42 protein-coding genes, 1 tRNA gene and 2 pseudogenes are annotated in these 57,671 nt (G+C 43.1%); 29 read left to right on the top strand and 16 right to left on the bottom strand.

Annotated features, from left to right (window positions below; genetic code table 11):
- The first annotated feature begins 629 nt into the window (after positions 1–629).
- Together LC605_RS05570 and LC605_RS05575 are read left to right on the top strand one after the other, a co-directional pair.
- Positions 630–1,097 carry a DUF29 domain-containing protein gene (locus LC605_RS05570; RefSeq protein WP_229546575.1) on the top strand — a complete coding sequence of 156 codons (468 nt, stop codon included), beginning with the start codon at positions 630–632 and terminating at the stop codon, positions 1,095–1,097.
- Between the two features lie 625 nt (positions 1,098–1,722).
- A complete protein-coding gene (locus LC605_RS05575) occupies positions 1,723–3,393 on the top strand; it encodes an MBL fold metallo-hydrolase (protein WP_229546576.1) in 1,671 nt (556 codons plus the stop codon).
- A gap of 339 nt (positions 3,394–3,732) precedes the next feature.
- On the opposite strand, the gene LC605_RS05580 is transcribed toward LC605_RS05575, so the two are convergent.
- The 9 genes from LC605_RS05580 to LC605_RS05620 all read right to left on the bottom strand — a co-directional run bounded on the left by LC605_RS05580 (position 3,733) and on the right by LC605_RS05620 (position 11,254).
- Positions 3,733–4,044, bottom strand: a complete 312-nt coding sequence (locus LC605_RS05580) for a DUF6679 family protein (protein WP_012408115.1) — start codon at positions 4,042–4,044, stop codon at positions 3,733–3,735.
- 637 nt (positions 4,045–4,681) lie between these two features.
- Complete coding sequence (locus LC605_RS05585; RefSeq protein WP_229546577.1) at positions 4,682–4,891, bottom strand: hypothetical protein; 210 nt, start codon at positions 4,889–4,891, stop codon at positions 4,682–4,684.
- A gap of 391 nt (positions 4,892–5,282) precedes the next feature.
- The gene (locus tag LC605_RS05590; protein ID WP_229546578.1) at positions 5,283–6,092 is read right to left on the bottom strand and encodes a Nif3-like dinuclear metal center hexameric protein; all 810 of its coding nucleotides are present in this window, start codon (positions 6,090–6,092) and stop codon (positions 5,283–5,285) included.
- 167 nt (positions 6,093–6,259) lie between these two features.
- Entirely contained in the window at positions 6,260–7,009 is a 750-nt protein-coding gene (locus LC605_RS05595; RefSeq protein ID WP_229546579.1) for a hypothetical protein, read from the bottom strand.
- Between the two features lie 413 nt (positions 7,010–7,422).
- A complete protein-coding gene (locus LC605_RS05600) occupies positions 7,423–7,836 on the bottom strand; it encodes a secondary thiamine-phosphate synthase enzyme YjbQ (RefSeq protein ID WP_229546580.1) in 414 nt (137 codons plus the stop codon).
- A gap of 131 nt (positions 7,837–7,967) precedes the next feature.
- The gene (locus tag LC605_RS05605; protein WP_229546581.1) at positions 7,968–8,228 is read right to left on the bottom strand and encodes a hypothetical protein; all 261 of its coding nucleotides are present in this window, start codon (positions 8,226–8,228) and stop codon (positions 7,968–7,970) included.
- A complete protein-coding gene (locus LC605_RS05610; protein WP_229546582.1) occupies positions 8,225–8,722 on the bottom strand; it encodes a hypothetical protein in 498 nt (165 codons plus the stop codon). The genes LC605_RS05605 and LC605_RS05610 overlap by 4 nt, the downstream gene beginning before the upstream one ends.
- Before the next feature lie 27 nt (positions 8,723–8,749).
- On the bottom strand, positions 8,750–9,832 hold the full coding sequence (locus tag LC605_RS05615) for a glycosyl transferase (RefSeq protein ID WP_229546583.1): 1,083 nt from the start codon (positions 9,830–9,832) through the stop codon (positions 8,750–8,752).
- A gap of 228 nt (positions 9,833–10,060) precedes the next feature.
- A complete protein-coding gene (locus LC605_RS05620) occupies positions 10,061–11,254 on the bottom strand; it encodes an aminotransferase class V-fold PLP-dependent enzyme (protein WP_229546584.1) in 1,194 nt (397 codons plus the stop codon).
- Between the two features lie 408 nt (positions 11,255–11,662).
- On the opposite strand from LC605_RS05620, the gene LC605_RS05625 reads away from it, so the two are divergent.
- The 6 genes from LC605_RS05625 to gltX all read left to right on the top strand — a co-directional run bounded on the left by LC605_RS05625 (position 11,663) and on the right by gltX (position 20,523).
- A complete protein-coding gene (locus LC605_RS05625) occupies positions 11,663–13,123 on the top strand; it encodes a TM0106 family RecB-like putative nuclease (protein ID WP_229546585.1) in 1,461 nt (486 codons plus the stop codon).
- A gap of 330 nt (positions 13,124–13,453) precedes the next feature.
- The gene (locus LC605_RS05630) at positions 13,454–14,638 is read left to right on the top strand and encodes an esterase-like activity of phytase family protein (protein WP_229546586.1); all 1,185 of its coding nucleotides are present in this window, start codon (positions 13,454–13,456) and stop codon (positions 14,636–14,638) included.
- Between the two features lie 472 nt (positions 14,639–15,110).
- Positions 15,111–16,733 carry a serine/threonine-protein kinase gene (locus LC605_RS05635; RefSeq protein WP_229546587.1) on the top strand — a complete coding sequence of 541 codons (1,623 nt, stop codon included), beginning with the start codon at positions 15,111–15,113 and terminating at the stop codon, positions 16,731–16,733.
- Between the two features lie 325 nt (positions 16,734–17,058).
- Positions 17,059–18,585: a serine/threonine-protein kinase gene (locus LC605_RS05640; RefSeq protein WP_229546588.1), complete on the top strand. Its 1,527-nt coding sequence runs from the start codon at positions 17,059–17,061 to the stop codon at positions 18,583–18,585.
- 285 nt (positions 18,586–18,870) lie between these two features.
- Positions 18,871–18,944, top strand: a tRNA-Asp gene (locus LC605_RS05645).
- 133 nt (positions 18,945–19,077) lie between these two features.
- Positions 19,078–20,523: a glutamate--tRNA ligase gene (gene gltX, locus LC605_RS05650; protein WP_229546589.1), complete on the top strand. Its 1,446-nt coding sequence runs from the start codon at positions 19,078–19,080 to the stop codon at positions 20,521–20,523.
- A gap of 412 nt (positions 20,524–20,935) precedes the next feature.
- Here the strand turns inward: gltX and LC605_RS05655 are convergent, their stop codons facing one another.
- Positions 20,936–22,003: a 1-aminocyclopropane-1-carboxylate deaminase/D-cysteine desulfhydrase gene (locus LC605_RS05655; RefSeq protein ID WP_229546590.1), complete on the bottom strand. Its 1,068-nt coding sequence runs from the start codon at positions 22,001–22,003 to the stop codon at positions 20,936–20,938.
- Between the two features lie 176 nt (positions 22,004–22,179).
- Between LC605_RS05655 and LC605_RS05660 the strand changes: the two genes are divergently transcribed.
- The 6 genes from LC605_RS05660 (at position 22,180) to LC605_RS05685 (ending at position 29,638) form a co-directional block, all read left to right on the top strand.
- Positions 22,180–23,910: a diflavin flavoprotein gene (locus tag LC605_RS05660; RefSeq protein ID WP_229546591.1), complete on the top strand. Its 1,731-nt coding sequence runs from the start codon at positions 22,180–22,182 to the stop codon at positions 23,908–23,910.
- 172 nt (positions 23,911–24,082) lie between these two features.
- Entirely contained in the window at positions 24,083–24,595 is a 513-nt protein-coding gene (locus tag LC605_RS05665) for a phosphate-starvation-inducible PsiE family protein (RefSeq protein WP_229546592.1), read from the top strand.
- A gap of 373 nt (positions 24,596–24,968) precedes the next feature.
- The gene (locus tag LC605_RS05670; protein WP_229546621.1) at positions 24,969–26,705 is read left to right on the top strand and encodes a diflavin flavoprotein; all 1,737 of its coding nucleotides are present in this window, start codon (positions 24,969–24,971) and stop codon (positions 26,703–26,705) included.
- Positions 26,706–27,232: 527 nt separating this feature from the next.
- Complete coding sequence (locus tag LC605_RS05675) at positions 27,233–27,457, top strand: hypothetical protein (protein ID WP_229546593.1); 225 nt, start codon at positions 27,233–27,235, stop codon at positions 27,455–27,457.
- 360 nt (positions 27,458–27,817) lie between these two features.
- Positions 27,818–28,828: an ABC transporter ATP-binding protein gene (locus tag LC605_RS05680; RefSeq protein ID WP_229546594.1), complete on the top strand. Its 1,011-nt coding sequence runs from the start codon at positions 27,818–27,820 to the stop codon at positions 28,826–28,828.
- Positions 28,829–29,638 (top strand): ABC transporter permease, encoded by an 810-nt coding sequence (locus LC605_RS05685; protein WP_229546595.1) that lies wholly within the window; start codon positions 28,829–28,831, stop codon positions 29,636–29,638.
- A 49-nt stretch (positions 29,639–29,687) separates the two neighbouring features.
- Here LC605_RS05685 and LC605_RS05690 read toward each other — a convergent pair.
- Both LC605_RS05690 and LC605_RS05695 read right to left on the bottom strand, forming a co-directional pair.
- Positions 29,688–30,063: pseudogene (locus LC605_RS05690) on the bottom strand (four helix bundle protein).
- A gap of 68 nt (positions 30,064–30,131) precedes the next feature.
- Positions 30,132–30,335, bottom strand: coding sequence for a hypothetical protein (locus LC605_RS05695; protein ID WP_229546596.1), 204 nt, complete (start codon positions 30,333–30,335; stop codon positions 30,132–30,134).
- On the opposite strand from LC605_RS05695, the gene LC605_RS05700 reads away from it, so the two are divergent.
- The 4 genes from LC605_RS05700 to LC605_RS05715 all read left to right on the top strand — a co-directional run bounded on the left by LC605_RS05700 (position 30,320) and on the right by LC605_RS05715 (position 35,559).
- A complete protein-coding gene (locus LC605_RS05700; RefSeq protein ID WP_229546597.1) occupies positions 30,320–32,089 on the top strand; it encodes a Gldg family protein in 1,770 nt (589 codons plus the stop codon). The genes LC605_RS05695 and LC605_RS05700 overlap by 16 nt on opposite strands.
- A gap of 446 nt (positions 32,090–32,535) precedes the next feature.
- Positions 32,536–33,159: a DUF4340 domain-containing protein gene (locus LC605_RS05705; RefSeq protein ID WP_229546598.1), complete on the top strand. Its 624-nt coding sequence runs from the start codon at positions 32,536–32,538 to the stop codon at positions 33,157–33,159.
- Positions 33,160–33,779: 620 nt separating this feature from the next.
- Entirely contained in the window at positions 33,780–34,634 is an 855-nt protein-coding gene (gene purU / locus LC605_RS05710) for a formyltetrahydrofolate deformylase (RefSeq protein ID WP_229546599.1), read from the top strand.
- 220 nt (positions 34,635–34,854) lie between these two features.
- The gene (locus tag LC605_RS05715) at positions 34,855–35,559 is read left to right on the top strand and encodes an ATP-dependent Zn protease (protein WP_229546600.1); all 705 of its coding nucleotides are present in this window, start codon (positions 34,855–34,857) and stop codon (positions 35,557–35,559) included.
- A gap of 592 nt (positions 35,560–36,151) precedes the next feature.
- Here the strand turns inward: LC605_RS05715 and LC605_RS05720 are convergent.
- Positions 36,152–37,375 carry a glycoside hydrolase family 10 protein gene (locus LC605_RS05720; protein ID WP_229546601.1) on the bottom strand — a complete coding sequence of 408 codons (1,224 nt, stop codon included), beginning with the start codon at positions 37,373–37,375 and terminating at the stop codon, positions 36,152–36,154.
- A gap of 467 nt (positions 37,376–37,842) precedes the next feature.
- On the opposite strand from LC605_RS05720, the gene bchI reads away from it, so the two are divergent.
- Both bchI and LC605_RS05730 read left to right on the top strand, forming a co-directional pair.
- Positions 37,843–38,988: a magnesium chelatase ATPase subunit I gene (gene bchI / locus LC605_RS05725; protein ID WP_229546602.1), complete on the top strand. Its 1,146-nt coding sequence runs from the start codon at positions 37,843–37,845 to the stop codon at positions 38,986–38,988.
- 520 nt (positions 38,989–39,508) lie between these two features.
- Complete coding sequence (locus LC605_RS05730; RefSeq protein WP_229546603.1) at positions 39,509–42,259, top strand: calcium-binding protein; 2,751 nt, start codon at positions 39,509–39,511, stop codon at positions 42,257–42,259.
- Positions 42,260–42,460: 201 nt separating this feature from the next.
- Here LC605_RS05730 and LC605_RS05735 read toward each other — a convergent pair whose 3' ends face one another.
- Complete coding sequence (locus LC605_RS05735; RefSeq protein ID WP_229546604.1) at positions 42,461–42,610, bottom strand: hypothetical protein; 150 nt, start codon at positions 42,608–42,610, stop codon at positions 42,461–42,463.
- 133 nt (positions 42,611–42,743) lie between these two features.
- Between LC605_RS05735 and LC605_RS05740 the strand changes: the two are divergent.
- A pseudogene (locus LC605_RS05740) lies at positions 42,744–42,950 on the top strand (hypothetical protein); the annotation flags it as partial.
- Between the two features lie 89 nt (positions 42,951–43,039).
- Here LC605_RS05740 and LC605_RS05745 read toward each other — a convergent pair.
- Positions 43,040–43,606 carry an SRPBCC family protein gene (locus LC605_RS05745; protein ID WP_229546605.1) on the bottom strand — a complete coding sequence of 189 codons (567 nt, stop codon included), beginning with the start codon at positions 43,604–43,606 and terminating at the stop codon, positions 43,040–43,042.
- A 535-nt stretch (positions 43,607–44,141) separates the two neighbouring features.
- On the opposite strand from LC605_RS05745, the gene LC605_RS05750 reads away from it, so the two are divergent.
- From LC605_RS05750 to LC605_RS05775, 6 genes are all read left to right on the top strand, one after another.
- Positions 44,142–44,336 carry a hypothetical protein gene (locus LC605_RS05750; RefSeq protein ID WP_229546606.1) on the top strand — a complete coding sequence of 65 codons (195 nt, stop codon included), beginning with the start codon at positions 44,142–44,144 and terminating at the stop codon, positions 44,334–44,336.
- Positions 44,337–44,433: 97 nt separating this feature from the next.
- On the top strand, positions 44,434–45,669 hold the full coding sequence (locus LC605_RS05755) for an NAD(P)/FAD-dependent oxidoreductase (RefSeq protein ID WP_229546607.1): 1,236 nt from the start codon (positions 44,434–44,436) through the stop codon (positions 45,667–45,669).
- A 195-nt stretch (positions 45,670–45,864) separates the two neighbouring features.
- On the top strand, positions 45,865–46,917 hold the full coding sequence (gene lpxD / locus LC605_RS05760) for a UDP-3-O-(3-hydroxymyristoyl)glucosamine N-acyltransferase (RefSeq protein ID WP_229546608.1): 1,053 nt from the start codon (positions 45,865–45,867) through the stop codon (positions 46,915–46,917).
- 659 nt (positions 46,918–47,576) lie between these two features.
- Positions 47,577–49,856: an ATP-binding protein gene (locus LC605_RS05765; protein ID WP_229546609.1), complete on the top strand. Its 2,280-nt coding sequence runs from the start codon at positions 47,577–47,579 to the stop codon at positions 49,854–49,856.
- Positions 49,853–50,326 carry a response regulator gene (locus tag LC605_RS05770; protein ID WP_229546610.1) on the top strand — a complete coding sequence of 158 codons (474 nt, stop codon included), beginning with the start codon at positions 49,853–49,855 and terminating at the stop codon, positions 50,324–50,326. The genes LC605_RS05765 and LC605_RS05770 overlap by 4 nt, the downstream gene beginning before the upstream one ends.
- A gap of 473 nt (positions 50,327–50,799) precedes the next feature.
- Positions 50,800–54,177 (top strand): PAS domain-containing protein, encoded by a 3,378-nt coding sequence (locus LC605_RS05775; protein ID WP_229546611.1) that lies wholly within the window; start codon positions 50,800–50,802, stop codon positions 54,175–54,177.
- Positions 54,178–54,407: 230 nt separating this feature from the next.
- On the opposite strand, the gene LC605_RS05780 is transcribed toward LC605_RS05775, so the two are convergent.
- Entirely contained in the window at positions 54,408–55,313 is a 906-nt protein-coding gene (locus tag LC605_RS05780) for a CoB--CoM heterodisulfide reductase iron-sulfur subunit B family protein (protein ID WP_229546612.1), read from the bottom strand.
- Between the two features lie 559 nt (positions 55,314–55,872).
- Here LC605_RS05780 and acpP point away from each other — a divergent pair.
- Together acpP and fabF are read left to right on the top strand one after the other, a co-directional pair.
- Complete coding sequence (gene acpP, locus LC605_RS05785; RefSeq protein WP_229546613.1) at positions 55,873–56,127, top strand: acyl carrier protein; 255 nt, start codon at positions 55,873–55,875, stop codon at positions 56,125–56,127.
- A 261-nt stretch (positions 56,128–56,388) separates the two neighbouring features.
- Positions 56,389–57,639, top strand: coding sequence for a beta-ketoacyl-ACP synthase II (fabF, locus tag LC605_RS05790; RefSeq protein ID WP_229546614.1), 1,251 nt, complete (start codon positions 56,389–56,391; stop codon positions 57,637–57,639).
- Positions 57,640–57,671 lie beyond the last annotated feature (32 nt).

Here is a 57,671-nt window from a genome sequence, read left to right on the forward strand (position 1 = left end):
CTAAGCATTCAAAAAGCTCAATTTCTTACTGAAGTAGGTTGGCGCAATTGAAGCTAACTGGCAAGGGCTGTCATTTGTCCTTTGTCATTTCTCATTGGTAAGAGTTTCAAGCCTATTTACATTTCATCACATAGGTTAATTTATTTTCACCGACTTACTTAGATGATATAATTTGTACTACCAATGTAGAGACGTTGCGTTGCAACGTCTCTACACATATTTGTCCCACACAGACAAGAAAGAACAATTAGAATTTATCTAGAAATTCATGGTGAGATATTTATTAAATCAAACATTTTTATATGTGCGTTAATTACGAATTACGTTAGCGGTAGCGAGTCTTCGAGTGTCCGCAGGAGCGTCATTACTTTCCTTGTGCCGACTTGTACTGCCCTTAAGAGGATGTTTGAAAAGTTTTGGGCGATTGGAAATCGCGGCTACACAAGCAAAGTCCGCCTGCGCGGACTAACACAAAATCAAGCTTCTTAACCCACGTAGATGGGTTTCGTCTGTGTAGCCGCGACTTCTAGTCGCCAGGGCAAGTAATAATTTAGACTTTTCAAACAACCTCTAAGTGCGATCGCTTTCATCGCTATGATCGAGTCAGTAACTAGGAGCTGATCTGAGCAATGCCTAACCCGCTATACGATCAAGATTTGCAATTATGGATTGAGCAAACCATTCAACAGTTACAAAATCATGAATTTGAGGCGTTGGATACTCAGCATTTGATTGAGGAATTAGTTGATTTGGGTAAAGCCGAAAAAAATGCGCTCAAAAGCAATCTGACAATTTTATTGGCGCATTTACTCAAGTTACACGTTCAGCATCATGTCCCCGATAGCATGAAAGGAAGCTGGTGTAGCTCAATACTTGAACATCGTCAGCAAGTTATCAATAATTTGGCAGATACTCCTTCTTTAAAAAGTTTTTTGGTAGAGGCGGTGGAAAAAGGCTACCCAGATGCTCGCAAGCTAGCCATTAAGGAAGGTAAGCTAGCTAAGTTTGGGGTTCAGATACCTCAAGAAAGTGAATATCCTACCGTTTGTCCTTTTTCCATTGACCAGATTTTAGATGAGGATTTTTACGGGCTGTAGAGGATTGCTCCTGCTGTCATATTGATTTACGTCTAAATGGATAGACAGGTGAACCGAAAGGTTCTACAATCTGACTGATTGCGGTAAATTTACCTATTGCCCAATCCACATAAGCATAGTAAAGATTTTCTAGTGATTCCCTTTGCTTGCGGAAGCACTAAATTAATATAGGAAAGTCTTGATTAAAGGGCAGCAAACAAATGGATGTAAAGCTGATTCTGGCCGGATTAACGGTTATATTTACGGTTTCATGCCTATTCTTTGGCACGAAAAACGGATTCTACGATTCTGATAACTATCACGGCAATGGCTCGGCCCACTGAGATCAATCTGTAGACCATTTGGCAACTTGCTGTAGAGTGAGTTGACTAAGATAGCTCAGAACTTGCAAAGGGAAAATAAACAAGAGCCAAACTCCTTGAGCTATTAGCTTAGTGGCTTTTCGTTAGCCCACCTTTCCGAACCAGTGCGGGTTCGGTGAAGGCGTCCTCCCCAATCAAAAATCTGTATTCTCAGGGTGTAGGGGCGCACGATCAAACTTACCCCTAAGTCACAAAACCAAAATTTGTGTAACTTTTGGCTTTTGGGATATGTCCATGATGATGAGGTTTGAGGGGAGGAGAGCATGAGGGATAATCTATCGGCATCCTCTCGCGTAGATGCTGGGGAATTGGGTAGTGAATTAGAATGTTTACCCTATAGTGTTCAGCATGACGATGAGGGCGTGTGTTTATTGGTGAAGATGGGGCCACACCGCATCCTGTTGGACTGTGGTATGGAAGATATTTCATCGCTGGCTAAGGGGGTTACTAAGTCAAACCGTGAAGCTAGTTCGCCCCTACCAGCAGATTTAGTTTTGATTAGTCACGCTCACCCAGATCACGCCAGAGGCTTACTAGCACTGCATAAAGCTTTTCCGAAGTTACCTATTTATGGTAGCGAAGTAACCAGTAAGTTACTGCCACTGAATTGGCTAGACCAAGATCCTGAGAAAATTTCCCAATTTTGCCATGCCTTACCGTTGCGATCGCCTGTGGAATTCCAAGATGGTCTGGTGGCAGAATTATTTCCCGCAGGGCATCTACCAGGGGCAGTGGCAATTTTACTTACCTACACCACCAAGCAGCGTACGTACAAACTACTGTATACAGGTGACTTTTTCCTGTCAAATTCCCGGCTGGTAGAAGGTTTGCGTTTAGAGGAACTGCGGGGCTTAGATTTGGATGTGCTAATTATTGAAGGCAGTTATGGCACATCCCGCCATCCTCACCGCCGCAACCAAGAAAATCAACTAGCAGAGCGAATTAATCGCGCGATCGCTGACCATTGTTCTGTAATCCTTCCCACCCCGGCTTTAGGATTGGGTCAAGAATTATTAATGCTTTTGCGGTCACATCACCACTTCACCGGACAAGATTTAGATATCTGGGTAGATGGTGCTGTGGCCACTGGGTGTGATGCCTATCTAGAACTGCTACCCTATCTGCCCCCATCGGTACAGAACTTCGCCCGCCATCAACCCTTGTTTTGGGATGAACGCGTGCGTCCCCGCGTGCGGCGTTTACAACCAGAACATCGTCCCACTGTGGGCAAGTCACCTTGTATTGTCCTCACTGACTCTATATCTGATTTGGGTGAACACTGTCAACTAGATACGGGCCCTTGGCTGATCCTTCTACCACAAAGAATTGATATAAAAGTTAACAAAGAATATTTAGCACCCACCACTATTGAAACTTACCTATTAGCTCAACATAGTGATGGCCCTGGTACTACGCAGTTAATTCATAATTTGCGACCCCAGCACGTCATTTTTGTCCACGGTTCTCCTGCCTACTTGGCAGACCTGACTAGTTTAGAGGAGCTGCAAAACCGCTATCATGTACATTCGCCGGCGGCTAACACCTTAGTAGAACTGCCTATTGGTGACATATTTTTACAACCCGCACCGCCAGAGACTAACTACGAAGGCGAACTGACAGAGTTGGGAACAGTAATCACAATCACCCTAACCGATGTGATTACTGCTGATCCGCGTTGGCAACAATTTGCCGATACTGGTTTAATCGAAGCTCGTTGGCAAGGGGAAGAACTAGTATTGAGGGGATTGTCTCAACGAGAACTGCTCAATCAAAATAGCGATCGCTATACATGGACAGATGTGGACTGTTGCGGTACTTGCCGACATCAAAGGGGACAGAGGTGTTGGAACCCAGCTTCCCCGTTGTATAACTTTAAGGTAACTCTCGAAGGTTACTGTCCTGCCTTTGAAGGTTTATCTAGTCCTGAGTCCTAAGTACTGAGTTAGGATTTGTTACTCAGCACTCAGCGAAAAGTCAGAAATGCGGCTCCCGCCGTAGACGGTTTTGCGGTTTGCCACAGCCATCTGAACTTCTCCTTGGCCCTAGCCTCTCACGAGTGGGAGCTACGGTGTGTACACAAGTGACTTATTTTGCTCAAAGCCCTTTCAGTCCTAACAAGAACAGCCCCAACCCTTCAAGGGAAGGGGAGCCAATCTTCAAAGCCCCTCTCCGCTTCGGAGAGGGGTTTGGGGAGAGGTCTGCCAACTTGTGTATACACGGTAGCCCTTTGGGAGAAGGGGAAACCCCAAAGGCGAACAGTAAGTCAGCAGTGATTATTCTGGATTCGAGTCAGTGTAACGGTTGTGGATGCGTTCAGCTTCGGGACAGTCTTCTGTCATCAGAGGTTCCACATTCCCACGTGGTACTGAAGCCAATTTTTGGGTTACAGCACCAATGCTCTCGAGGCGAACCATTTCTTCCCAAGAACAAACTTCGTCCTCTTCTTCGGTTTCATAGCGTAGGGTCACTAAATCTCCCTCTATGTCGATGATGCGGGCGCGTTCAATCCAGCGTTGCTGGTCCCGCAAGAAAACACATACCTCGCGCCCATCGCAACACAGTTGATAAATCTTGCGGTGTAGCATGTACTGTTTCTGCCTTTTTAAACAACGTAGTTAAACCTGTCAAAATCGGGGTTCTCCCCCATTACATTACACCTTTAAGAGGTTAATTTCACCGTTTAGAACAAGTGCGTTTCATGACCCAATTCCCAAATTTGCTTGTAGTTGTCAAAATATGAGAAATATTGGGTCATCAATCAAGGCTTGCTCTGGCAATGAACTCAATCTCCTTCCGGCTCCTTTTAAGGAATGTTTGCTTCATAGAAGTCAAATAATCCAGTACCTGTCCTAACCAGGTTCATATTTGCTGGTGAGTCATTCTTCCCATTATGTAATAAAGAATACTCCAAAACAATCGTTGACTGCGGTTGTTTGACTTGCCTACTTTTAATCATTGGCATCACTGGGAAGTCCGGGGACTTGGCTTTACTTTTACCCACTTGTATCTGATCTTAACTCATTCTTTTGCTGACCTTGATGCTTTTGAACAACAACACCCAAAGAGTTTTGAGTTTTTAAGGTTTTTGCCTAATCATAATTAAGAAAAAGTCGATGGAGTAGGGGAAAAAAGAAGAGGGGCACAGAAGATGGGGGGCAGAGGGGAAATACCCTGATAAAATTACCCTCCGCCGCCGATCTTCTGTGGAAGTCTCAGCAAGATTTATTGGGTGGGGGGAAATTGCATCAGCAGACTCGACGAGGACGCTTCTCGTTTAATTTGACCTGTGCGAACTGCATTGTATAGGGCTAGGAGGGCTGACAAATCTTCTTCTTTCCAGGATTTAGTGGTTAGCACTTGATGGAGTAAACCCTCAGATTCAGCACTAAGATATCCAGTTTCAAAAGCAGATGCTATGAGTGCGCGAATCATCTTGATTAGGGCAAAGTGAGCAATTTCTTAATCTAGTATCCAAATATTTCCCTCTCTTATTAATTGATATAAAACATTAATCCGATGTGATCAGCGTTACGATTAGTCAGTGATTTTGATCACACCACTAAAATAATTCTTAATACCTCGATTCCTTTCGACTCGCCCTGACTTGTACTGCCCTTAAGGGAGTCGCTCGGCACAAGGAAAGTAATGACGCTCTCTACAAGACGCCGTGCGTAGCTTCATTTACTTGCTATAAGTAAGTCGGCAAGAATAAATCAAACTATATTACGAAACGTAAAGACACCTGAAACCCTTATAAATGAAGAAGGACAAGTGACAAATGACAGCCTTAGCTAGTTAGCTTTATTTGCGTCGCTCTACTTAATCAACCAAAAAACTGGCGAAAATCTTCATCGTTTTGACTTAATTGCACCCAGTTTAGGTTTAAGGACTGGAATTTTTGCACCAGGCGATCGCAAGCTGGACGTTCGGTAGCGTAATGTCCGGCATCAATTAAAATGAGATTGGGTAGGCCCAGCCCGCCGTAGGCATCGCGGCTTTCTTGAAACTGATGAAATTTACAGTCAGAAGTCAGATAAGCTGTCGCACCAGTTTTGGCGACGGCCGAAATGTAACTACCTCCCGAACCACCCAAAACAGCAACTCGTGAAATTATTTGCTGTAAATCAGCACTTGGTGAAAAAATCAAATTAGGAGGAGCAAGTCGGGTTTGAATTGTCGTAAGTAACTGCTGTAATGTCAGAAATGGTTCTAGCAAACCAACACGACCATATCCTAATCCCCCTTGTGTAGGTACTATGGGAGTAACTTCTTTGAGTTCTAAAATCTGAGCCAAAACGTCAGCAGTACCATCCTGCACTTGGTCGAAATTCGTGTGAGCAGTGTAAATACCAATATTGTGGGTAAAGGCTAACCGTACCATTTCGGCGATCGCTTCACCACTGCGTAAAGATTTGGGAGGAGTAAAAATCAAGGGATGATGAGCAAATATCAGATTAGCCTTATGTGCGATCGCTTCTTGCATTACCGCCAAAGTTGGTGTCAAACAGACCAAAACTCGTGCTTTTTCCGGCAAAATTCCTGGCTCGATTTGCCAGCCACAATTATCCCAGCTTTCGCACCAAGCTGGATTTGCCCATGCTTCAAACCAAGTAATTAAATCAGCAATTTTCATAATTAAGTAAGTCGGCAAGAATAAACCAAACTATATTACGAAACATAAATACACCTTAAACCTTTATAAATGACCAAGGACAAATGACAAATGACAGCCTTAGCCAGTTAGCTTTATTTGCGTCGCTCTACTTATTTTTTTCAGCAATTTTAATTTTTAATTGCTAATCAGCGCTTCTGTGGTTTAATATTTAATTTTAGTGCTAATTGCTGGCGCATTTCTTGAAAAGGTTTGTTCCACACAGGGCTAGCATTCCAGTTCCATACTGCCACTGGGATAAGTTGTTCTTCAGCAAGATAAGTTAGCAGACGATATTCATCTTCTGGTTCACGAGAAAAAGTGAAGGGATTGCGGTAGCCGGTGTCACAGAGTTTATAAGATGTGAGCTGACCATGATTAATCCGTTGTAAAAGTTCTTGACCTTTCACAAGCAAATAATCCAAAAACAACAGACTAAAAGGCTCTACATGGGCGCGATTTTGTGGCTCTTTTTGTACCCATCTTGCCCACTCAAATCCATACATAAAATCGTGAACATAACGGAAGCGTATTTCCGTTTTCTTTCCGAACATCTCCGTCAGTGAAACCATTTTTTCACCAAAAATTTTTAAGAAAGAAACAGCGCCCTCATCTGCAATTAAAGCCTGCCTAAGCATACTACTTACGAGAAAATCAAAATCCCAGAAGATATTTTCTGGGAAGTTTTGCAACTGAGTACGGACTATGCTTTCAAGAGTTTCCTGAAGGATTGTGAGGACTTTAATATCGGTGTTTTGTTCTGTAATCAAATTTCCAAATTCTGCAAAACTGGTAATTAAGGTCTTTTGCGGATTAAGTGACAATAGATTAATAGATTCCTGGGCAAGTATTTCATCAATCAATTGAAAAGTAGGAGTTGGTGTCACTTCTTGCTTCATTGAAATAGCCCAGGCAGCTTACACTAAATGTTAGTGTATATCGAAATAATCAGATGATTAAATAATTATCAATAAACTTAACTTTTCAAGTTATAAATTTACATTAATTATTTAGTATGTATCTGGTTAATTGGGAGCATCCCAAATGTGCAAAAACCTTGATAGCCCTCATCCCCTTGTTGATCCCCCCTATGCCTTCAAAAGGGGGGGATCGGAATTAACAGTGTTCCAATTTATCCGGTAGCCACTGCCTTGACTGGGGGTTTCCCCCATGAGCAAGTGGCATGGATTTAGGGGGATCTAGAACGTTTTGCTACCGAGAAGAGGACTTTTCAAACATCCTCTTAGACTCAGAATTCATTCTGAGGCGGGCTAGATGAGAATGAAATAGCCCTGCGATCATTCAGAAATATCTACCCAGAAACGTGAACAACTAATTCTCTTAAATGACTGCGCTGACGGTGTTCCCAAATATAAATTCCTTGCCAAGTTCCCAGTACTAGATGACCACGATTAATGGGGATATGTTCAGAAGTGTGAGTGAGTGCGGTACGAATATGTGCCGGCATATCATCGGCGCCTTCAGCATCGTGGATATATTTGCCTGATTCTGGCACGAGTTTTGCCATAAAATTAGCTAGATCCACAAGAACATCAGGATCGGCATTTTCTTGGATGACTAAACTGGCTGAAGTATGACGTAAAAATAGAGTACAAAGACCAGTTTCAACTCCTGACTCTGCAACTGTAGCTTCAATTTTTGCAGTGATGTTATAAAAAGATTTACCAGTGGTAGTAATTTTTAGTAACTTTTGGTAGTGAGTCATTTAAAACAGTAATTATTGATGTTGGTAAGAGCTAATTAGCGGTTCAATCTGCTGGATGTTGCCATCGTTCCACCGTTGAGGTATTTCTAGACTGAGTAGGTCTTGAAAAGAAGCGCTTTCAGACGGGATTATTAACCACGCAATAAAATAATGCCTAACACGGCAGCAATTACTAAAACAACGAGAAATACTATTACCACACTTGCGCCGTTATTAGCTGATTGCTCTGGCTTATTTAATTTCTTATTTAGCGAAGGAGAATCAAAGCGATTCCAGGGGATTATAGGTGTGTTAGGCAAATTATGAGTCAAAACTGTAATGTTAGTGGTATCTGGCTCAGGTAAAAGCAGGCCCTCTTGAGAGGATTTTGTATCGTCTTGGTTGGTATTCATAGTTTTTGCAATTCAGGAATGAAATAAACCGTTACTTGATGTGACAAGGCAACCACAGCGAGTACAGCAGTAACACCAGTCGCATATTTCAAGCCTAGAGAAATATCATTTACTATTTCCTGGTTTCCATTATAAGTCTCTATCAAGTTGGCTAACATCTGTAATTTGTATTCTTGAGGTAAAAATTTTAAATATTTATTCTGAAAGTCGTCAGTTTCTAAGTTAGGACTTATAACAAACTGACGTGGTAATAAAGCCCAGATTAATAGCATAAAATTTAAGAACAATAATAATATTTCTACCGCACTGAAGAGACTGAATCTGGTAATGAGCTTAGATATGGTTAGAAAACTTAGCATTGCGCTGTTTGTGACAAATAGGATGTTCATCTGGGTGATTAAAATTTGCCGTTCTTCTTTTTGCCTTTCTAGCACTCGACGCACATCTTGAGCGGCTAATTCCAACGTTTCTTCGTCTATTGTCGGATCTTCCATTATTAATTTATGTTGTTTTGCATAACTTTATTTCGTGTCTAAATAATTGAGAACGGCTTTAGCGATCGCTTCATTACCATCCTTAGCAATTAATTCCGATTGCTTTGGTAGTTGGGGTAACTCATGTAGAAAATCCCAACTCCCTTCAAAAAACTCAGATGGGGTAATAATTTGATGTTGGTTATAATTAGTTATGCCTTCTATAAGAAAAGTTGCTTCAGCAAAATCTTCACGCGGCATAGTAACAATTGGTAGTCCTAATAGTGTGGCTTCAGCAAAAGTGCTGTAACCAGGTTTAGACATGACTCGCTGACAAATGGGCATGAAATCTACAGGGCGGTATTTGCGATCGCTAATTTTGACTAAATTAGGTAAATCAGGGGCAGATTGATCAAAGGTAATGAATTGCCAATGGGGAAATTGCCGTAGGTTATGATATGGAATTTGCTGTAAACCTAAGCCACCAAAGGTTAACAAAATAGTTTTTTCGACTGGTGCAGTTATTCCCCAAATAGAGCGTAAATCATCAGCAGAGTAACGGGGGGAACCCCCTGTTAAACCGACATCGGTGATATGATTAAAAGCCTGCATGGGTGTGTCGAAAGGCAGACGAAACAGGCGATCGCACTTTGAGTACCAATTACTAATCCAATCAGCAATTGCGGTAAATTCACCTCCCCAACTCCGGTAGATAAAGTCCCAGCCAAAGTTACTGATCATCCAGCAGGGAATATTTGCAGCTTGGGCAAACCCAGGAGCGAGGAAGGGAATATCTGCCAAAATGAGATTAACGCGATTTTGGCAGATAAAATTGACTTCTGAGGCAATCAGTGAATTCTGATGCTTCTTAATATCTAGCAACTTTTCTAAAGTCGCTACTTTATCCATTGTCAAGCTATCCTTTTGCACCACACCCAAATCAAATGCGCGGGGACGATAGATAAAATCTCCTTCTATATAGCACTCTAGCAACCAGCGTGGGGCAGTAGTGGCTAGAATTAGCAGAACTTCTGGATATAACTTTTGAATTGTTGCGGCTATGGATGCGGTGCGGGTAGTATGACCAAAGCCGTGGTTAGTTATGGCTAAGTATAAGATTGGGCGTTCCATTTTATAGTTGAGTTAGGAGTTAGGAGTTAGGAGTTAGGAGTTAGGAGTTAGGAGTTAGGAGTTTATAGCGATTCGTTATAAAAAATTATTTTTCACAAATCAGATAGGATTGCTATATAAGTTTAGGACTTACGCACAATTTCGGGAATAACGAACCGCAGAGGCACAGAGGTCACGGAGAAATCAGAGTTTGAGAGATATTTTGCGTAAGTCCTAAAGTTTTAATGTTTAACTGGTTTTGCAAAAACTTTGAATTGTCTCAACCAATAAGTCGATTTCCGATTCTAAAGTAAAGTAATGGACGGTGGCACGTATACAGCTAGGATCGGCAATTGTCCGAGTTAATATTTTTTGTGACTCTAAAAATTCTACCAATTTGAGATGAGTTTGGGGCTGATTATTTATTAGTTGAAAAGAAACTATACCGCTTTCGGGTGGGGAAGTTCGCAAACATTTAATGTCGGGTAACGCTATTAATTGTCGCCAGAGGTACTCACTGTTTTGACAAATTTGCTCGTAACGTTCTTGTGAGGTTCCCCATTGCTGATGGATGGCGATCGCTTCCTTTAACCCAAGATATAGAGGATAGGCTAATGTAGACACTTCGTACCGTCGCCCGTCTGGAAGCCAACCTATAGGCTGAGATTGACTATCTACAACAATGCCATTTAAGCCAATAAACGTAGGTTTCAGGTTTTCTCGTGCTTCTGGTCGGACATACAAGCCACCAGCACCGGCAGGGCCACATAACCATTTATGACCAGTGAAAGCATAAAAATCTATTCCCAATTCTGTCAAGTTTAAAGGTAATAAACCAGCAGATTGAGCAGCATCTATCAGTAGTGCAGAATGATTATTTCTGCATACTTCGACAATTTTATCAAGAGGTAAAACTTGACCAGTATTCCACAAAACATGACTCAATATCACAAGACGGGTATTGGCGCGTAAGTGCTGGGTAATCACTTTTACGGGGTCGCCCTGATTTAAAGTCACCTTCAGAGGACAGGTGGTAACTTCTACAGCGAATCTTCGCGAGATTTCCTGTGCTGCGGCTATCACGCCTGGATGTTCGCAGTCTGAGAGCAGCAGATGGTCGCCAGCACGCCACTGGATACCCCACATGGCAATATTACAGCCAACTGTGACATTTTGTGTGAGGGTAATTGTTTCAGATGGTGCGTTTAACTCGGAAGCGATCGCCTCTCTTGCGGCTTGAGTCTGAGGCGCTATCCAGCGATATGCATCATTACCAAAGGGGCCTATGTGCTGGACATGAGCTTGAGTTTGGGCGATCGCATCCATTGCCCTTTGGGGCATCGGCCCTTGTCCCCCATAATTGAAATAAGTCTTATTCGCTAAAGCGGGAAATTGCTCTCGATGGCGATGCAGCTTGATTGGTGATGCAGAAATACTAGTCATATCAATTTTAGATTTTAGATTTTAGATTAGTCATTGGTCATGGGACATAAAAGAGTGAAATTCTAAGCCTTGCTAATGAGTATCAAAAACTCATTCACGAGTCCAATTTATAACAATTCGCTAAATTATAGCTACTGATACCAATTCTTTGTGAAGTTGCATAGAATTTGACCCCACACGCCAGATGCACAACGAAGGGGAGACCCCTGTCCCCGCACTGGCTCCCCTTAATCCCCGAACGAAGAGCAAAGAGGGGAAAATCCAGTTCCCTCCCCGAAATCGGGGAGGGTTAGGGTGGGGTTCTTTATTATGCAGCTTCATATTAAATTGGTATGACCTCTGCTCCCCCTCCATTATTAATTGTCTGAGTTCCTGCCAGAGTGTGCTAATTCTTGTTAACTTAAGAGGATGCTAATTAATGCTGAACTCCTACTGCAATATCAACGCTGTAAACGCCGGCCTTTTCTAGATATCCACGGTGACAAAAGTCAGCGTGACGCTCCCAATGAGTTGCTACAGAAACTGCAACAGGACAAAATCACTCATCAACTGAGTACTTTGGCAGAGATAACTTATCACCAACCAGATTATTCATACGGAAACTGGGAAGTGGCTGAGGCTACAACTTTAGAATTGATGCAGCGTGGGGTTGAATACATCTATAAAGGAGTGCTGTTAGCAACTTATTCTGAAGCATACACCCTGCTAAGTCGTCCAGATTTACTCGTCAAACGGCCAGGAAAGTCCGCCTTTGGAGATTGGATGTACGTTCCGGCTAGTATTGAATTGGGTAAGCGCCCTAAACAAGAATATCAAGTTGTTGCCGCATTTCACACCCAAGTATTGGCAACAGTACAGGAATTTACACCAGAAACAGCTTGGCTGATATTGCGTACCAAAGATCGAAATTATCCTGTGGATTTGCTGAAATGGACACCACGGATGCAGCAAATTCTGGAGGAGTTTATTGAAGTTTTAGAGTTACCGAATCCGCCAGAGGTGTTCATTGCTAGGCAAAAGTGCAATCTCTGTCATTGGTATAGTCAATGTTATGCGATCGCTCAATCTGAAAAACATCTCTCACTGTTACCAGGCGTAACACCCATTCGCTACACTCAACTCCAAGCTTTAGCGATCACCACAGTGGAATCTCTTGCTAACACCAGTCCCGCTACTTTAGAAAACTTGGTTGGTTTCGATCGTGAAGTCGCGCCTAAGTTGGTAGTGCAAGCTCAATCTACACTAGAAAAACGACCGCTTATTTTACCCTACCCGCTACCAATAAAAAATATTACATTCACAGCACCCATAGAGATTTATTTTGATATTGAGGCACAACCAGACTTAGATTTAAATTATCTTTTAGGAGTTTTGGTTGTTGACAGACTTGCCAACACAGAACAATTTTATTCGTTTTTAGCAGATAAACCAGAAGAAGAAGAATTAGTTTGGCAGCAATTTTTGGATTTGGTTTGGCAATATCCCGAAGCCCCAATTTATCATTTTTGTGTCTACGAGTTTGATACAGTCAAACGCCTTGCAAAGCTTTACCACACTCCATCCTCCTCGGTGCGTCCTGTACTGAATCGATTTGTGGATGTTTATGAGCAATTAACCCAAAGTGTCGCCTTACCCGTAGAAAGCTATGCCCTAAAAGCGATCGCTCGTTGGTTAGGATTTGAGTGGCGAGAAAAAGAAGCTAGTGGTGCCAAATGTATTTACTGGTATGATCAGTGGCTAGAAACAGGCGATCGCACCTTACTAGAAAGTATCCAAAGCTACAACGAAGATGATTGCCGCGCCACCAATAAAGTCAAAGACTGGCTTGTCAACTTTTTTCAAGATCAATATGGTTTGCGACTAACTTAAGTAGAGCGACGCAAATAAAGCTAACTGGCTAAGGCTGTCATTTGTCCTTGGTCATTTATAAGGGTTTAACGTCTATTTACGTTTCGTAATATAGTTTAGTTTATTCTTGCCGACTTACTTAGAGGATGTTTGAAAAGTCCTACTGTAGGTATCAAAACGTTCCAGATTCCCCTAAATCCACCGATAAATTGGGGGACTTTGATTCTTCCCCCTTAAAAAGGGGGGGTTAGGGGGGATCAACAAGTGCCTAAAATCATAGTCAAATACTTTTAAAACATCCTCTTAGACGACTGGCGTCCCTAGCACGTGTTGATTCCACAAAACAATTCTATGCAGCAAGTTAAAAAACTCTTCCTATTTCCACGAATTATTTACCTTGTGATCCTGATTATAATTATTAGCTTCGTATTCACAAGCTTACTCTCAAATGCTGTTGAAGTTAGTAGCATAGAGTTTATCGGCGAAGCCACTTTACCAAAAGGTTTAATCTTTGAAAAAACTGAAGTTGGAGGTTTATCTGGAATTACCTATGATGCAAAAAACAACCTTTATTATGCTATTTCCGATGACCGAGGACAAAAAGCTAATGCCCGTTTCTATACTCTGAAAATCGACTTGAGCAAAGGTTTACTACAAAAAAGTGGAGTTATTCCAGTCAGTGTTACCACATTATTAAATGAAAATAATCAAACATTTCGCCCTGGTGGAAGTGATACAGAAGGTATTACGTTAACTAATAAACCTACTGTGTTTATTTCTTCTGAAGGCGATGCTGGAAAATTAATTAACCCTTTTATTAAAGAGTTCTCACTATCTTCTGGCAAAGAAATTGCAACGCTTCCCATACCAAAGAAATTTTTGCTAGATGAAATTAGTCAAAAAGGTATCCGCAACAATTTGGCTTTTGAAAGTCTCACCATCACACCCGATAAAAAGCATCTATTAACAGCTACCGAAAATGCTTTAATTCAAGATGGTGCAGTTGCTAAACCTAACATCGGTACTCCTTGCCGAATTTTACAATACAACTTGCTTAACAACCAGCCAGAAAAGGAATTTCTTTACCAAACTGAACCAGTTAGACCATTTTGGAATCTGACTGGCAAATTCACTAGTGGATTACCTGATTTACTTGCTCTCGATAATCAAGGACACTTCCTAAGTTTAGAACGATCTTTTACTGGTTTAGGATTTGCTATTTCCCTGTTTCAGATTTCTTTAGAAGGATCTGATGATATTCATCAGATAGATAGCCTTTTAGCTGTTGACTCTAAAAATATTAAACCAGTTCAGAAAAAACTGCTGTTAGATTTAAGAAAGTTAAATGTACTGCTAGACAACATCGAAGGCTTAACTCTTGGCCCTAAACTACCCAATGGTCAGCAATCATTAATTCTCATCAGTGATAACAATTTTAACCCTCTACAGCGCACTCAGATACTAGCCTTTCAAATTAAATTTGAAACTCCGCTAATTAGATTATTACGTCATTTACTCCCAAATCTTAACAGTTAGCTGTACATAGGTAAAGGTGCCTAGGCGTAGCCCGTCGTAGACCTGACTTTTCACGGTATGTGGAAAACCTCACTTCTATTTCTCTCTTCCTTTAAGGAGAGAGACTTTGAATTTTCCCCCTGCCCGTGTCGGGAAGGGGGTTAGGGGGTTAGGCTTTTCGTTGATTTTTCCACATGACCTGAATTGTCAGGTCGTAGACATCGCACCTTTAGTACTATTTACTTATTTCTGATTATTACTGTGTATTTACGAAATCTAGTAGGCAAGTTTATCTAGTCTGTTTTTAGTTTACGTGTAATTTCTCAACCTGAATTCTTAATAAATATGTTACACAATGTTGATGGAACCTTTCATAGAGATTAACCGTAATTACAACAGATGAATAATTTTATTAAAGCTTTGATATATTTTTTTTAAATTAGCCCGCCTTATTCAACTATTTTGCCAACAATATTTTTCATGAATGATTTTTATGATCCAAAATAAAATTGAGAATATGGTAGGGCCAAAAGCAGAATTAGACAATTACATCGGACAATTTTTAAACAACCGCTATTTAATCAGAGATTTGATTGGCAAAGGGGGAATGGGTAGAGTTTATTTAGCAGAAGATACTGCTAAAGGTGGTATGGCGATCGCAGTGAAAATCTTATCACTCAGTTTGGCGAACCAACAAATGTCCCAACGCTTTGCTAGAGAGATTTTTATTGGCGCTCAATTGGGTCGCAAAAGTAAACATATTGTTCGCATTTTAAGTTATGGCATTACTGACGATAAAACTCCATTTTATGTAATGGAATACCTTCAAGGAAAAAATCTCAAACAAATTCTCAAAGTTCAGCCCTTAACAATATCAAAGTTTTTAGAGATTTGTAATCAGATTTGTTTAGGCTTACAATGTGCCCACCAAGGTATCAGCCTGAAAGGAGAGATTTATCCTATTGTCCATAGGGATATTAAACCAGAAAATATATTCATTAGTGAAGATAGTAAACAAGGAGAAATTGTTAAAATACTAGATTTTGGTATTGCCAAGTTTTTAACAGAGCGAAGTGGGATGACCTTGACAGATTCTTTTATTGGCAGTTTACCTTACTGTTCTCCAGAACATATGGAAGGGCGGAAATTGCTAGATGTCCGCTCTGATATTTATAGTTTGGGAGTACTAATGTTTGAAATGCTAACAGGGAAACATCCATTTAAAACAAAAAGTAATTCCTTTGGTACTTGGTATCAAGCGCATCGCTTTCAAATGCCGCCTAGAGTTGAAGAAGTGAATACGCAAGTCAAAATACCGCAGATATTAGAAAAAATATTGATGAGTTGTTTAGCTAAAGACGTAAGCGATCGCCCTCAAAACATTGACCAAATATTAGAAGATTTAGCAAAGGTTAATATTCAAGTTAATGATGTTATTGCTAGCAATAGCAGTGACATTATTAAACTATCGCTTCCGGTTCAATTAGTCCCCGCAAGTTCGTTATCAGAAAAAGAGTGTTTGCAGAAAACTTGGCCTAAAAATAAACCACTTGCGCCAATTGGATTTCCCCATTTGCTACATACTCCTCAAAGACCTATACCAACTTTTTGGGCAATGTTACCCAAACAAGAGATTGCAAAATTTTTGGATAAAATACATGGGACTGAATTTATTAGTAAAATGAATGTATACCCGATGCTATTGTGGGTAACAGTACTGTATGATACCCAGTCTTCTCTTACTAAGTGGCTACCTTATTTTCTCGATTTGAAAGATAGTAAAGGGCAAAATATAACGCGTATTTTAGCAGAAGTAGGCTACTATCATTTACTCTTTTTTCCCATAGAAGAGCCAAATTGTTGCTCTCATGTGACGACTTTAAACCTTACTGCTAAACAGCGCCAGCAACTTGTAGATTGTTTAGATAAGAGTCAAAATTCAAATGGATCAATTTTGCCGAACCAAGCTAAAAATATTTTAAAAACAGAGTACGAAAAGCTGAAATTTGAACTATTACAAAAGTTAACAAAAGGTAAAAAAACTGAAAAAGAAGATTTAACAAATTGGATGGCTAAATTTTTGGAGATTGTTTTTAAACTTTTAGCACGTTCTTGAAATTTTGCTATAGGACAACACAGTTCAGTTAAGCATTTCTTCCCTCTCTTTCTCTCTGCGCCTCTGCGGTTCGTTAAAGAAAAAGAGTTTTAGCCTTAAGTGAACCGTATTGTGCTGTAGGAATGCGATTTTATTTTTGAAATTATTTGCGTGGTTCGTGAAGCGCCATAGACAGGGAGTAGGAAAGAAGCCTTTTAGGGGTGTACTGATTTTTTTGGAAAATAAAATACTAGTTCTATGTCAAAATTATTGCCAGCATCACTTAATAATATTCTTATGTGTCTATTGCTAATTTTAAATGGACTCAGCAGCAAGGGGAAAGAAAGTGAATCAAAGCTTATTGACATCTTCAAGTAGTACGGACTTGCTTGCTAATCGTTATCAACTCAAAGAATTAATTGGTAGCGGAGGCATGGGTAAAGTTTTTTTAGCAAATGATATTTTATTAGGAGGCATACCAGTTGCTGTCAAGTTTTTGACTCAAACTGTTATCGATGCCAAAATCGAACAAGACTTTGCTCGTGAAGCTTTAATGAGTGCAGCTTTGAGTCAAAAGAGCATACATATAGTGCGGGCGTATGATTATGGTGTCAATGAAAAAGGAAAACCATACTACGTCATGGAATATTTATGCGGTAAGAGTTTAAAGGATTTAATTCCGTTGCCATTGTCCATGTTTTTGACCCTCTCTCGCCAAATTTGTTTGGGTTTACAATGTGCCCATCAAGGTATTAGTATTGATGGCAAAATTTGTCCGTTAGTTCATAGAGATATCAAGCCCGCCAATATATTAGTTATTCCGGATCCGATCTTAGGTCAGTTAGTTAAAATTCTCGATTTTGGTATTGCTCGGTTTGTAAATTATGCATCAACATCTAGTACAAGTAGGGGATTTCATGGCACTTTACCCTACTGTTCTCCAGAACAACTAGATGGGGAAAAATTAGATAGTCGCTCTGATATTTATAGCCTGGGTGTGATGATGTTTGAGATGCTCACAGGCATAAAACCCTGGCAACCAGAAACTGATTACTTTGGTGCTTGGTATAAAGCACATCACTTTGAACAACCAAAAGCGATCGCAGATGTTAAACCTACTCTAAAATTACCTCAGAAGCTAAATAATTTAATCATGGCTTGTCTTTCTAAAAAACCAAGCGATCGCCCACAAAATATTGCTCAAATTTTGCAAGTATTAAACAGTTTAGAACATTCCAATTTTCCCAGTTTACCTAAAACTTTAGCCTCTCCTTTTAGCCTTCGCTGTCCCTTAGATTCAGGATTACCAATCACAGTAAAAGAAAGCTATCAGCAACTTTTGTGGCCTCCAAATAAACCAGCTCAAGAAATAGTTTTTCCCCAGCTTATAGATACCAGGCAAGGATTTATGGCAGCGCTATGGTTGATGTTGCCTAAACAAGAAATCAAAAACTATGCCCTTTCTACCCTTCACAACCAGTTTATCTTCATAACATCCCCTCACCCAATGCTGTTGTGGGTAACAGTACTCTACAATCGGCAATTAGCTCCTAAGTGGCTACCGTGCTACTTAGATATGCAAAATCCCCAAAATCTTCGGATGGTCAGTTTCCTGGCTGAAAATGAACACTATCCTTTGATTTTCTTTACTCTGGAAGCACCACATTCTTGCAGCAATCTTCTCAGCAGTCGCATCGAGCCAGCTCAGAGGCAAATGTTGAAAACCTGGGTGCAACAGATTTATACTCTACCACCCACTTCTCAACCCCAGTTGAGCAAACAGCTATTAAAGCAGCAGTATAAACAAGTACAATCCCGCATATGGCGGCATCTGGAATCAGAGCCAGAGCTTGTATTCTCAGGCTCTATGTAACAGGACTTACGCAAGTGTCACAAAAAATAAAAGCTTTTAGTTTGTAGTAAGGGCTTTAGCCCTGATGAAAGAGGACTAAAGTCCTCTCTTCTCTACGAGAGGCTGCGCTAACGAGACGCTGCGCGAACACTACAAACTCCAAAGAATATGCCAGTTGCGTAAGTTCTGTATGTAACAAAAAATTACCACCTTGGAGAGACTGGACAAAAATAATTTCTAATTCCCAACTCCAAAACCCTTGACAAGTAGAAAAAAAATAGTGATAATAGCAAAGTTGCCAAACAAGGGACTGTAGTTCAATTGGTTAGAGCACCGCCCTGTCACGGCGGAAGTTGCGGGTTCGAGCCCCGTCAGTCCCGTTTTAAATCTATGAGTAGTGAATCACTGGATTTCGGTGGTTTTTGATTTTGAATTCTCCAAAGTGATTGACTCAGAATTCAGGGTTTGAATATAAGCTACATTTATCATGGTTTGCGAAAGAGAGAATTAACTGTGACTGTCAGAGTCAGAATTGCGCCGAGTCCAACCGGAAATTTACATATTGGTACAGCTAGAACAGCCGTATTTAACTGGTTATTTGCCCGCCACCACGGCGGGAAATTTATACTGCGAGTAGAAGACACAGATTTAGAGCGATCGCGTCCCGAATACACCGACAATATTCTTGAAGGACTGCGCTGGCTAGGACTTAACTGGGATGAAGGGCCATTTTTCCAATCCCAACGCTTGGATCTTTATAAAGAAGCAGTACAAAAACTGCTAGATCAAGGATTAGTCTATCGCTGCTACACCACTTCCGAAGAACTAGAGGCTCTAAGAGAAGCCCAAAAAGCTAGAGGGGAAGCTCCTCGCTATGACAACCGTCACCGCAACCTCACGCCAGAACAACGCGCCGCATTTGAAGCAGAAGGTCGCTCCTCTGTGATTCGCTTCAAAATCGAAGACGGGCAAGAAATTGTCTGGAATGACCTAGTAAGGGGAAAGATGTCTTGGCGAGGTAGCGATTTAGGTGGTGATATGGTCATCGCCCGCGCCTCAGAAGAGGGTAGTGGTCAACCGTTATACAACTTTGTAGTTGTAGTGGATGACATCGATATGCAAATTACCCATGTCATTCGCGGAGAAGACCACATCGCCAATACTGCCAAGCAAATTTTACTCTATGAAGCAATGGGTGCAAAAATTCCAGAGTTTGCTCACACACCGTTGATTTTGAACATGGAAGGGCGCAAGCTTTCTAAGCGAGATGGAGTCACTTCCATTTCTGACTTTCAGCAAATGGGCTTTACTGCTGAAGGCTTGGTGAATTACATGACATTGCTGGGTTGGTCGCCACCAGACTCGACCCAAGAAATATTTACCTTAGAAGCAGCAGCTAAGGAATTTGGCTTTGAGCGTGTAAATAAAGCAGGTGCAAAGTTTGACTGGGACAAGCTAGATTGGTTAAACAGTCAGTATATCCACAAGACGCCAGTAGATAAACTCACAGATTTACTCATACCTTTTTGGCAAGGGGCTGGGTATAAATTTGATGGTGGAAGAGAACGCCCTTGGTTAGAACAGCTAGTAAATTTAATTAGTCAAAGTTTGACTCGCCTGGTAGATGCAGTAGCTCAAAGCCAACTGTTTTTTAGGGACACAGTTGAATTTAGCGACGAAGGTAGTACACAACTGAAGCTTGAAGGTTCTACTGCTGTCCTTGAAGCGATTGTCACAGCCTTAGAAAATCAGCCGCAACTGTCGGAGGCTGCCGCCCAGGATATTATTAAACAAGTGGTGAAAGAGCAAAAAGTCAAAAAAGGCTTGGTAATGCGATCGCTCCGAGCAGCCTTAACTGGAGATGTTCATGGCCCCGACCTAATTCAATCTTGGTTATTACTAAATCAGATTGGTTTAGATCAGCCGCGCTTGAGTCGGGCGATCGCAGAAGCTAATTAGCCATTAGAAGGGAGAGGGAACAGGGTACTCTGACAGGACTTATGCAAAATCATGAAAAAACGAACCGCATAGACGCAAAGCGGCTTCCCGCAGGGTAGGGCGCAAAGGACACAAAGAAATAAGAGTTGCAGAGAGTTTTTGCGTAAGTCCTGTTGAATTCCAGATTTTGGAGATGTTTGAGATTTTAGGAATACACAAATGTGCATTGGTGTCAACTTAAGTTCAAACGCTTATCCCACAGGCATTTTACCCCACCCCTCAATCCCCTCCCCGCAAGCGGGGAGGGGAGACAAAGCGTAGCTTTGGCGGGGTGGGGTTCTTCGGGTTTAGTAAGTAATCAACCGCACATGGTATCATTCCTTGGCAAGGGTTTAACCTTAACTTGACACCTATGACTAATGTGTGCGCCTATCTAAGGTAGGCTACCCTGTAAGCCTCCTGTGTGTACCAGCAGCAATGAATCGCCTTTAGGAAAAAATCCCTGCTTTAGTAAATCGATCACTCCGTAAAACATTTTAGCGGTATATACGTAATCAAGAGGTACGCCATGTTCCTCTCTGAACTGCTGGCTGAACAGTAGCAGTTCGTCGTTTATCTTTGCATAGCCGCCAAAGTGGTAATCACAGACCAATTCCCAGGAAGCCGGAGAACTATATGGTGCGGGTAAACCAGAGGCAAGGTAATTTGTTAGATGACTTTCCATTTCTTGTGCAAGAAATGCGCCATTTTTCAATACTGGAAAAGCGATCGCTCTTTGTCCTTGATGCAATGAAAGCGCAATCCCAGCCAATGTGGTAGCTGTACCGCAAGCTACGCATATATGATTAAATGCGTAGGCGTAGCCAGCCGTAGGCATCGCTTCACCAACTATCTGATTTTTCACCTGACCTGGAAAAGCCAACTTAGCCCCGATTCTTGCTGGGGAAGGGTGAGAAATCAAAGCCTCTCCCCTAGAAGGGGAGAGGTTTGGAGAGAGATTTTCCAGATCCTGTGAAAAGTAAGCATCAATTATCTCTGTACAGCCGCGCACACCATTTAAATTACTACCACCTTCGGGAATAATAAACACTTCACCGAAGCGTTGTTGCAGATATTCCTGTAGCGCTGGCGTGCTTCGCTGTCGATAAGACTCGCGATTCAGGTACACAAGCTGCATACCCTGCTGTACAGCAAAACTCAGCGTTGGGTTAAGTGGTAGCCTTTCTTCCCCACGAATTACACCAATGGTGCGAAAACCCAAAACATTACCAGCCGCCGCAGTTGCATAGATGTGATTAGAATAAGCGCCGCCAAAGGTTAGCAGCGTTGTACAATTTTTTTCCTTGGCCTCCAAAAGGTTGTATTTCAGCTTGAACCACTTATTGCCGTTAACCAAGGCGTGCATGAGGTCGAGTCGCAGCACATACAGTTCAACATCAGCGTGACGGGCGATTTCGCTATTAATTTGCTGTAGAGGAGGAGGAAGAAATATTAGCGACATCCATTGAACAGAAAACTAATGATAAACATTGAGTTACTCAATGGTAACTCAATCCAAATAAAGAATAACTCTTTCTGATGATTAGCTTTAGAAATTGGCATTTTACTAATTGAATATTATAGGTAAACATAAGAAACATAACACTCGCTCCAGATAATATTTTTTGGGGAAAAGAAATGGTTGCACTCACACAGCTTACTCAAGTTATTCCCAATGCAGGACGTTTGACAGTTCAAACTGTTGAAATTGCTCCTGAAACCACAGCTATCCGTTGTCTCGACTGGGATAGGGAACGTTTTGATATCGAGTTTGGTTTACAGAATGGGACGACCTATAATTCTTTCTTAATTCAGGGAGAAAAAGTTGCCTTAGTTGACACATCTCACCGCAAGTTTGAGGAGTTATATCTTGAGATAGTTGTGGGATTAATTGATCCGACTAAAATAGATTACTTGATTATTAGCCACACCGAACCCGACCACAGTGGCTTGGTGAAAAATATTTTAGAATTAGCTCCTTCCATTACTGTTGTCGGTGCTAAGGTAGCTATTCAATTTCTGGAAAATATGGTTCACCAGCCTTTTAATTCAATGCAGGTGAAAAGTGGAGAGCTATTAGATTTAGGTAACGGACACAAATTAGAATTTATCTCTGCACCTAACTTACACTGGCCTGACACCATCTTTACTTATGACCACAAGACTTGCACTCTCTACACCTGTGATGTGTTTGGAATGCACTACTGTGATGACCATACTTATGATGAAAATATTAGCTTAATAGAAGAGGATTTTAAATATTACTATGAGTGTCTCATGGGGCCCAATGCCCGGTCTGTTTTAGCAGCTTTAAAGCGGATTGAAAACTTAGAAATAGTCACAGTTGCTACGGGACATGGCCCTTTATTACAAAACTATATCTCCCAATGGCTCGAACGGTATCAAAACTGGAGTTTAGAACAAGCAAAAACAGAGACGTTAGTGGCTCTATTTTATGTTGAAGACTACGGATATAGTGAGCATTTAGTACGGAACATAGCACACGGATGTGCGAAAGCCGGCGTGGCAGTAGAATTAGTAGACCTCAATAGTTCCGAACCTCAAGAAGTTAGAGAATTAGTTGCACAAGCTTCTGGTTTAGTAATTGCAATGCCCCCCCAATCTTCGGTGATGGCTCAAGCTGCTTTAAGTACTATTTTAGCTGCTATTCACAAGAAGCAGACAATTGGTTTATTAGAGTCAGGAGGTGGAGAAGATGAACCCCTTCACCCCTTACGCAATAAGTTTCAAGGACTGGGATTAACTGAAGCTTTTCCACCGATCTTAGTTAAGGAAATCCCTACCCAAGCAACGGAACAGCTTTGTGATGAAGCCGGCACAGATATGGGTCAATGGTTGACCCGCGATCGCACCATTAAACAGATTAAATCTATCAACAGTGAGCTAGAAAAAGCTTTAGGGCGTATTAGCACCGGATTGTACATCATCACCGCCAAAAAAGGAGAAGTTCAGAGTGCAATGTTCGCTTCGTGGGTGACACAAGCGAGTCTTGAGCCTTTAGGAGTCGCGATCGCAGTATCCAAAGATCGGGCAATTGAATCTTTAATGCACCTTGGCGATCGCTTTGTTTTGAACGTTTTAGAAGAAGGCAAATATCAAGGATTAATGAAACATTTCCTGAAGCGTTTTGCTCCCGGTGCAGACCGCTTTGCGGGAGTGAAAACATATCCAGCTAACAATGAATCACCCGTTTTAGCTGAAGCTTTAGCTTACATGGAATGTGAAATTACTAGTCGCATGGACTGTGGAGATCATTGGGTAATTTATAGCACAGTCCAAACTGGAAGAGTTGCCAAGTTAAATGGACTTACCGCCGCCCATCACCGCAAAATTGGCAATCATTACTAAATAGTCATTTGTCATTTGTCATTGGTCATTTGTCATTTGTCATTGGTCATTTGTCATTGGTCATTTGTCATTTGTCATTTGTCATTGGTCATTTGTCATTTGTACTGCCCTTAAGAGGGGGACGCACTCGCGTTCGACTACGCAACTCTCAACTCCTAACTCTCAAAAACCTATGGATAAATCTGCTGAAAATACCCAAAATAGTATGTACGAAATCAATCGGGGCCGCGTCGTGCGAACCTTGGAATTTATCCAAGATGTGATTGTGTTTTCTTTGTGTATTGGTTTATTTAGCTTCATGGTGCTTCAGGTAAGAGATATGTTTCTCTCTTTACTTCCACCTCTAGATTTTCATGCTGTTACTGCCGATATTCTCTTTTTGCTGATCTTAGTTGAGTTATTCCGACTGCTGATTATTTACCTACAGGAACATCGAGTATCTATTGGGGTAGCTGTGGAAGTTTCTATAGTTTCCGCCTTGCGAGAAGTCATTGTTAAAGGTGTTTTAGAAGCAAGTTGGAGTCAAGTTTTAGCAACTTGCGCTTTTTTATTAGTGCTAGGAGTATTACTTTTTCTCAGAGTTTGGTTACCCCCGACTTTTGAAGGTATCGACCCGGAACAAGTGGTATCTAAACGTTATAGAAATCTAGCCAAGTCTGAATTAATCCAAAACAATGTTCATTAAGAATGGGGAGTTAGGAGTTGGGAGTTGGGAGTTAGGAGTTAGGGAGATGAGGGAGATGAGGGAGATGAGGGAGATGCCCAATACCCCAGGGCTATTTCATTCTAGACATAAACCAATACGGTTCAGTTAAGGCTAAAACTCTAAGTAAAAGTCAGTTTTTTAACGAACCGCTTTTTAACGAACCACCATCGCGTAGCGTCTCCCCCTGGGAGAAGGACGCCAACGCGAGTGCGTCTCGTAAGAGTTGGACGCAAAGAGAAGAAAGAAATGCTTAACCCAAGTGTATTGCCTTATAAATGACGAAGGACAAATGACAAATGACAGCCTTAGCCAGTTAGCTTTATTTGCGTCGCTCTACTTAAGTGAGGTTATTATGTCTGCAAACACTTTAATTACCAGCCATCCAAGAGATGTACAAGTTGCTGAAATTGGTAAAAATACTCTGATTCTGCGATCGCGGACTTGGGAACGACTAAAATTTGAGGTTGAGTATTCCCGCCAAAAAGGAACTACGGCAAATTCTTATCTGATTCAAGCTGATAAAAAGGCTTTAATTGACCCTCCTGGTGAATCCTTTACCGAAATTTACCTTCAGCAACTTGCAAAACATCTCGACTTTACTACTCTAGATTACATTGTTCTCGGTCATGTTAACCCTAACCGCAGAGCTACTTTGCAAGTATTGCTCTCTCAAGTTCCTCAAGTTACTCTAATTTGTTCTCGCCCCGCCGCTAATGCTCTCAAAACTGCTTTTCCTGAATGGGAATCACGTATTCAAGCGGTGCGATCGCAGGATACTTTAGATTTAGGACAAGGACATGATCTATCATTTATCACTGTACCAACTCCCCGGTGGGCCGATGGAATTTGTACCTATGATCCCGCCACCAAAATTCTTTACACAGATAAACTTTTTGGCGCTCATATTTGCGAAGATACTTTGTTTGATGAAGATTGGAAGGGATTAGATACGGAACGTCGTTATTATTTTGAATGTCTCCATGCGCCCCAAGCGAAACAAGTCGAAGTAGCCTTAGATAAATTGTCGCTTTTGGGAGGCAGATGTTACGCCCCAGCACACGGCCCAATTGTTCGTTACAGCCTTAGTCGTTTTACCTATGATTACCGTCAATGGTGTCAAGAGCAAAAATCTCAAGAATTAAGTGTTGCTTTGCTTTATGCCTCTGCTTATGGTAGTACAGCAATTTTGGCCAATGCGATCGCTCAAGGTTTGATTGAAAATGGAATTAATGTCGAATCAATCAACTGTGAATTAGCAGACTCGGCAGAAATTAACCGCATTGTCGAAACCTGCGATGGTTTTATTATCGGTTCACCCACTTTAGGCGGCCATGCACCGACTCAAATTCAAACAGCTTTAGGAATAGTCCTCTCAGCGACGGCTAAAACTAAGTTAGCAGGGGTGTTTGGTTCTTACGGTTGGAGTGGAGAGGCGATTGATTTACTAGAAAGCAAGCTGAAAGATGCTAATTATCAACTAGGCTTTGAAACAATTCGGGTGCGTTTCAGTCCTACTCCTGAGATTCTCCAACAGTGTCAAGAAGCAGGTGCTTCCTTTGCCCAAAACTTGAAGAAAACCAAAAAACTCCGTACTTCCCGCCAGGTTGTGACAGAAACTCATGTAGATCGTACTGAACAAGCGGTGGGGCGGATCATTGGTTCTTTGTGTGTTGTGACAACTCGTGATCAAGAAACTCACAAAGGCGTTTTAACTTCTTGGATATCTCAAGCAACTTTTAACCCGCCAGGAATTATGATTGCGATCGCTCAAGAGCAGAATGCAGATTTAATGCATCATCCTGGAGATAAATTTGTGCTGAATATCCTCAAAGAAGGAAGAAATGTGCGACGCGATTTTTCTCGTCATAGTACTTTGGGAGATAATCCCTTTGCAAATCTTGCCACAAAAACTGCTCTCAATGGTTGTTTGGTTCTGAATGAGGCATTAGCCTATTTAGAATGTACGGTGCAAAATCAGCTTGAATGTGGCGATAGATGGTTAATTTATGCCGTCATCGATCACGGTGAAGTATTGGAAAATGATGGTGTCACTGCTTTGGAGTATCGAAAATCTGGCAGCTATTATTAATCTGACTTTTCATGGTATCTGTTCCCCCGGAAGATCCCCCCAACCCCCCTTAAAAAGGCTTTCAAGGGTAGGTTTTTTAGAATCTCGAAAATAGTTGAGAATTTTCTTAACTATTTAACGTGGTTTGGTCGTTTCAGAATTTTTAAATCGGCTGAAATAGTCAAAAAATGACCAAATACAAAATACCTACCTTTGTAAGCCTTAATAAGGGGGGCTAAGAATCTCTTAAAGTCCCCCTTATTAAGGGGGATTTAGGGGGATCTAAAAAGTTAGGAGACTAAACGAGTAGTTTGAAAACACGCCCTAAAACCTTTCCCCCCTTTTTTAAAGGGGTCGCCATAGGCGAGGAAATCTTAACCGAACCGTATTGGGTGGGGTTCTTATTTTTGATTTATAGCGATTCTCAATTGCATGGAATACAGACCTAACCCCCAGCCCCTTCCCTACAAGGGAAGGGGAGTAATATTCAAAGCCTCTCTCCTTTTAGGAGAGAGGTTTGGAGAGAGGTCAAACTGTATTGCATCCAAGTGAGAACCGCTATATGCAAGAGGTCTATTGTTCCGACTGACAATGCCATTGTTCCGACTGACAATGCCATTGTTCCGACTGACAATGCCATTGTTCCGACTGACAATGCCATTGTTCCGACTAACAATGGCATTGTTTCAACTCACAATGCCATTGTTCCGACTGACAATGCCATTGTTTCAACTCACAATGCGATTGTTTCAACTCATATCATGTCCGCATAATTAGTTATAATTCCCACAGTCATTGCACCCCACACGCCAGATGCTCTACTTGGGGAGACCCCAAGACCGCACTGGCTCCCCTTAATCCCCTCCCGAAGAGCGGGGAGGGGAGACAAAGCGCAGCTTTGGCGGGGTGGGGTTCTTCGGGCCTAGTTAAGTAATCAGCCTGACATGATATCACAATGGACTTCCAAATAAAAAAATACTCAACTACTTCTTGTGTCGCCCACCCCACAAGATTGAGTAATTTATTTGTTGTCAGTCCCTTATTGTTGGCTAATCTTAGTGCCAATCCCCCATACCCAATATCGTGATCTAAGATTATTGGGTATCCTATAAATTGCGATCGCCACTAAACCGATGATCGAAGTTGAACATCTGAGTAAAATATACGGCTCCACCCCAGCGATTACTGATGTCACTTTTAGCGTCGAACCTGGGGAGATTTTAGGGTTGTTGGGGCCCAATGGCGCTGGAAAAACTACAACCATGCGGATTCTGGCTGGTTATTTACCGGCAACTAATGGAAATGCCCGGATTGCTGGTTATGATGTCCATGAAAATTCCCTAGCTGTACGCCAACGAATTGGTTATTTACCTGAAACACCGCCCTTGTATCCAGAGATGACGGTGGAAGGATTTTTGCATTTTGTCGCCCGAATTAAGGGAATATCAGCAGGCGATCGCCGCAATAAGGTCACAGCCGCTATCGAACGCTGCAACTTAGAAGATAAGCGGCGGGTAATTATTCGCAAACTCTCTAAAGGATACCGCCAAAGGGTAGGAATTGCTCAAGCGATCGTCCACGATCCCCCAGCGATCATTTTGGATGAACCCACCGTCGGACTCGATCCCCGACAAATAATTGAGGTGCGGAATTTAATTAAAAGTCTCGCTGGTACTCACACAATTATTCTTTCTACCCACATTCTCCCAGAAGTGAGCATGACTTGTAGCCGCGTCGCCATTATCAATCGCGGCAAAGTTGTGGCAACTAATACACCAGAAAACCTGATGACGCAGTTGACAGGTGGCTCAGGATATGAGTTGGAAATAGAAGGAGAAGTTGCCCTTGCGAAACAGGTATTGCAAAAAGTTGCGGGTGTAAGTCTGATAGAATCAATTCCGACAGCCGGAATGCACGGTCATCAACCCCAGACAAATCGCGCTTACCTGCGGGTGATATCGCAACCGGGAAAAGAACCAGGACGCGATATTGCCACAACATTAGTGCGTGCAGGATTCGGTTTACATGAATTGCGGCGTGTTAACGCCACCCTAGAAGATGTATTCTTGCAACTGACCACAGAAGAAAAGAATTTCGATACCGAGGTAGATTTAGTAGCAGACAACGAAGGAGAGGCAGCATAAATGGGTGTAGTGCTGAGTAATATTATTGCCATTTATCGCCGAGAGTTGCAGAGTTATTTTGTATCGCCTTTAGCTTATGCGATCGCTGGCGTATTTTGGTTCATCGCGGGGTTATTCTTCGTGATGATTTTGCTAGGCCCAGATGGCATTTTGGTAGGAGTCGCCGCCCTAGATTTACAAGGACAACAAGGAGTACCAGTACCGCCCATAGATGTGCCCTACGAATTTATCCGGATATTTTTGGATCGCATGGGGTGGCTATTCTTGTTTATCTTGCCAATACTCTCAATGGGACTCTATGCCGAAGAACGTAAGCGGGGCACTTTAGAACTGTTAGCCACCTCACCAATCACCAATTGGGCGGTAGCTGTCGGTAAATTATTAGGCGTGGTAACATTTTCAATCACAATGGTTTTACCCATGCTAGTGTTGGAAGCGATCGCCATCAGTGGCTCAAATCCACCAATGATGCCCTCAATTCTCTTGCTGGGTCACTTCGGATTAATCTTACTAGCAGCAGCAATTTTATCTGTAGGAATGTTTATTTCCTCATTAACAGACAGCACAATTTTGTCTGCCGTTCTCACCTTTGCAGTAATCTTATTATTGTTATTGATTGATTTAATCGCCAAAATTGTCCCTGGGCCCGTAGGCGAAGCTTTAAGTTATCTGTCGTTGCTGAAACATTACAACACCTTAATTCAAGGAATTTTCGATACCAGCACCTTAATTTTATTCGCCAGTTACATTTTTTTGGGCATCTTTCTCACAGCTCAATCAATTGATGCACTGCGCTTTCAAAGGCAATAGTTATTTGTCATTTGTCATTTGTTATTTGTCATTTGTCATTTGTCATTTGTTATTTGTTATTTGGTACATTGCCAATTGAGTTTAGGTAGGAGTTTAATTTTGGTGCTAGTTCGTTAATGATTGTTTTGATTGCATTTATCTGTTCGGTAGTTAAAAGGTTACGAGTGTAAGCTCGTCTTAACCAATGTTGAGTTTCATTCAAAGAGCCTCTCGCTATTTTTATAAAACGTCTATTTTCTTGAAAACTACCTCTTCCTAAACCTTCTGCTATGTTGGCACCAATACTATCTGCCGAACGTACAATCTGTTTACCAATCGTATCTTTTGCAAAAAAAATTCCATCCTTCAACAATTTTCCAAATGTCATCTGCTAATTGTTCTGATAATTGATAAACCTGTAAATCTTGGAAACGCTTTGTTGCCATTTATCCAGTTGTTTTGCTTATTTTTAGTCATTCAATTTTCGTCCATATATTTTTAATTGTCACTATTTTTAGACCAATAACCAATGACCAATGACCAATGACCAATGACAAATGACCAATGACCAATGACAAATGACAAATGACCAATGACCAATGACCAATGACCAATGACCAATGACCAATGACCAATGACCAATGACCAATGACCAATAACCAATGACAAATGACCAATGACAAATGACCAATGACAAATCATATGAAGATAGTTGCAAAAAATAAACTGTGGAAATATCTGTTTTGGTTAGGCCCGTTTCTAATTACTGTCGGCTTAACAGTTGGATTAGTCTCTCAACAGTGGGGACTAATTCCCTTAGCATTTCTAATTACAGGAATTGTCATCAGTGCATTGGGGATAATATGGCAAAGCTACCAGAGTAACTGGTGGAACCGTCGTTCTACCCAAGCTGGGACTAATGCCCTAGTGGTGACTCTAGCAGTATTGGCAATTTTGGGATTAATTAACTTTTTAGGAACTCGCTACCACTTGCGGGTAGACTTAACAGAAGCTCAATTGTTTACCCTTGCGCCCCAGTCACGGGAATTAGTGAGTTTCTTACCACAGCCAGTTAAAGTGTGGGTGTTTGATATTAACCAGAATCCCCAAGACCGAGAACTGTTAGAAAATTATCAGCGCCAAAGCTCAAAATTTAAATATGAGTATATCGACCCCCAAGCTAGACCAGGAATTGCAGAAAAGTTTGGTGTCAAAGATTATGGCGAAGTTTATTTAGAATCTGGCGATCGGCGGCAATTAGTACAAACAGTAAATCAAAATGAACGCCTGTCGGAAATCAGATTAACTAGTCGTCTGCAACAACTAACAAATACAACCAAAGCCAAAGTTTACTTACTGCAAGGTCATGGCGAACGCCAACTTTCGGCTGGTAAAGATGCAATATCACAAGCAGTTCAGGGATTAGGCGACAAAAATTTCACAACATCACCACTGAATCTAGCAGAAACCTCCAAAGTTCCTCAAGATGCGGCTGTAGTCATAGTAGCTGGCCCCAAGCGAGGGCTGTTTGAAGGCGAAGTCAAAGCTTTACAAGAGTATCTTAATCGGGGCGGTAACTTACTGCTGATGATTGATCCCAATACCGATCCCAAACTTAACAACTTGCTACAAGAGTGGGGTGTTCGTCTAGATAATCGTTTAGCAGTCGATGTTTCTGGCGAAAGCGTTGTGGGACTTGGCCCTGCTGCGCCCTTAGTGACACAATACGGACAACATCCAATTACGAAAGATTTCGGTAACGGTAATTCTTTTTATCCGATTGCACGACCACTAGAAATTACCTCTGTACCTGGTGTCGAAGCTACTCCTCTACTGCAAACCAAACCCTATCCCAACAGCTGGGCAGAAAGTGACCTCCAAAGCGAAAAATTGGAGTTTAATGCAGATAAAGATCTCAAAGGGCCTTTGACCTTAGGTGTTGCTTTAACAAGAAAACAAACACCCAAATCTCCTTCCACTCCCCAAGCTTCACCGACACCTTCACCCTTACCATCACCAACGACTCAAAGCAAGACTAGCCCCACTCCTTCCCCCTCCCCCAATACTCCGCAAGCTTTACCTCTACCATCACCAACCACCCAAGGCAATGCTTCCCCCACTCCCCCATCTCCCTCATCTCCCTCATCTCCCTCGTCTCCCCCCACTCCCCCCACTCCCCCCACTCCCCCATCTCAAACAGCCGTCGAGTCGCGGTTAGTGGTTTTAGGAAATTCCAGTTTTGCCACCGATGGCTTATTTCAACAGCAACTAAATGGAGATGTATTCCTCAACTCAGTTACTTGGCTGAGTAAACAGGATCAGCAACCCCTTTCCATTCGCCCCAAAGAACCGAAAAACCGTCGGATAACTCTGACCACTACCCAAGCCAATCTTTTAATATCATCATCTTTGTTGGTCTTACCTTTAATTGGTTTGGGGGCAGCAGTTATGATCTGGTGGAAACGACGGTAAGAAGTGAGTTAGGAGTTAGGAGTTAGGAGTTAGGAGTTAAGAGTTAGGAGTTTGGAGTTTGGAGTTTGGAATTATAAATATTAGACATCTGCTGAAAAAGAATTGTTTTGACGTAGCAGTGCTACGTCTCTACAAGGGTTCTGGGTAACGCATATTTAATTTCACCAGATGTCTATTAAGTACCTGAACAGAATTAATTACATATTAGCTATTTATCAATCCTTTGCCAGTCAAGGATTTAAGTCCAGGTTTTTGTGTAATTAATTTTGTCCGATTAAGTAAATTGGCAAGAATAAACCAAACTATATTACGAAACGTAAATACACCTTAAACCTTTATAAATCACGAAGGACAAATGACAAATGACAGCCTTAGCTAGTTAGCTTTATTTGCCTCGCTTTACTTACTTAGCTTTTTACTGCTGACAAATGACAAATGATTAAAAAATGAAATTTCCGCGAACGACTTTAATTTTGATACTGCTAGCGCTGGGTTTAGGCGGTTTTGTTTACTTCTATGAAATTCGTGGTGCAACTGTGCGAAAAGAAATCAAGGCACAAAAGCAGCAAATTTTCTCTTTTGAAGAAGATGATGTGCAGTCTTTAACAGTCAAGACAAAAAAATTCACCGTGATTCTGGAACCTAACCTGAAATCTAGTAATCCCAAGTGGTTAATCAAATCTCCAATATCGGAACCAGCAAATTATGCTATTGTTTCTTATTTAATAGATTTATTGGTTAAAGGTAAGAGCGATAGCACTTTATCAATTCCAGCAAAAGAGGTTGGAGAATTTGCCTTAGATCAACCCCAAGCAACTATCAATATCACCCTGAAAAACCGACAAAGCCATCAGTTGATTTTGGGGAAATCTAATTTTAACGGTAGTTTATTGTATGCTCAAACTGACCCGGCGACAAAACCTGATGGGAATATAAATGTGCTGTTGGTATCTACAGATTTTGCCAATGCCGTGAATCGGGAATTATCAGAGTGGAAACAACCTGTAGATAATAGTCAGAAACTACCTGGATTTAGTACCCCTTTACCAACTCCAAGAAATGGTAAATGAGCAATTACCCTTTTTGTGGTATATTTCGGCAGTACACAATCAACTTAAAGTCAGGGCGAATCCCATTGGTAAATTTAATGTTCTGACAATTCAGGTCATGTGGAAAATCTCTCTTCTATTTCTCTCTTCCTTTAAGGAGAGAGACTTTGAATTTCCCCCTTAGAGGATGTTTGAGAAGTATTGTTGGTAACATCTAAGCCCCCAAACCTTGGAGGGAATGGGGGTTTCAAAGCCTCTCGACCCTTGTCTAACGACAGGCTGACGCCAACGGGGAGAGGTTCAAAGAGGCGTTTCTAGTATAGTTTACGACTTTTCAAACAACCTCTTAGAGTATCGGGAAGGGAGTGAGGGGGTTAGGTTTTTGGTGGACTTTTCCACATAACCTGAATTGTCAGATTTAATGTTAAGTTGACTTCAAATCCAGGGCTATTTGATTCTAGACATAAACCACCCGGAACTGAAGTTCCGGTCTAATAGCTAAAGTCCGTTAAAACGGACTATAACTTTTTCTCAGTCGTCTAAAGACTAGTTTCGCTATTAGACTTAGAATTAATTCTGAGGCGGTCTAGATGAGAGTGAAATACCCCTGCTTAAAATCTCAATCGTTTTTCTAATTTACTATGACAACTCCGACAGCAACATTGCTAATTTCCTGCCCCGATCAACGGGGACTGGTGGCGAAATTTGCCAATTTCATCTATTCTAATGGTGGCAATATTATCCATGCAGATCAGCATACAGACTTTGCTGCTGGGTTATTTCTCACACGCATTGAATGGCAGTTAGATGGGTTTAATTTACCGCGAGAATTTATTGCCCCTGCATTTAATGCGATCGCTCAACCTTTAGGTGCTAAGTGGGAAATACGTTTTTCTGATACTATACCACGTATTGCTATTTGGGTGAGTCGGCAAGATCATTGTTTATTTGACTTAATTTGGCGACAACGTGCCCAAGAATTTATTGCTGAAATTCCTTTAATTATTAGCAACCATTCTAATTTAAAGGTAGTGGCAGACCAATTTAATATCAACTTCCAGCACATTCCCATCACTAAAGACAATAAATCAGAACAAGAAACCCAACAACTAGAATTACTACGTCAGTACAAAATAGATTTAGTCGTGTTGGCGAAATATATGCAGATTGTTAGTGCAGATTTTATTAGTCGATTTCCACAAATTATTAATATACATCACTCATTTTTACCAGCTTTTATCGGAGCAAATCCATATCACCGAGCTTTTGAAAGGGGTGTGAAAATTATTGGCGCAACGGCTCATTATGCTACTGCTGATTTAGATGCAGGCCCAATTATTGAACAGGATGTAGTGCGAGTTAGTCACCGTGATGAAGTTGATGATTTGGTGAGAAAAGGCAAAGATTTGGAGAGAGTTGTATTAGCAAGAGCGGTGCGATCGCACTTACAAAACCGTGTATTAGTATATGGTAATAGAACAGTAGTATTTGAGTGATTGATTTATATCTGATAATAGTTGTTCCATTGACCCGCGTTTTTGTTGTTTCTAGGCTGCAAGTTGTTTTTCTAAAATCAAAAAGTCAGCAGTTGCAAGGGATCTTTTCGCTAGCGATCGCTACAATCACCTTGAGACAAAAGCTATGCTGCATCTGTGCCCGTCGTACACATTGCCTCATAATTAAAGAAAGATTAAGCAGATTCTCAGAAAACTCTCAATGAGCCAGACTAGCCTAAATTTAGTTGCAATATCCATCTTTCTCATGACCCTATCGGTACTGCTAGGGCCATTCTTAAACTTGTCGCCAGCAGTACCAGCGATCGCTACCTTCACCATCTTAGGCATAGCGACATTAGATAGTTTCAGCTTCCAAGGCAAGGGTGGTACTATCTTTTTAGATTGGATTGGTGGTTTTTCTAAAGAACACCGCGATCGCATCGTCCACCACGAAGCAGGACATTTTTTGGTCGCTTACCTATTGGGTATTCCCGTTACCGGCTACACACTCAGCGCTTGGGAAGCCTGGAAACAAGGGCAATCTGGGCAAGGCGGTGTTAGCTTTGATGATGGCGAGTTAGCATCTCAACTAGAAGTAGGTAAAATCAGTGCCCAAATGTTAGACCGGTACTGCACTGTTTGGATGGCGGGTATTGCTGCTGAAACCCTAGTTTTTAATAACGCTGAGGGTGGAGGTGATGATAAAAACAAGCTGATGGGAGTCTTGACAATTTTGGGCTTTTCTGAATCAGCTTATCAGCAGAAACTGCGGTTTCATGCCCTCCAAGCAAAAACCCTACTGCAAGAAAATTGGTCTAGCTACGAGGCTTTAGTTAATGCCATGCGACAAGGTACTTCGGTAGAAGATTGTCATGCTGAATTAAGCGACAAAATCTCCCCTCGCCGTGAACGGGGAGGGGATTAAGGGGTGGAGTGAAATGACTGTGGAATAAGCTTTAGTTTTGAGGGAGCATCCCAATAGACATAGGAGTGAAAATGAATGTAGAGACGTAGCACTGCAATGTAGAGACGTAGCAGTGCTACGTCTCTACAAGGGTTTCAGGCAACGCATAATTAATTTCACCAGATGTCTAATGCAAGCTTAAATCTTTTCCCTCACCCCCAGCCCCTCTCTCATGTTTGGGAGAGGGGAGACATAATTCTAGTTCCCCGAATCTCATGTTTGGGATTCGCGGTTAGGGGATGAGGGTAGCCCTGTCAAGGTTTTTGCACATTTAGGATGCTCCCAGTTTTGACAGTTTGTAGTAAGGACTTTAGTGCTTAAAAATAAGGACTAAAGTCCTTACTACGAACTACTCCCTTCCCGCCATAAGATTACCTATCTCTTCCTTTGCGTTCAACTCTTACGAGACGCACTTGCGTTTGCGTCCTTCTCCCTTGGCGCTAGCCTCTTTCTTTGGGAGAAGGGGAGACGCTAACGCGAATGCGGTTCGTTAAAAAATTTAGGTATTCTTTGAGCGGGAAGGGAGTAATTAACATTATCTTGAACAGAAGTGTTATTCAATTCTGGCACGGAGCGCGGGAGATGGAAAAAGAGCTTCAAATCCAGCTTGTCGCTCCTCTAAGGGTTCTAGAGCATCATTCCAAAGACTCTCATAATAAAAGAAGGTTACACCTAGACCGCGTTCTTGGGCAGCCCGCACCTGAGACTTAATTTGCTGCATGGGAACTGGATTATTTCGTAACCCTGTCATAATGCCAATTCCAGTTGGAATTATTTGTTGCGCTTCTTCAATTTCTGGGCGGGAAATATTTGCCACAAAACTTTGCAGATTCGGACGGTAAATTTGCACAATTAACTCATCCACAATATCTTGCCGCATCCAAGTCAGCCAGTCTTGCAGTTGAAAGTTGTAAGCAAAATCATAATAATTGGGAGCAACTGAGAAAATCCCTTGGGGTTTTCTCTGCTTCACAGCTTGGTTAAGTTGTACCATGAACGCCGTAATTTTATCTGCCCGCCACTTTACCCAGTCTGCATCTTGGGGATTACTTGGGGGAGCATTATCCGTTTCTTGGGTGTACAAGGCAACTGTATATTGATCGTAGCCAAATTCGTGGGGCAAACTCATATGATCGTCAAACTGAATGCCATCGGCATCATATTGGGTGAGAGTTTCCAGCACAAGATTGGTGATGAACTGTTGCACTTCTGGATGGAAGGGATTGAGCCACATCACCTCACCAGCCGCACTGATCGAAGTCTGGCTACCATCCCGCTTTTGTGTGAACCAATCTGGATAATTTAGTGCTAGTTCTGACGTTGGGGGAGCCATGAAACCAAATTCAAACCAGGGAATTACTAGCAATCCTTTGCGATGGGCTTGATTAATCAGGTCTGCAAGAATATCATGTCCATCTGAACCTTTGTAGACAAAAGGTTGAATACCTGCACGTTGTGCTACAGCACTGGGATGCATCACATAGCCAGAATTCCACACCACAGGATAGATGGTGTTGAAGTTCATCCGCCGCAGTTGACTCACTGCATCCTGCACTTTGGCGCGACTCTTGAGGGTGTCAAAATCATTATTAGTCATCCAAACGCCGCGAATTTCCTGACGGGGTAGCTGTGCGATCGCAGGGGTGAAACTGTCTAGCAGCAATACCGTAACAAAGGATATTAAGATTAGAATTGGAAAAAGATACTTGAAAGATATTTGACGACAAGCTGCTATCCATCTACGCCGCCAACTTTGAACAATAAAAGATGATTTCATAGATTTGAATGATGCATTAACTACCTACACACGTCATTGCTCGTTTTTATAATGAAATCTACTAATGATCTAGTTTACAAGTATTTATGCTTACTAGAGGATTGATGAGTTGGTAGTTGTTCATTCCCTGCTTATGGAACTTTTGCACCAGAAAAACTAAAGCAGACCTAGCGAAGTTATAAGGTGCTTGACGCAGCTAGTAGTCATTAGTGCCCAATAGACATAGGAGTGAAATTAAATATGCGTTACCCAGAACCCTTGTAGAGACGTAGCAGTGCTACGTCAAAACAATTTTTTTTCACTCCTATGTGTAATAGGCATTGAAATATGGCATTGGGAATTGGCCATTGGGCATTAGACATGGTTATTGTCATTGTCCCCTCATCCACTCATTTTCACATTCCCTCACGCCCTAGCTGTGTCACAATAGAGAACTGTAATAAGAAAAATATTGTTAAGGTAACTTAGTGAGTCCAACTGCTCAATCCACGGCAAGTGCGCGTCGCGTAGTATTTCCTTTTACGGCAATTGTGGGCCAGGAAGAAATGAAACTGGCGTTGCTATTGAACGTGATTGACCCCAAAATTGGTGGTGTAATGATCATGGGCGATCGCGGCACCGGTAAATCCACAACTATCCGGGCGCTGGCGGATCTGCTGCCAGAAATTTCTGTGGTTGCCAATGACCCCTTCAGTAGTGATCCTAGCGACCCCGATTTGATGAGCGATGAAGTTCGCCAACTGTTAGAACAAGGGGCCCAAATTCCCGTAGATCACAAAAAAGTCCAAATGGTAGACCTGCCGCTAGGAGCTACAGAAGACCGAGTTTGTGGCACAATCGACATCGAGAAAGCTTTATCTGAAGGTGTCAAAGCTTTTGAACCGGGACTGCTGGCAAAGGCTAACCGAGGCATTCTCTATGTGGATGAAGTCAACTTACTAGATGACCACCTTGTAGATGTGTTACTCGACTCCGCTGCCAGTGGATGGAACACTGTAGAACGAGAAGGTATTTCTATCCGTCACCCAGCACGTTTCGTTCTTGTGGGTTCTGGAAACCCAGAAGAAGGCGAACTACGCCCCCAACTGCTCGATCGCTTTGGGATGCACGCAGAAATTCACACAGTAAAAGAACCAGTCTTGCGGGTGCAAATCGTAGAACAACGGGCGGATTTTGACCAAAATCCGCCAGTATTTCTCGAAAAATACAAACCCCAACAAGAAGCATTACAACAGCAAATTGTCAATGCTCAACAGCTTTTGCCAGAAGTGAAAATTGACTATGATCTGCGGGTGAAAATTTCTGAAGTCTGCTCAGAACTGGATGTAGATGGTTTGCGGGGTGACATTGTTAGTAACCGTGCAGCCAAAGCCTTAACAGCTTATGAAGGACGTACTGAAGTTACAGTTGATGATATCCATCGCGTAATTACGCTATGCTTGCGTCACAGACTGCGGAAAGACCCTTTAGAATCGATTGATTCTGGCTACAAAGTCGCCAAAACTTTTAGTCGCGTCTTTGGCGTTGAACTACCAGAAAATGATACTGCACAAAAAAATGGCATAGGTCAAAAGTTAGGAGTTAGGAGTTCGGAGTTGGGAGTTAGGAGTTAGGAGTTCGGAGTTAAAAGTTCGGAGTTAAAAGTTAGGAGTTATACCAATTCACGAAAAGCCTGATACAAATAAAGCATCCAAAATAAATCCATAACCTGTAATAATGCTAGTGATAGCTATTTAGGCAGTGTCTAGACCAAGAAACCAGGCATCCGCTCAATAAATCGGGGCGAACTACCAGTTCAGGAACGAGTTTACGCCATTTGAGCCTTGTCACTGAACGATTTACCCCGGATTATTGAGCGGTTACGAAACCAGTCTAAATAGATGCTGCATTTGTTTGAACGAACTTTGGGGATTTAAGTCCCCTGCTTCTATCAAGCAGCGCCTTTTGATGCCTAAGCTAAATCCCCGTCACAAAACGTAATTGCGAACTTGTGCCGAGCGAAGTCGAGGTATTGTGAATTGCGAATTGGTTTAACTACCTATCTAGGGTTTCTCCCCGTTGGCAGGGCTACTCATAGATGACACTTTTGCCAGCGAATATCTCTGAATCAAACTTATAACCGAGGGGATTGATATGGCAGACATTATTGGAGACAACAGCAATAACACTCTAATTGGCACGTTTTTTGGTGACGCTATCGTTGGTCTGGGCGGTGATGATGCCCTCTTTGGTGGGGGCGGCGATGATGACCTCTTGGGTGGGGCTGGCAATGACTCGCTTAATGGCGAGAACGGCAATGACCTTCTCAATGGTGAGGACGGCGAGGACACCCTGCTTGGTGGGTTCGGCGATGATGTCCTCGCTGGTGGATCTGGCAATGACCTTCTCCAAGGCGAGGGGGACGACGATCAACTCCTTGGCAGCATTGGTGACGACACCCTGCTTGGTGGGTTCGGTAATGATGGTTTCCTTGGTGGAGTTGGCAATGACCTTCTCGAAGGCGAGGACGGAAATGACCAACTCGATGGAGAAGACGGTGAAGACCAACTCTTTGGCGGGGAAGGGGTTGACACGCTCAATGGCGGGGCTGGCGATGACCAGATTGATGGCGAGGATGGCGATGACACGCTCAATGGCGGGGCTGGCGATGACACTCTCCTTGGCGAGGCTGGCAATGACCAACTCAAAGGAGGGGACGGGGATGACCAAATCTTTGGTGGGACTGGCATTGATACTGCTGACTATTCAAATACCACTGCTGGTGTCACCGTTAACCTAGCGACTGGAACTGCCAGTGGAGCGGCTGGGAATGATGTCCTATCTAATATCGAACAAGTCTCTGCTTCTGGTTTCAACGATTCCCTAACTGGCGGGCGCGGTAATGACAACCTCTTTGGTAGAGATGGCAATGACCTGCTTGATGGTGGAGTTGGCAATGACCTGCTTGATGGCGGGGCAGGCAACGATATTGTTCGTGGTGGGGCTGGCGATGACACCTTGCGTGGTGGGACTGGCAATAACCGACTCTTGGGTGGAGATGGTGTTGATACTGCTAGTTATTTCGCTGCCACTGCCGGAGTCACGATTAAAGTTGCCACTGGAACCGCTACTGGGGAGGGCAGGAATGATGTCCTGTTGGAGATTGAAAGATTCGTTGGTTCTAGGTTCAATGACACCCTCTTGGGCGGAGCTGGCGATGACTTCTTCCTCGGTGGTGGGGACGGGAATGACTCTGTCAATGGTCAGGCTGGTAATGACCGCCTCTTTGGCGATAACGGCAATGACACCCTCCTTGGCGGGACTGACGACGACTTTGTCAATGGCGGGAACGGCAATGACTCCCTCCTTGGCGGTAGCGGCATTGACATCCTCCTTGGTGGGGCTGGTGATGACCAACTCCAAGGTGAGGACGGGGCTGACACTCTCATTAGTAGAGAAGGCAATGATACCCTGCTAGGCGGCAGCGGCAATGACGTTCTGCTTGGTGGAAGTGACAATGACCAACTCCAAGGTGGAAGCGGGGATGACCAACTCTTTGGTGGAACTGGCGCTGATACTGTTGATTATTTAAATGCCACTGCCGGAGTCACCGTTGACCTTAGCACTGGAACTGCCAGTGGGGGAGATGGGAATGATGTCCTGTTCAATATCGAGCAAGTCTTGGGTTCTAGTTTTAACGACTCCCTGATTGCAGGAAGCAGCAGTAATACCGTCTCTGGCAGTGATACCCTCTTTGGCAGTGATACCCTCTTTGGCAGTAATACCGTCTTTGGCAATGATACCCTCTTTGGCAGAGGCGGCAATGACACCTTGGTTGGTGCGGGTGGCGATGACTTTCTTGATGGTCAGGAAGGTAATGACCTCGTCTTGGGCGAGGATGGGAATGACAGCCTGTTTGGCGGGGCTGGCAATGACCAAGTCGAAGGAGGAGAAGGCGATGACACCCTCCGTGGCGAGGTCGGCAATGACACTCTCCTTGGAGGGACTGGAAATAATGTCCTCATAGGCGGGGTCGGCAATGACACTCTCCTTGGAGGGACTGGAAATAATGTCCTCATAGGCGGGGTCGGCAATGACACTCTCCTTGGAGGGACTGGAAATAATGTCCTCACAGGCGTTGATACTAACGGTTCTGATTCTCCTGGATTAGGGGAGGTTGATACCCTAACTGGAGGGTCTGAGGAAGATCAGTTCATACTTGGAGATGCGACTAATGTCTTCTATGACGATAACAACAGTGGAAGTAGTGGTTTGGCAGACTACGCTACCATCAGTGGCTTCGACTCCAACGAAGATACAATCCAGCTCAAAGGAGCACTGGCAGACTATCGCTTGCAGACTGTCGGAGCCGATACAAGGGTATTTCTGGACAACTCAGGGGGAGAGGTAGATGAACTCGTTTTTGTTGTGCAAGCATCGCCTCTGAAGCTTGATAGTGACGCCTTCCTGTTCTACGAGAAAGAAAATGCTGGACAAGGGACAAACAACACACTAGCCACTGCTGAGGGGCTAGGTACTTTAACATCAGGTTCACAAGTTAATACTTCTGCTCAACTGGCAATACTTCCTGATAAACTGGCAACACCTCCAAAGAACAATCCTGATTTCGACTTTTTCACATTTTCTTTAGCCAACCCAGGAACTGTGACTATCAGCACGGAGAATCTTACTGTCGATACAATTATCGGTCTATTTAATAGTGGCGGGAACTTACTGAATTCTAGTGATTCTCCATCAATCACCGCTTCACTAGGGGCAGGTACTTACTCCATTTCAGTAAGTGATTATGATTACTTCCCGCAAAATGGCGGGACTTTCAATTCTGCTTCTGGCTCTTTTTCTTTTAATCCTGGTTCTTATACGCTAGAAGTCACTGTAGCCTAAGAGGTTGTTTGAAAAGTATTTGGCTGTATCGAAAACACTTATTGATCCCCCCTAACCCCCCTTAAAAAAGGGGGAAGAATCAAAGTCCCCCTTTTTTAAGGGGGATTTAGGGGGATCTAAAACGTTTTGTTACCGAGAAGAGGACTTTTCAAACATCCTCTAAAGACAAATGGTGCTAAGAAAAGCGGAAACAGTTGCCAATTAAGAAGTTTGCAGTTGTTTACGTAATTCTTGTCGAGGTTTTGTCATGAAGGGGTAAGCTTTGGGGCGGCGTTTTTGAACTCGTGGTTCCCTGCGTGCGGGACGGTCAGTAACGACTTTGTGAACGATAATTTTGATTGTTCTGCTCATCCATCATTACTATCCGCTCAATAAATCGGGGGTAACTACCAGTTCAGGAACGAGTTTACGCCATTTGAGCCTTGTCACTGAACGATTTACCCCGGATTATTGAGCGGTTACGATAATCAAACTAATTGAGAGAGCGATCGCCAACATCGCGATCGCCAGTATTTTACCCGACAGACCATATTTAATCTTGGGCTTGAGCCTAGTAGTTGGGGCATCTATTTCCATCTTAGTGCGGGAAGCGATCGCCCCCTCACCTCAGAGGCGAATTACCCAACTAACAGCATCCCTATTACTCATCATCAGCCTTTATGGCTTTGCTGACTTAATTTACACTCTTTGACACTCCCCTAGAAATGGAATTTCGGGGCTACTGCGCCGCAGAAATCCTGGTGTCAAACTCCAAAAATTCAAATAATTCGTAATTACGAATTACGAATTATGTTGCCCCTTACAAAGTACTTGTCGCATTTTACGCATATTTGCAGGTAACTCTAAATTCATTGCTTGTTGAATGAAAATTGATGGAATTGGAATCAGAGGTGTAGCTTGCACAGTATAAGCAAGGATTGTGCCATTACCACAATCTTTGAGTTCTAAATTGGCTTTAAAGTCCTCAAAAGTCCCTTTTTCCATGCGAAATTGGATTTGTTGCCCTAGCACCTCTACAACGTTGAGGTAAATTTCAACTTGAGCTGTGAAAAAGAAAAAGGCTTTTTGTGCTGCTTGATACAGACGTTTGACTTCACCTTTGTGTGATATCTCGCTTTTCGTGACATCGGGAAAATATTGCACCCACCGAGGATAATCAGTTAATTGCTGCCAAACTTGCGATCGCACCATCGGTAAATACATCCAGGCTGTGACAGCGCCACCCCAGGTTTTGTGCGATCGCGTTTCTACTAAAATTTCACCCTGTACCAGCAACTTTTGCTTGTCTTGACTCCAAGCTATATCTGAACCTGCAATAATTGAGTCTGATATATAAGATGCAGACATAATGATTTAGTTACTCCTCAACTCATCCACCTAAATGGAGCTGAAACTACAAGCCATAAAACTTGATTTAGATCCAACTCATTAAATTTTACTTTCAGTCTAATACCTATCTTTTCTGGATAGAGTGCTTTTTTCGTGATTATTTCAGTCTCTTTACTATCAAAACTGTGTTTCTTAACACAATTAACACAATCAACACTTAAGTGAATTTTATCAAAGCAATATCTCTAGATCAAAAGGGCGTTGTTAACAGGTAGAATGACACAAACACCACCTAATATCAAGCACTTTACGCCAACGCCTGGATAGGATCTAGCAATTTTTACCTATTATTTATGATGAAACTGCAATTTCATCGTAACTTCATATATAGGAATCCTACTTGAATCTTGCTCAGTATACTGAGAAGTCAAGGTTTGTATGTCAAGCTTCTAGGCAGCTTGATTGTTCAAAAATCAAATAGGAGTCCTATATGCCAGTTGCGTAAGTCCTAATTAACAAAGTGTAATGTTTGTTGAGTTGAGAGGAAAAGTCGGTGAGTCAATCTTCTTTAAATCGTAGATTAATCCAGATTGTCGGTATCCTTCTCGGCATCAGCGTAGCCGTCTGGGTATTGAGAGGTTTTGGTATTCTTAGTTTTATTCCAGGTGGAATTATTTGGCTACTACTACTTGGAGCGATCGCAATTGGGATTATCAGTTACGCCCAAAGGACATGGTGGCGTTTTTAATCGGGAAGCAATGCCACAAAAGACCAATTTGAACTAGTTGAAGAGTGAAGATAACCGCTAGCCTAGTAAAGTACGTGCTATTGAGAAATTTTAGAACTTGCTACCGTTACAAATTGTAGTTATTGGGGGTGGGGCAGCAGGATTTTTTGGCGCGATCGCTTGTGCTAAAGCCAATCCTCAAGCCGAAGTCACTTTACTCGAAGCCAGTCGCCAACCCCTAGCGAAAGTGCTAATTTCTGGTGGGGGACGCTGCAACGTTACTCATGCTTGCTTTGACCCTGAAGAGTTGGTGCAAAATTACCCCAGAGGTGCAAAAGCTTTGCGGGGTGCATTGACTCGTTTTGGGCCTGAAGATACAGTAGCTTGGTTTGCGGCTCATGGAGTTTATCTAAAAACTGAAGCTGATGGCCGGATGTTTCCGGTCACCAATACTTCAGAAACCATTGTGGAATGTCTAATTAAAAGGGTGGCGACATCTGGGATAAAACTCCGTATCGGTACACCTGCAACTTCGGTGAAACTAACCTCAGCAGATGGGGGGTTTGAGATTCTGCTGAAGTCGAAAGAGACGATTAAATGCGATCGCCTACTTCTGGCCACTGGTAGCAGCCTTGCAGGTTATAAAATTCTTCGGGAGTTAGGTCATCAAATTGAACCGCCAGCACCCTCGTTATTTACCTTCAACATTGTTGATCAAAAGCTGCGGGAATTGGCTGGAGTTAGCGTTAACCCTGCCCAATTGCGGTTATCTGCGGGCGGAAAATCCCAGTTACAACAAACTGGGCCACTACTAATTACCCACTGGGGTTTGAGTGGCCCCGCAGTTCTGAAGCTTTCTGCTTGGGGTGCGAGAGTTCTGCACGAAAGCCGCTATCAAGGCAAATTATTGATTAATTGGCTACCTAATTTGCACCAAGAACAAGTGCGAGAAAAAGTTTTAGCAGTTAAGGATGAATGGGGAAAGAAAGCGATCGCATTGCATCGCGGCGTTGACCTACCACATCGTCTCTGGCAATATCTGATTGCCCGTGCAAGTATTACTACAGAAGACCGTTGGGCAGAAATATCTAGTAAAACCTTAAATCAATTGGTGCAAGAACTTACAGAAGGACAATACTTAATTAGTGGTAAAGGAGCCTTCAAAGAAGAATTTGTTACCTGTGGTGGTGTTAACCTGAAAGAAGTCAATTTTAAGACGATGGAAAGTAGGTTAGTTCCTGGTCTTTATTTTGCCGGAGAAATCTTAGATATTGATGGCGTTACTGGTGGGTTTAACTTCCAAAGTGCTTGGACAACGGGGTATTTAGCAGGGATAGCAATGGGGAGTAAGTAGGTCGGCGCAATTAAAGCTAACTGGCTAAGGCTGTCATTTGTCCTAAGTCAATTGGTCACTAGTAAAGATTTTAAGGCTATTTACGTTTCGTAACATACTTTGATTTTTTCGCGCCAACTTACTTAATTCGTAAAGTACAAAGCCGCAAAAATAAAGCTACCATCCTTTGTAGAGCAATTTTGAACACACCCAACAATGAAATTCAGCGAAATCCTCAGCCAATTTGGTGACGCAGCTACCAATCATAGTCTGACTAGTAACCCAGACCATGATCCAGAAATTACCGGGGTAGCAGCCATTGATGAAGCTACTAACGGTACTCTCAGCTATGTAGAAGGGGCAAAATTTAGGTCTTTTGTTGGCAATACCAATGCTAGTGCTTTAATTTTGCCCCAGGATGAAAAATTACAGGTGCTTGCACAACAGAGAGATATTGTCTGGATAGCGACCCCCGATCCGCGACTGTTGTTTGCCAAAGCGATCGCACTTTTTTACCAACCATATCGCCCCGCCCCAGAAATTCATCCCACTGCTGTAATTCACTCTACGGCAAAAGTTGCTAGTGATGTTTATATTGGCCCCCATGCTGTGATTCAACAAGGGGTAGAAATTGGCAATGGCGCAATCATTCATCCAAATGTGGTGATTTATCCAGATGCCAAAATCGGCGATCGCACCATCTTACACGCCAACTGTACCATCCACGAACGCAGCCGCATCGGTGCAGATTGCGTCATTCACAGTGGTGCTGTCATTGGTGCAGAAGGCTTTGGTTTTGTTCCGACTCGGACTGGTTGGTTAAAAATGGAACAATCCGGCTATACAGTTTTGGAAGATGGTGTGGTAGTTGGCTGTAACACCGCCATTGACCGTCCAGGCGTTGGAGAAACACGGATAGGTCGCAATACAGTAATTGATAACTTAGTCCAAATAGGTCACGGTTGCCAAATTGGTGCTGGCTGTGCGATCGCAGGTCAGGCTGGTATGGCAGGAGGTGTTAAACTAGGAAATCGGGTTATTTTAGCTGGACAAACAGGAATAGCCAATCAAGTGAAGATGGGAGATGGAGCGATCGCATCTGCCCAAACTGGAATTCACAGCGATGTTGCACCAGGAGAAATTGTCTCAGGAACTCCTGCCATTCCTTACAAATTATATCTCAAGGCATCTGCTGTTTATAGTCGCCTGCCAGATATCTATCAATCGTTAAAACAATTACAACGTAAATTCAAAAATACCAGTGATTAAAATAAGTAAGTCGGCAACAATAAATCAAACTATATTACGAAACGTAAATACACCTGAAACCCTTATAAATGACTAAGGACAAATGACAAATGACAGCCTTAGCCAGTTAGCTTTATTTGCGTCGCTCTACTTAATTCGTAATTAATCATTTGACAATACTTTTTAGATTAGCCGCTATTTACCACCAGGGCTATTTCACTCTAGACATAAACCAATACGCTTGGGTTAGCGTCAAAAACCTTGTATTGCGTAGGTTGGGGAGCCACTGCGCCCTTGCGGTTAAGAGACTTGAAGCACGTGGCGTTTGAGGAACGAAACCCAACCGAAGAGCGGGGTTTGTTGGGTAACACTAAACCTGGATTTCTCACCACATCTCATTAATTAAATAAGTAAAGAGTAATAAGTAATGAGTAAAGAATCTTACTTATTACTTATTACTTATTACTTATTACTTATTACTTCACCCGCGAGGGGAGCAGGGGAGCTTGTGAGAAATGCGGGTAAAGTTCAACCCAACCTACAATTATCTACAAAGCCAAGCGTATTGGTCTTTAGACGACTTTCGCTATTAGACTCAGAATTGATTCTGAGGCGGGCTAGATGAGAATGAAATAGCCCTGATTTACAATCCCAACAATCAGAAGTTTGAGAAACTGAAAATGACTGATGAGACGATTGATTTGACAAACTGCGATCGCGAGCCGATTCACATTCCCGGTCTGATTCAGCCTCATGGGGTTTTATTAGTTTTGCAAGATCCCACCCTGGAAATTGTTCAGGTGAGCAGTAACACCCAGGAAATTCTTGGCCGTCTTCCTGAAGAATTACTGGGTAAGCCACTGTCAAACTTACTCGATGCCAAACAAATTAAGTTGATTCAACAATGTCTAAAAGAGGATTTTGAGAGCGTCAATCCCCTCAACTTGTCCCTCAAACATTTGAATAAATCAGTTTATTTTGATGGCATTGTGCATCGTTTAGATCTGATGATTATTCTGGAAATTGAGCGAAAAAAGTCCAAAGTAAAAACAGACTTTTTTGACTTCTATCACCACGTAAAAGGAACCATTACCCGCATCCAAAAAGCACCGACACTCTTAGAAATGTGCCAGGTGGTTGTCCAAGAAGTCCGGCGAATCACTGGCTTTGATCGCGTCATGGTCTATCGATTTGATCAGGAAGCAGCAGGCAGAGTGATCGCGGAAGATACCAGTCATCAAACGTCTTATTTAGACTTACACTACCCAGCCTCTGACATTCCCAAGCAAGCTCGACAACTATATACCCTCAACTGGCTGCGGCTGATTCCAGATGTTAATTATCAACCTGTTCCGTTAATTCCAACAAATAATCCCTTAAATAATCAACCGCTCGATCTCAGTTTATCAATCTTGCGGAGTGTGTCTCCCTTTCATCTAAAGTACCTGCAAAATATGGGCGTGACTGCCTCCATGTCTATTTCCCTGATGTACGATCAAAAGCTTTGGGGATTGATTGCTTGTCATCATTCATCACCCAAATATGTTCCTTACAATATCCGCACCATCTGCGAGTTCATTGGACAGGTGATGTCTATAGAACTAGCGAACAAAGAAGCGAGTGAAGACATTTACTACAAAATGCAATTGAAGGCACTACAAACCCAATTCATCGAAGCATTGTCTCAGGCTGAGTATTTCCTCGATGGCATAGTGCAACTGAAATCTCAATTACTGAATCTGGTGAATGCCACTGGAGCCGTGATATACAGTGTTGAAAATTGCATTCAAGTGGGTGAAACACCCTCTGAAAAGGAGGTTCACGCCTTAATTAATTGGATTAAACCTCAGTTTGCTCATAGCCTATTTGAGACGCGATCGCTCACTAAAAATTACCCAGTTGCCGAGTCATTTAAAGCGATCGCCAGTGGGGTGTTAGCCCTGGAAATTTCTAGAGTTCAGCACAATTACATTCTCTGGTTTCGTCCAGAGGTAATTCAAACCGTGAATTGGGGCGGAAACCCCAACAAACCTGTAGAAGTTCTCTCAGATGGCAGTTTGCAGATGTCTCCTCGCAAATCCTTCGATTTGTGGCAAGAAACGGTGCGAGGTTGTTCCTTGCCCTGGAAACCCTCTGAAGTCGAAACAGTTGCCGAACTGCGAAGCCTAATTGTGGGCATTATATTGCGCCAAGCAGACGAACTGGCATCGAGGAATTTGGAATTGCAACGCAGCAATGAAGAACTCGATGCCTTCGCCTACATTGCCTCCCATGACCTGAAAGAACCGCTACGAGGCATTCATAACTATGCCAATTTCTTGATCGAGGACTATGGAGAAGTACTGAATGACGATGGCGTTGCAAAACTCCAAACTCTGGTGCGGCTGACGCAGCGAATGGAAGACCTGATCAATTCACTCCTCCATTTCTCCCGGTTGGGACGTGCCGAACTGATCTGGCAAACAGTAAATCTAGATGAATTAGTCCAGCAGGCGATCGCCACCCTCACCATTACCCGACCACAAAGCGAAGTTGAGTTTCGCATTCCCCAACCGCTTAAGAGTGTTCAATGCGATCGCGCTCAAATCAATGAACTCTTCACCAACCTGATCAGCAACGCTATTAAGTACAATGATAAACCACAGAAGTGGGTCGAAATTGGTTTCATCGAAGAAAATGGGGAAGACAAAATGGAAAATGGGCAAAGAGAAATTGCTCCCACTACTGTGACTTTCTACATTCGTGATAACGGCATCGGCATTTTACCAGAGCATCTCGACAAAATCTTTCAAATCTTCCGCCGCCTACATGGACGGGAAGACTTTGGCGGTGGGACTGGGGTGGGGTTGACTATTGTCCGCAAAATTGTCGAACGTCACGGTGGGAGAATTTGGGTAGAATCTATACTCAGTGAAGGCAGCACATTTTACTTCACCCTGTCGGCAAAGGGAAACCCATGAATCGCATTTCAGCATCCCCGACCAAGCAAACACCATTACTTTTAATTGTGGAGGATAGCAACGAAGACTTTGAGGCACTGCAACGATTTCTAGGGCGTTCTTCCATGACCATCCCGATTCAGCGATGTGTGAATGGGGAACAAGCATTAGCGTTTCTTTACCGAACTGGCAGCTATGGCGATCGCCAGAGTGCGCCCCGTCCCGGCTTGATTATCCTTGACTTGAACCTACCCGGAACTGATGGACGAGAAGTGTTGTGCCGGATTAAAGAAGATCACAAATTGAAGATGATTCCGGTCGTCGTATTTACTACCTCTAACAATCCCAAAGATATTGAGGTATGCTACCAATGCGGTGTTAATAGCTACATCGTCAAGCCGATCAATTTTGCTCAACTCAAACGAGATATTCAGATGCTGGTAGAATATTGGTTTGAAATAACGACCCTCCCCGAATGCCCGCAGGATTAAAATAATTCGTAATTCGTAATTCGTAATTCAGTTTTGTAACGGGGATAAAGACAATAGCCACAAAACTTGCCGTTTGTTAGTTGCCAGGGACTTAAGTAAGTTGGCGCAAAAAAAAACAAGTATGTTAAGAAACGTAAATAGACTTAAAACCCTTACTAATGACCAATAGACATCGCCAAGAATGTAGAGACGTAGCACTGCTACGTCTCTACAAGGGTTATGGGTAACGCATATTTAATTTCACCAGATGTCTAATGACAAAGGACAAAGGACAAATGACAATTGGACTTTGGACAAATGACAAAGGACAAATGACAGCCTTAGCCAGTTAGCTTTAATTTCGCCGACTTACTTACAGCAATTTTCAGTCCCTAACTCAACCGTAGTAAAATCTTGATCATCTGAAGATTTTAGCGCTATTTGACAAAAATTAATTTCTCTATGGTAATCTGCCGAATGTAGGTTTAATCAGGATGTCTCAGCAACAGCGCACCCTCTTAATTGTCGATGACTCCCCAGAAGACCGAGAACTCTATCGGCGGTATTTGCAACGCGATCGCGAATATTCTTATAAAATCCTGGAAGCAACGCTGGGGCGGCAAGGGCTAGAACTTTGGCAGCAACACCAGCCAGATGCCGTTTTACTTGATTATCGACTGCCTGACCTGGACGGACTGGAATTTCTAGCGAAATTGCAACCCCCGACTCAACAACCATGCCTACCTGTGATTGTGGTAACGGGGCAAGGCAATGAAGCGATCGCAGTTCAGGCGATGAAAGCGGGCGCACAAGATTATCTTGTCAAAGAGCAAATTACCTCAGAAAGGCTGCAAGTAGCAGTCAATGGGGCAATTGAGACAGTACAGCTACGCACCCAACTGCAACAGCGTATTGAACGGGAGCGCGTAGTCTCACATATTACCCAGCAAATTCACCAATCGCTGAATCTGGATGAAATTCTTCAGACAACCGTAACCGAGGTACGGCAGTTTCTCCAGACCGATCGCGTCCTGGTTTTTCGGTTAAAACCGAATGGGGATGGCACAGTCATCGCCGAATCAGTTGCGGGAGAATGGCGATCGCTGCTTTCCTCCACTGTCTATGATCCTTGCCTCGCTGAGAGCTACATCCGATACAACCCACTGGAAACTGTCAGCTACGATCCCGCCTTTGTCGAGAATTATATCGAACGCTATCGTCAAGGTTACGTAACTGCGATATTTGATATTCATGATGGCAGTATTGACCCATGCCACGTTGAATTGTTGGCTCAGTTTCAAGTGAAAGCTAATCTGGTTGTGCCAATTATTCAAGATAATCAGTTTTGGGGATTGCTGATTACTCATCACTGTGCCTCTTCTCGATTTTGGCAGCCCTTAGAGATTGACTTGCTCAAAGAGCTGGCAATTCAGGTAAGTATCGCCTTGCGACAGGCAGAATTGTATCAACAGGCACAGCATGAATTAAAGGAACGCCAACAGGTAGAAGCGGAATTACGGGAAAGCCAAGAACGGCTGCGATTGGCACTGTCAGCCTCTCGGATGGGAACGTGGAACTGGAACATCCAGACCGGAAAAATTTCCTGGTCGGATAGCCTGGAAGCCTTATTTGGACTAGAGCCAGGAGAATTCGACGGCTCATTTGAGATGTTTGGATCTCGGCTGCACCCTAAAGATCGCGATCGCGTCCTAGCAGCCGTAGATCATGCGATCGCCACCGGAGAAGATTATGACATTGAATTTCGGGTGGTATATCCCAACGGCGAGATTCGGTGGGCACTGAGCCAGGGCAAGGTGTTCTACGATCAATACGGACAACCGATTCACATGGCGGGTATTGATATAGATATCACCGAACGCAAACGGTCAGCTGAAGCGTTGCAGGATAGTGAGGAACGTTTTCGGCAACTCGCAGAAAATATTGATGCGGTGTTTTGGATCAGAGAAGTCTCCGAAAACCGCGTTAGCTATGTCAGTCCTGCCTATGAACGTCTGTGGGGATTGAATCGGCAGGAATTGTATCAAGGAGAACAAGTATGGATTGCTCGGATTGACCCAGAGGATCGAGAATCCACCCAGAGAGCATTTCAAGAAAAAGCAGCCGCAGGTGAATTTGATCAAGAATACCGCATTGTCTTAGCCGATGGTAGTATTCGCTGGGTTCGCGATCGCTGCTTTGGGCTTCGAGATGAAACAGGAGAGATTTATCGGTTTGCAGGTATTGCCGAAGACATCAGCGATCGCAAACAAGTAGAGGAAGCATTACGCCAAAGCGAGGAACGCTATCGGTGCTTGGCAGAATTAATTCCACAATTAGTCTGGACAGCCAACCTCGAAGGAGGGTTACTAGATGTCAATCAACGTTGGTTGGAATTCACAGGATTAACGCCCGAACAAGCCCAGACAAGCGACTGGAAACAGATTGTCCATCCGGAAGATGTACTGATTCTGGCTCAACAGTGGAGCGAGGCAGTACAACAGGGTACTTCTTATCAAGCCGAAGGTCGTATGCGGCGGGTAGATGGTGTATATCGCTGGCATCTGCACCAAGCAATTCCCCAAAAGGATAAGCTTGGTCAAATTGTCAAGTGGTTTGGCAGTGCAACTGATATCGAAGCGCAAAAACAACTGGAGGCTGAACGCGATCGCCTATTCCAGCTAGAGCGAGCTGCGCGGGCCGAAGCCGAACGCGTCAACCGCATCAAAGATGAGTTTTTTGCCATCCTCTCCCACGAATTGCGATCGCCGCTCAACCCGATTCTGGGGTGGACAAAACTGCTGCAAACCCGCAAATTTGATGAAACCAAAACGGCTGAAGCTTTGGCTACCATCGAACGCAACGTTAAACTGCAAACTCAACTCATTGATGACTTGCTAGATATTGCCAAAATTCTGCGCGGCAAACTCAGCATTGATGCTGCTCCCGTGAATCTGGCATTTGTGATTGAATCTGCCATCGACACGGTAAGAACAGCAGCCATTGCCAAATCAATTCAGTTCCATCTGGTACTGCCGAGTATTGGGCAAGTCTCTGGAGATTCCACCCGCCTTCAACAGATCGTTTGGAACTTACTTTCCAACGCTATCAAGTTTACCCCCAACGGAGGACGGGTAGAAATCCGACTACAGCGAGTCGATGAGCAGGCACAAATTATTGTCAGTGACACTGGCAAAGGTATTAACCCTGATTTTCTCCCGTATATTTTTGAGTCATTCCGCCAAGAAGATGTCTCAATTACTCGCAAGTATGGGGGATTAGGACTGGGGTTAGCGATCGTCCGTCAATTAGTTGAGGCTCACGGCGGCACCATCACAGCTGAGAGTCCTGGTGAAGGGTTGGGAGCCACCTTTACAGTGCAGTTACCACTGCTGAATGTTGAACTGGACATTAAGCCGACAGATCAGTTGTCAACACAAGCACTAGATCTTAGAGGGATTCGCGTCCTCACAGTGGATGATGACCCCGATGCCCGTGAGCTATTAACAGTAATGCTTACTGAATACGGAGCCGCAGTCCTGACCGTTGGCTCTGCGGCACAAGTGTTGGCCAATTTGGAGTCCTTCCAACCCGATGTCTTAGTTAGTGATATTGGGATGCCCAAAGTCGATGGCTATTCCCTGATTCAACAGATCCGAACTTTACCCCCGGAAAAAGGGGGACAGATACCAGCGATCGCTTTGACTGCCTATGCAAGAGCCGATGATCACCAGCGAGCCATAACCAGTGGTTATCAATGGCACATTACAAAGCCCGTTGATCCAGAAGAGTTAGTTCAAGCTGTGGTGACACTCGTATACAGTCTTGACACTCCCCGCGCTGAAGCGACGGGGATTCTTGAATCTAAGACATGACTTGCTCATGCAGGTTTTCACTCTTCATGAGTAGAGGACTCATCTCCCCAAGCGGGGAAGAGCATCTAGCGCAAAGGTTCCTGTATGCCCTACAGTACCCAATCCCCTACGCAAGTGTCACAAAAATAAAAGCTTTTAGTTTGTAGTAAGGGCTTCAGCCCTGATGAAAGAGGACTAAAGTCCTCACTACAAACTAAAAATAATATGCCAGTGGCGTAAGTCCTAAAAAACTAAAATCCTAATTTTTCCAGCACTGGCTTTGTAGAAACAACGTGGCGATCTAAACCCAGTTCTTTTGGACTAACCCCAAGTGCTAAAGCAATCAACTGGGGTAAATGCAATACCGGTAAACCTAGCTTTTGCTCAATCACTTTTTCTACCTCTGGCTGACGCGAATCTAAATTTAAGTGGCACAGAGGACAAGGCGTAACTATACAGTCAGCACCAGATGCTAAAGCATCCTGAATATGCATCCCCGCCATCTTAAAAGATTGGGTAGTGGCATAACTAGAAAGCGGCCAACCACAACATTGTGTCCGCCCTCGGTAATAAATTGGTGTTGCACCCACCGCTAGAAACATATTTTCCATCGCTTCCGGTTGGAAAGGGTCATCATCGGGCATAGATTTTTGGGCACGGAGAAGATAACAGCCATAAAAAGCCGCACATTTTAATCCAGTTAATTTCCGAGTGACACGTTTGGTAATTTCCTCTAAACCATAATCTGTCACCAAGGCGTAAAGAAGATGTTTAACGTCAGTACTGCCGCGATAAGGCGAACAGCCTTCTTTATGCAGCAAGCCATTAACTTGTTCAATGTAGACAGGATTAGTTGTTTGGCATTCTTTCAGGTGTTCATTGACATGACCGATAACACCTTGACAAGTGCTGCAATGAGTCAGTAAGGGCAAATTTAATTCTTCTGCTAAAGCAATATTTCGAGCGTTAACTGTATCTTCTAGCAGTTGCGAATCTTCTTTAAATGTGCCAGAACCACAGCAAGCAGCTTTTTTAAGTTCAACCAGTTCAATGCCCAGTGCTTGGGTAAGGGCTTGAGTTGACTGATAAAGTTCCCGGCAGGCCCCTTGGGCAACACAACCGGGGAAGTAAGCGTATTTGAGTGTCTGAGGTAGCATAGGTGTATATTTGGGTTAGAGCGATCGCTCTAAACAATAACTGTTTTATCATTCCCTTGTTAGCACCAAAGTTCTGATGTTTGACCAAGAGCAACCCTTTAACAGTAAACAGTAAACAGTTATCTATTTATCCCGCAAGTTTTTGCCTACGCCGTACAGGTGGAATGCTTTGGTGGCGGGTCTAAATCCCCCACCATCCGCCTGATAAGTGATAACTGATAACTGATAACTGTTTTAACCGCCTGGTTAAAAGCCGCAGCATCTAAATATTCTGGTTGCTAGCAAGGCTGTAAATACGGATTGAGACATCGTCAAAAATTTTAGCAATAATTGGAAAACCGAAGCATTTACAGGGTATCGGCGATGGCGTAACCCCCTCCACTGCTCAAGTATTCTCAGAAAGCTTACCCGATTCATTTGAGAAATGGGAGGAGTTTTCTAGCAGAAAAAGCCTTGGCAGTATACTGGCGATCGCGCTTGACGATAAGATGTATATGCTCAAAACAATGTTTCCTTTCAAGAGTAGAACCTAGCAACTGGTTAAGGACTTTTATTACTTATGAGCCAAACGGAACTTTTTGAAAAAGTCAAGAAAATCGTCATCGAACAACTGAGTGTTGAATCCCCTGATAAAGTCGTACCACAAGCCAAGTTTATGGAAGACCTGGGAGCAGATTCCCTGGATACCGTTGAGTTAGTGATGGCTTTGGAAGAAGAATTTGATATCGAAATCCCCGACGAAGCTGCCGAGCAAATTACATCGGTTCAAGACGCAGTAGACTACATCAATAACAAAGTTACCGCATCAGCCTAACTGGGGATTAGGGATGGAAATTGGGGATTGGGGATGGGAATTGGGGATGGGAAGACTTTTACCCGCACCTAGTCAGCCGAAAGGTGACGCTTTTAACGTCGCTAACGCCAGCCAGTGATGGTGAGCTACTGCGGTCTTGGGATCTCCTCAAGTGAACTAAGTAAATGGCGTGGAAACCCCCAACACCACGCTGGCTCACACTACCTACTCGCTAACCCCAAATTTTTTGCCTGCTACTTTTTCGCCATTTTTAACTGAATCATGACAGATTATACACGTAAACGCGTTGTTGTAACTGGTGTTGGCGCGATTACACCTATAGGTAATACAGCAACAGAATATTGGGATGGATTATTGAGTGGACGCAATGGCATTGACTACATCACATTATTTGATGCGTCTCACCATGATTGCCGCATTGCTGGTGAGGTGAAAAACTTTGATCCACATGATTACTTGGAGCGCAAAGAGGCCAAGCGCATGGATCGATATTGCCAATTTGGGGTTGCGGCAGCAAAACAGGCTCTAGCTAATGCGGAGTTAGTGATCAATGACCTGAATGCAGAACAGGTAGGTGTGATGATCGGTTCTGGCATTGGTGGCATTAAGGTATTAGAAGACCAGCAAACTATCTACCTCAACCGTGGCCCCGATCGCTGTAGTCCATTCATGATCCCGATGATGATCGCCAATATGGCCGCAGGATTAACAGCAATTCACACGGGTGCTAAAGGGCCAAACTCCTGTCCTGTAACTGCCTGCGCTGCTGGTTCTAACGCCATCGGAGATGCTTTTCGCTTAATTCAAGGAGGATATGCCCAGGCGATGATTTGCGGGGGTACGGAGTCAGCTGTCACACCATTATCGATAGCTGGGTTTGCCGCCTGTAAAGCCCTCTCTTTTAACAACGATGACCCAGCTCATGCTTGCCGTCCTTTTGACCGCGATCGCAACGGATTTGTTTTGGCTGAAGGTTCAGGAATTCTCATTTTAGAAGAACTGCAATCCGCCATCAGTCGCGGCGCTCACATTTATGCCGAAATGATTGGCTATGGGATGACCTGTGATGCTTACCATATCACTTCCCCCGTACCTGGTGGGCTGGGAGCAGCTAGAGCCATAGAACTGGCTCTCAAGGATGGCGACATAACTCCCGAACAGATTAGCTACATTAACGCCCACGGCACTAGCACCCCGGCTAACGATTCAACTGAAACCTCAGCAATTAAAAAAGCCTTGGGAGAACACGCCTATAAGGTAGTAATTAGCTCCACCAAATCGATGACAGGTCATCTATTGGGCGGTTCTGGAGGTATTGAAGCAGTTGCAACAGTACTGGCGATCGCCAATGACCAAATTCCGCCAACAATCAATTTGGAAAATCCCGATCCAGAGTGTGACTTAGATTACGTACCTAACTCTAGCCGCGCTCAAAAAGTCGAGGTAGCAATATCCAATTCTTTTGGATTTGGCGGTCATAATGTCACACTGGCCTTTAAGAAATACGTCTAAAAGAAGGCAGGAGGTAGGAGTCATAATTATTC

The sequence above is a fragment of the Nostoc sp. CHAB 5836 genome (assembly GCF_020829445.1).
Lineage (GTDB): Bacteria > Cyanobacteriota > Cyanobacteriia > Cyanobacteriales > Nostocaceae > Nostoc.

Bases quoted from the DNA above. Each gene is read 5' to 3' on its own strand.
- LC605_RS05570 (WP_229546575.1), top strand. From the start codon at position 630: ATGCCTAACCCGCTATACGATCAAGATTTGCAATTATGGATTGAGCAA.
- LC605_RS05575 (WP_229546576.1), top strand. From the start codon at position 1,723: ATGAGGGATAATCTATCGGCATCCTCTCGCGTAGATGCTGGGGAATTG.
- LC605_RS05580 (WP_012408115.1), bottom strand. From the start codon at position 4,044: ATGCTACACCGCAAGATTTATCAACTGTGTTGCGATGGGCGCGAGGTA.
- LC605_RS05585 (WP_229546577.1), bottom strand. From the start codon at position 4,891: ATGATTCGCGCACTCATAGCATCTGCTTTTGAAACTGGATATCTTAGT.
- LC605_RS05590 (WP_229546578.1), bottom strand. From the start codon at position 6,092: ATGAAAATTGCTGATTTAATTACTTGGTTTGAAGCATGGGCAAATCCA.
- LC605_RS05595 (WP_229546579.1), bottom strand. From the start codon at position 7,009: ATGAAGCAAGAAGTGACACCAACTCCTACTTTTCAATTGATTGATGAA.
- LC605_RS05600 (WP_229546580.1), bottom strand. From the start codon at position 7,836: ATGACTCACTACCAAAAGTTACTAAAAATTACTACCACTGGTAAATCT.
- LC605_RS05605 (WP_229546581.1), bottom strand. From the start codon at position 8,228: ATGAATACCAACCAAGACGATACAAAATCCTCTCAAGAGGGCCTGCTT.
- LC605_RS05610 (WP_229546582.1), bottom strand. From the start codon at position 8,722: ATGGAAGATCCGACAATAGACGAAGAAACGTTGGAATTAGCCGCTCAA.
- LC605_RS05615 (WP_229546583.1), bottom strand. From the start codon at position 9,832: ATGGAACGCCCAATCTTATACTTAGCCATAACTAACCACGGCTTTGGT.
- LC605_RS05620 (WP_229546584.1), bottom strand. From the start codon at position 11,254: ATGACTAGTATTTCTGCATCACCAATCAAGCTGCATCGCCATCGAGAG.
- LC605_RS05625 (WP_229546585.1), top strand. From the start codon at position 11,663: ATGCTAATTAATGCTGAACTCCTACTGCAATATCAACGCTGTAAACGC.
- LC605_RS05630 (WP_229546586.1), top strand. From the start codon at position 13,454: ATGCAGCAAGTTAAAAAACTCTTCCTATTTCCACGAATTATTTACCTT.
- LC605_RS05635 (WP_229546587.1), top strand. From the start codon at position 15,111: ATGATCCAAAATAAAATTGAGAATATGGTAGGGCCAAAAGCAGAATTA.
- LC605_RS05655 (WP_229546590.1), bottom strand. From the start codon at position 22,003: ATGTCGCTAATATTTCTTCCTCCTCCTCTACAGCAAATTAATAGCGAA.
- LC605_RS05660 (WP_229546591.1), top strand. From the start codon at position 22,180: ATGGTTGCACTCACACAGCTTACTCAAGTTATTCCCAATGCAGGACGT.
- LC605_RS05665 (WP_229546592.1), top strand. From the start codon at position 24,083: ATGGATAAATCTGCTGAAAATACCCAAAATAGTATGTACGAAATCAAT.
- LC605_RS05670 (WP_229546621.1), top strand. From the start codon at position 24,969: ATGTCTGCAAACACTTTAATTACCAGCCATCCAAGAGATGTACAAGTT.
- LC605_RS05680 (WP_229546594.1), top strand. From the start codon at position 27,818: ATGATCGAAGTTGAACATCTGAGTAAAATATACGGCTCCACCCCAGCG.
- LC605_RS05685 (WP_229546595.1), top strand. From the start codon at position 28,829: ATGGGTGTAGTGCTGAGTAATATTATTGCCATTTATCGCCGAGAGTTG.
- LC605_RS05700 (WP_229546597.1), top strand. From the start codon at position 30,320: ATGAAGATAGTTGCAAAAAATAAACTGTGGAAATATCTGTTTTGGTTA.
- LC605_RS05705 (WP_229546598.1), top strand. From the start codon at position 32,536: ATGAAATTTCCGCGAACGACTTTAATTTTGATACTGCTAGCGCTGGGT.
- purU (WP_229546599.1), top strand. From the start codon at position 33,780: ATGACAACTCCGACAGCAACATTGCTAATTTCCTGCCCCGATCAACGG.
- LC605_RS05715 (WP_229546600.1), top strand. From the start codon at position 34,855: ATGAGCCAGACTAGCCTAAATTTAGTTGCAATATCCATCTTTCTCATG.
- LC605_RS05720 (WP_229546601.1), bottom strand. From the start codon at position 37,375: ATGAAATCATCTTTTATTGTTCAAAGTTGGCGGCGTAGATGGATAGCA.
- LC605_RS05730 (WP_229546603.1), top strand. From the start codon at position 39,509: ATGGCAGACATTATTGGAGACAACAGCAATAACACTCTAATTGGCACG.
- LC605_RS05735 (WP_229546604.1), bottom strand. From the start codon at position 42,610: ATGAGCAGAACAATCAAAATTATCGTTCACAAAGTCGTTACTGACCGT.
- LC605_RS05745 (WP_229546605.1), bottom strand. From the start codon at position 43,606: ATGTCTGCATCTTATATATCAGACTCAATTATTGCAGGTTCAGATATA.
- lpxD (WP_229546608.1), top strand. From the start codon at position 45,865: ATGAAATTCAGCGAAATCCTCAGCCAATTTGGTGACGCAGCTACCAAT.
- LC605_RS05765 (WP_229546609.1), top strand. From the start codon at position 47,577: ATGACTGATGAGACGATTGATTTGACAAACTGCGATCGCGAGCCGATT.
- LC605_RS05770 (WP_229546610.1), top strand. From the start codon at position 49,853: ATGAATCGCATTTCAGCATCCCCGACCAAGCAAACACCATTACTTTTA.
- LC605_RS05775 (WP_229546611.1), top strand. From the start codon at position 50,800: ATGTCTCAGCAACAGCGCACCCTCTTAATTGTCGATGACTCCCCAGAA.
- LC605_RS05780 (WP_229546612.1), bottom strand. From the start codon at position 55,313: ATGCTACCTCAGACACTCAAATACGCTTACTTCCCCGGTTGTGTTGCC.
- acpP (WP_229546613.1), top strand. From the start codon at position 55,873: ATGAGCCAAACGGAACTTTTTGAAAAAGTCAAGAAAATCGTCATCGAA.
- fabF (WP_229546614.1), top strand. From the start codon at position 56,389: ATGACAGATTATACACGTAAACGCGTTGTTGTAACTGGTGTTGGCGCG.